Origin of the sequence: Aeromonas schubertii (assembly GCF_000820105.1) — a bacterium.
GTDB classification, from domain to species: domain Bacteria; phylum Pseudomonadota; class Gammaproteobacteria; order Enterobacterales; family Aeromonadaceae; genus Aeromonas; species Aeromonas schubertii.
Genome location: NZ_CDDB01000088.1, coordinates 1 through 55,906, shown reverse-complemented (window position 1 = coordinate 55,906; position 55,906 = coordinate 1). Strand labels below are relative to the sequence as shown.

Below are 55,906 nucleotides of genomic sequence, written 5' to 3'. Positions count from 1 at the left end.
GTTCAGGTAGGCCACGAACTCGTTGACCACCAGCTTCTGGCCGATGAAGGAACCGGCAACGGTCGCTTCGTTCCAGGGCACGCCGATCAGGAAGGCGAGCGGGGAGAAGAGCCAGCCCAGGATCATCTCGAGGGAGAGCTCGGGCATGCCGAACCAGCCACCCACGCCGGAGAAGAGGCCGTTGATCATGGCGATCAGACCGATGAAGGCGAGCAGCATGGCACCCACGTTCAGGGAGAGCTGCAGACCGGCGGAAGCACCGGCAGCGGCGGCGTCGATGACGTTGGCCGGCTTGTCGTCCAGCTCGCCGTCGGCGGAATCTTCGTTATAGGAGGGAGTCTGAGTCTCGGGGACGATCAGCTTGGCGAACAGCAGGCCACCCGGTGCAGCCATGAAGGAGGCAGCGATCAGGTACTCCATCTTGACGCCCATGGAGGCATAACCGGCCAGTACGGAGCCGGCAACGGAAGCCAGACCACCACACATGACGGCGAACAGCTCGGAGTCGGTCATCTTGCCGATGAAGGGACGCACCACCAGCGGCGCTTCGGTCTGACCCACGAAGATGTTGGCAGTGGCAGAGAGGGACTCGGTGCGGGAGGTGCCCAGCACCTTCTGCAGGCCGCCGCCCAGCAGCTTGATGATCCACTGCATGATGCCCAGGTAGTAGAGCACGGCAATCAGGGAGGAGAAGAAGATGATGACCGGCAGTACGCGGAAGGCAAACACGAAGCCACCGCCACCGAACACTTCAAACATCTTGCCGCTCACCAGGCCACCGAACAGGAACTCGATGCCCTTCTGACCGTAGTTGATGACGCTGGAAACGGCATCGGAAGCGCCGCCCAGGATATCTTTACCTACCGGAACATAGAGTACGAACGCACCCAGACCAGCCTGGATACCGAACGCACCCGCCACGGTACGAATGTTGATTGCCTTGCGATTGCTCGAGAAGAGCACCGCGATAAGGATGAGGGTTGCCATCCCCACCAGACCCATGATCAGACTCATTAGTTGTTTTCCTCTAGTAGCACCTTGCCGCTTGTTAACGAGTTGTGTGAAAAAACTCATCAATCAAGGCCGCGCATTATACTGAATGCGTCATGCCAAAGTAGAAGGCAGCTCACACTTTATGTGCGCGAAATTGGTATCATGGCGGATTTTTAGAACGAAAACGATTTTTGCGACTACTTCTTGGCTAGCTGTAAAAGTCCGGCGTTAGTCAATTGTTAAATAGTGTGTCGAGAGCCGGGAAAAGACGGCAGGTCGAGCGCCGTAACAGTTTGGCAACCTCAGATGGGTCTTCCCCCCTCAGTTCGGCCAGCACTGCCAGCACCTCGGGCAGATATTCGGGGCTGTTACGCACTCCCTGACGGCCACACAGGGGCATGTCAGGGGCATCCGTCTCCAGCACCAGCGCCTCCCATGGCAGGGCCGCCACCGCCTCCCGGGTCTTGTTGGCCCGCTCATAGGTAATCGTGCCGCCGATGCCGAGGCAAAACCCCAGTTCCCAAAAACGCTCGGCCTGATGGCGCGAGCCGGAGAAGGCGTGGATCACCCCGCCGGCCTGGGGCCGATAGCGTCTGAGCAGTCCGGCAACCGTGTCGTTGGCCCTGACCGAATGCACCAGTAGCGGCAGCCCTGTCTCGCCGGCGAGGCGAAGCTGCCCCTCGAACAGGGTCAACTGCCCCTCCTGCTCAACCTGACTGCGCCCATCCAGACCACACTCACCGATGGCCACCAGGCCGGGAGATGGCGCGGCCAACCGCTGCGCCAACCGGGTCAGGGCCGAGGGGGAGTGGCTTGCCGCCCAGAGCGGGTGAATACCGAGGGCATAGAAGCGCCCCTGTGCGGGATCGGCAAGCGCACTCACCGCCGCCCAGTTTTCCTCCCCCGTGGCGGGAATGATAAACTGACTGACACCGAGCCCACGGGCACGCGCCAATAGCGCCTCCCGATCGCCGTCAAAAGTGCTTGCGTCCAGATGGCAGTGGGTATCGATCAACATGATTCACCTTGTTTCAGGAGTCCGCAGTATGAAGCACACCATGGAGGCCAACCGGGGCTTTACCCTGATCGAGCTGGTGCTGGTGATCATTGTACTCGGGATCCTGGCCGTCACCGCCCTGCCCAAGTTCATCAATCTCAAGGATGACGCCCTCAAGGGGTCGGTACAGGGCACCGCCTCCGCCTTTGCCGGCGGTGTGCAACTGGCCAACGCCGGCTGGCAGGTGCGGGCCCAGGGCAATCCCCTCTACAACCTCGGCAGCATGGGCAAGCAGGATCTCGATATCAATCGCCACGGCTGGCCGGTGGGAACCAAGGAAGATCAGGGGGGACAGGGAGTCGATGCTATCTTCCCCGGCGGTGAGAGCGATCAGATCTCGGTCAGCAGCCCGGACGACTGCGAAAGCCTCTTCACCGGCCTGCTCGACACGGATCAGAGCGTGGCTGACGAGCGCATCAGCGACTCCCAAAGCGACTATATCTCCTATATCGATCGCAGCGACGGCCAATCCGATGGCAACGGCCTGCGTCACGACAACTGCCGCTACCGGCTGCGCCGCGATACCACCCTGGGCTTTGACTACAACAGCCTGACCGGGGCCGTCAGCCTCACTTTTTGACCTCGCGATCGGCCTTCGCCTCGTGGCGCTGCGGCACGCAGCAGCGCCGGTTCTCGGGGGTCAGCCCCCAACGGGCGCACCAGGCGTCGTAGCGAGCCAGCCAGCGTTTCAACATGAGCAACATCAGCGTACCTCCAGCAGCAGTCCCATGGTGATCTCGTCCACCCATTCGTCACCGACGCGATAGGCGTGACGCCGCCGCCCCTCCTCCACGAAACCGCACTTGCCATAGAGGGCATGGGCCACCTGGTTATCGGCCATCACTCCCAGCTCGAGGCGGTGGATGCCGAGGTGCGGCGCCTCCTCGATGAGGGTACGCAGCAGCGCCTCCCCCTGCCCCTGGCCACGAGCAACCCGGCGCAGCCCCATCACCACCAGGGCGCAATGGCGGTTACGGGCCAGGCCGCCGCCAATCAGCACGGCAAAGCCCTGCACCTCCAGGCCTTGCACCAGCAGCCACATGGCCTGGTTGGGGGCCGCCGTCATGGCCTCGAGACGCTGACGCTGAATGGCCACATCCGAGGGGCGCTCCCCTGCTTCATAGAGCATGAAGCGCGTCTCGGCATCGAGGGCGCGAAAGAAGGCATCGAGCGCCGCCGCATCATCCGGCACGGCCAGTCGAATCATCCCAGTCTCCCATGAAAAAGGCTTCCCGAAGGAAGCCTTTATGACACGATGCCAGAGCCCGCTCAAGCCCGGCGCAGGCGCGCTACCGCCTCCACGTGCAGGGTATGGGGGAACATATCCACCGGCTGCACCGCCTCCAGCACGAAACCGCGAGCGGTCAGCCAGGCCAGATCCCGCGCCAGGCTCTGGGGGTTGCAGGAGACATAGACCAGCCGCTCCGGCGCCATGGCGACCAGGGTCTCGAGCAGCGCCTTGTCACACCCCTTGCGTGGCGGATCGACCACCACCACATCGGCGCGCTCGCCGGCACGATAGAGCTCGGCCACCTTCTCCTCGGCCTTGCCCACATGAAACTCCGCATGCCCGATGCCGTTGCGCTCGGCATTGCGGCGGGCATCCTCAATGGCCTCGGGAACCAGCTCGATGCCGATCACCCGGGCCGCCTGGCGGGCCAGGAAGAGAGAGATGGTGCCGATGCCGCAGTAGAGATCGAACACGGTCTCGCTACCGGTCAGGGCGGCAAACTCCAGCGCCTTGCCATAGAGAGTGTCGGTCTGCACCGGGTTGACCTGATAGAAGGAGAGGGGCGAGATGACGAACTCGAGATCGTGCAGACGATCCGTGATGATCCCCTCCCCGCTCAACACCCGGTTGCTCGGCCCCAGCACCCGGTTACCCGGCTCGGCGTGAATATTGTGTACCAGGGTAGTAATGGGCAGCCCCTCGAGGGCGGCCAGCAACTCGGCCTCGGCGGGCAGGGTCTCGGTGCGGGTCACCAGCACCAGCATCCACTCTCCGCTGGCGAATCCCTTGCGGGTCATCACATGGCGCAGATCCCCCTCGTGGTTCGCCTCATCGTAGGGGCGAACCTGATGCTCGCGCATCCAGCGACGCAGGCGTGCCAGCAGCTCCCCATGCAGGGGATCTTGTACCGCACAGTCATCGCAGGCGACCAGGGTATGGGAGTGCTTGCGATAGAAGCCGATCTCGGCCCCCTCGGCGCCGGCACGCACCGCAAACTGCGCCTTGTTACGCCAGGCGAAGGGGTCCGTCATGCCGAGCACCGGCGCCACCGCCGTGGTGAGTCCCTGCCTGGTCAGGGCGGCACGCACCAGCTCACGCTTGGCCTCGAGCTGGGCCGGATAGGCCAGGGGGCGAACCTGGCAACCACCGCACTCGGTGTGGGGGCAAAAGTCGGGCACCCGGTCCGGGCTCGCGGTCACCACCTGTTCGAGGCGACCGTGCATATAGTTGGGCTTGACCAGGGTGAGGGCGATCTCCACCTCTTCACCGGGCAGGGCCCCCTCCACGTAGACGGGGATCCCCTCGGCACGGCCGACGCCATCCCCCTTGTCGGTCAACTCGAGGATCTGGATGCGGCACTGCTCTCCGACTGAGGACATGGTGATCTCCACTGGCTTGCTGGGGTTTATAAAAAAGGTGGCAGAGTGTAGCGGGAAGGGGGCACAGTCACAATCCCCGAACGCCGGCTGGCAAAGTGTGACCAGACTCCCAAGCCTGTGGCCAGGCCTGAATATACGCTGCCGCATAGGATGCAAAGAGTTCGTCCTCGGCAGGGTTTCGCCCTTCAGGCGTGGGCGAAACCCCGCGTAGCGGCAATCCTGCAGGGATTGGGATGCCTAGCCATGGGCATGCGGGAAACGGGAAACGGGAAACGGGAAACGGGAAACGGGAAACGGGGGAGTATCCCCAAAAAGCAACAAGGCCACTCGAATGAGTGGCCTTGTCAGGAATGTGGTGCCCGGGGTCGGACTCGAACCGACACGGTTTTACCCGGCGGATTTTGAATCCGCTGCGTCTACCGATTTCGCCACCCGGGCAGTGGGAGCGATTATACGAATGGCTCTGGGGCAGGCAAGCTCTTTTTCTGTCATCCCTCGGTGATTGTCCAATTATTCAACACCTTGCCGACCCTCATCACACTCCCTACAATGCCCCGGACTCTCAGGAAGGAACCCTCATGGCCAAACGTAACCCCCCCAAGACCCCAACCCCGACTCCCAGCCACCCGCAAGCCTCCTTTTGGCGCAGGATGGGTGCCTGGCTCTACGACAGCCTGGTCGTCCTCTCTTTGCTGATCATCGGTGGCTTTATCGGCTTCGGTGTGGCACATCTGGCGCTGATGTTTGGCTGGGCCCGGCTCGCCGAGGGGCAAGAGGTGGCCGACCTCCTCTCTCACAGCCTGCTCTATACCGCCTGGCTGGCCGCCATCATCCTCGGCTTCTACAGCTGGTTCTGGGTACGTGGCGGTCAGACCATCGGCATGCGTGCCTGGCGCCTGCGCATCCAGAACAAGGATGGCAGCCCCATTCGCTTCACCCAGGCGCTGATCCGGTTGGCAACCGCGGCCTTCGGCCTCGGCAACCTGATGGCCCTCTTCAGCCCCCGCGCCTTCCAGGATATCTGGGCCGAGTGTGAGGTGATCGTATTAAGCAAGGAAGAGAACCAAGCCCTGCTCGATCGGGATTAAGCCATAGACGAAGGGCACCCTGCGGTGCCCTTTTTGTTGTCTCAGCGCTTGCGGCTCAGTATGTAGAGCGCCCCGCCGCCAAACAGCAGACTGGGTGCGATGGCCCCTATGATGGGCGGCACCGAGTAAACCAGGCTGACCGGCCCGAACAGGCGATCGCTCACATAGACCAGGAAGCCGGTGATGATCCCCATCAGCATGCGCGCCCCCATGCTCACCGAGCGCAGGGGCCCGAAGATAAAGGAGGAGGCAAGCAGGATCATGGCCACCACAGAGAGGGGTGACAGCACCTTGCGCCACATCTCCAGCAGATAACGTCCCGCATCCTGCTGGTTTGCCTTGAGATAACCGATATAGTCCATCAAACCGCCCACCGAGAGGTTCTCGGGATCGATACTCACCACCCCCAGCTCCTTGGGCGTCAGCTCGGACTGCCACTCCATCAGGGCACTGCTCTCCCTGGTGATGCGGGCCGGGTTGTCGAAGCGGGTGATCGCCACCGATTTGAGTTCCCAATGGCGCTGAACAAACTGCCCCTCCTGAGCCTGTACCACCTCGATCAGCTTGCGCTCACCGTTGAAGCGGTAGAGGGTGATGCCGGTCAGGGAGCCGTCATTACGAACCCCGGAGATGTTGACATAGTCGCTGCCATCCCGGGCCCACACCCCATAGGCGGAGAGGGTGAGACGCCCCTCCGACATGGCGCTCGCCTTGATGTCGCCGGCGGCACGCTTGGCGATGGGGGCCACATATTCTCCCACCAGGGTCACCACCAACATCAGGGGGATAGCCGTCTTGAGCGCCGCCATCACTATGCTGAGCCGGGAGCGACCGGCCGCCTGCATCACCACCAGCTCGGAGCTGGTCGCCAGCTGCCCCAGGCCGATGAGACCGCCGAGCAGGGCCGCCAGAGGGAAGAACATGACCGCCTCCTTGGGCATGGAGAGGATCACGAAGTAGAAGGCCTTGACCAGGGTGTAGTCCCCATCCCCCACCGCCTTGAGCTGCTCCACATACTTGATGAGGGCAGCCAGCCCCACCAGGGTCAACTCGGCGAGCAGGATCGACATGAAGATAACCCGGCCTATATACCTATCGATAATGCCAAACATTCAATACCTCGGAATCATCAGGCCTTGGCCCGTTGCAACCACTTCACCTTGGTGCGGTTCCACCACGCCGTCCCCTGCAGATTGAGGGGCAGGCCGATAAACAGCAGGTAGGCGAGCGGGATGAGGAACATGCCCGGCCAATGGGGCAGGCTGCCGCTGGCGATGGCCGAGCGCCCGGCACTGAGCAGCAGGAAGTAGGAGAGATAGAGCAGGATCGACGGCAGCAGCTTGGCATAGCGCCCCTGACGCGGGTTGACCCGGGCCAGGGGCACCACCAGAAAGGTGAGTACCGGGATGGAGAGGGGCAGGGAGAGGCGCCACTGCAGCTCGGCCATCAGCTCGTTATCCAGATCGCCACGCAGCAGCTCGTCGGTCGACTTGGCGCTCGACTTGCGCTGGGAGGTCTCGAGATCCCGCTGGCGGATCACCACCCCGTAGCTGCCGAAATCGGAGATACGAAACGCCTTGCCACTGAAATTCCCCTCATAGCGGGTCCCATCCTTGAGGGTCAGCCACTGCAGCCCCTCCTTGTCGATGGTGATCTCCCCCGTATCGGCCACCACCAGGGAGGGAGGCGTGCTCCCCTCCCCGTGTTGCAGCAGGAAGACCTTGCCGAGCTCGGTGCCGCGACCGTTGAGCTCCTGGATGTAGGCCACCGAACGCCCCTTGTCGAGCTCGAGGAAGCGACCCTCCTGGAGCAGGGAAACACCGGGATCGGACTTGAACTGGTCCATCACCTGGTACTCGCGCTCCTTGGCGTAGGGGGCGACCCAGAGGGTGTTGGCCACGGCCACCAGGGCGGTCACCAGGGCCAGGATCATGGCATTGCGCATCACGAAGCGATGGCTGAACCCCACCGCATGCATCACGGTCAGCTCGCTTTCGGCATAGAAGCGGCCATGGGCAAACAGAATGGCGAGAAACAGGCTGATGGGCAGCATCAGCAGCGCCATGTTGGGCAGGTTGAGCCAAAGCAGTGTCGATACCAGCTGGGTGGGCACACTCCCCTCGGCGGCATCGGAGATGATCTTGATGAACTGCTGGCTGACGAAGATCAGCAGCAGCACGAACAGCACGGCGAGCTGCGTCTTGAGCGTCTCTTTGAACAGATATCGGAATACGATCACACTCATTCCCACGTAAACTTGTGTTTTTGGTCGAATGGCTGAAAAATAGGACTCTAGTATATATTTTTGCCTATTTAGACAGCGGGGCACGGGCTGTAAAGCTCCGCCTGTTCGACCCCAGTAAGCCCCCCATTATTCATGAAAAGGGGGGGCTTGTCTTTAGATGTAGGAGATTGCATGGAGTTCAGTGTAAAGAGTGGCAGTCCCGAGAAACAGCGCAGCGCCTGCGTTGTGGTGGGTGTCTTCGAGCCGCGTCGCCTCTCTCCGGTTGCCGAGCAACTGGACAAGATCAGCGACGGCTACATCAGCTCGTTGCTGCGCCGGGGTGATCTGGAAGGGAAACCGGGTCAGATGCTGCTGCTGCACCAGGTACCGGGCGTCCTGAGCGAACGGGTACTGCTGGTGGGCTGCGGCAAGGAGCGTGAACTCGACGAGCGCCAGTACAAGCAGATCATCAACAAGACCATCACCACCCTCAACGAAACCGGCTCCATGGAGGCGGTCTGCTTCCTGACCGAGCTGCACGTCAAGGGGCGCGATACCTACTGGAAGGTGCGTCAGGCGGTCGAGGCCACCAAGGGCGGTCTCTACACCTTCGATCAGTTCAAGACCAACAAGGCCGAGCCGCGCCGCCCCCTGCGCAAGCTGGTGTTCAACGTGCCGACCCGCCGCGAGCTGTCGGTGGGTGAGAAGGCGATCGCCCACGGTCTGGCCGTGGCCCGTGGCACCAAGGTGTGCCGCGACGTGGCCAACATGCCGCCCAACGTCTGCAACCCGGCTTACCTGGCCTCCCAGGCACGCCGCCTGGCCGACGCCTACGCCAACATCAGCACCAAGGTGATCGGTGAGCAGGAGATGGCCGAGCTCGGCATGAACTCCTACCTGGCGGTGGCCCGTGGCTCCGAAAACGAGGCCATGATGGCTCTCATCGAGTACAAGGGTCACCCGGATGCCAAGCCCATCGTGCTGGTCGGCAAGGGTCTCACCTTCGACTCGGGCGGTATCTCTATCAAGCCGGCCGACGGCATGGACGAGATGAAGTACGACATGGGGGGCGCCGCCGCCGTGCTCGGAACCATGCACGCCCTGGCCGAGCTGCAACTGCCGATCAACGTCATCGGCGTGCTGGCCGGTTGCGAGAACATGCCCGGTGGCAACGCCTACCGCCCCGGTGACATCCTCACCTCCATGTCAGGTCAGACCATCGAAGTGCTCAACACCGATGCGGAAGGCCGTCTGGTACTGTGCGATGCCCTCACCTATGTGGATCGCTTCGAGCCGGAGACGGTGATCGACGTAGCCACCCTGACCGGTGCCTGCATCATCGCCCTGGGCCACCACACCTCGGGCCTCTTGGCCAACCACAACCCGCTCGCCACCGAACTGCTCAACGCCTCCGAGCAGGCCGGCGATCGCGCCTGGCGCCTGCCCCTGTTCGACGAGTACCAGGAGCAGCTGGAGAGCCCGTTCGCCGACATGGCCAACATAGGTGGCCGTCCGGCCGGCACCATCACGGCGGCCGCCTTCCTGTCACGCTTCACCAAGAAGTACAACTGGGCGCACCTGGATATCGCCGGAACCGCCTGGAAGAGCGGCAAGGAGAAGGGCTCCACCGGTCGTCCGGTGCCGCTGCTGACCCAGTTCCTGCTGAACCGGGCCGGCGTGGATATCGAAGTCAAGGATTGATGAGTCGCGAGTGACTCACCCCAGTGCAAGGAAGAGGCGCCCCCTCTTCCTTGTTTTATTAGATGGCCAGTGGAGAGCGGCATGAGCCAAGTGACCTTCTATCTGATGCAGGATGACGACCGGGAAGCCCTGGTCTGCCAGCTGGTGGCTGACTACTGGCGCGACGGCCACGTCTATTGCCTCTGTCGCGATCAGGAACAGGCCCTGCGCCTGGACGAGCGTCTCTGGCAACTGCCGGCCGATCGTTTCGTGCCCCACCAGTTGCAGGAGGAGAGCGGCCAGGCCCAGGTCGAGATCGGCCACCTGCCCCCGCGCCGCCGCTACGCCCGGCTGATTAACCTGACCGACGACACACCTTTGTTTGCAGGAGAGTTCGCTCAAGTGGTAGATTTTGTCCCCACTAACGAGAGCGACAAGCAGCAGGCCCGCGAACGCTACAAGGCCTATCGTCAGGCGGGGCATATGCTCGAGACGCTCGAGCCCCCGTCTGCCGCCTCCTGACTGCCACCCCTTTTAGATTCTTCGGAAAACAGCGACACCATGGAAAAGACCTTCAACCACAACGCCATCGAGCAGGCGCTCTATCAGCACTGGGAGTCCCAGGGTTACTTCAAGCCCCACGGCGACACCAGCCAGGAATCCTTCTGCATCATGATTCCGCCGCCGAACGTCACCGGCAGCCTGCACATGGGTCACGCCTTCCAGCAGACCCTGATGGACACCCTGATCCGCTACAACCGCATGCAGGGCAAGAACACCCTGTGGCAGTCCGGTACCGACCACGCCGGTATCGCCACCCAGATGGTGGTGGAGCGCAAGATCGCCGCCGAAGAGGGCAAGAGCCGCCACGACTACGGCCGTGACGCCTTCATCGACAAGATTTGGCAGTGGAAGGAAGAGTCTGGCGGCACCATCACCCGTCAGATGCGTCGCCTCGGCGACTCCGTGGATTGGGAGCGCGAGCGTTTCACCATGGATCCGGGCCTCTCCAGGGCGGTGCAGGAAGTGTTCGTGCGCCTCTACCAAGATGGCCTGATGTACCGCGGCAAGCGCCTGGTGAACTGGGATCCCAAGCTCGGCACCGCCATCTCCGATCTGGAAGTGGAAAACAAGGAAGTGAAGGGCCACATGTGGCACCTGCGCTACCCGCTCGCCAACGGCGCCAAGACCGCCGATGGCCAGGATCACCTGATCGTCGCCACCACTCGTCCGGAAACCATGCTGGGTGACACCGCGGTCGCCGTGAACCCGGAAGACCCCCGTTACCAGGCGCTGATCGGCCAGCACATCCTGTTGCCGCTGGTGAACCGCCTGATCCCCATCGTCGCCGACGAGCACGCCGACATGGAGAAGGGCACCGGCTGTGTGAAGATCACCCCAGCCCACGACTTCAACGATAACCAGGTCGGCAAGCGCCACAGCCTGCCGATGATCAACATCTTTACCCTGGACGCCCACGTGCGTGCCATCGCCGAGGTGTTCGACAGCGAGGGCAACGTCTGTGACGCCTACGACGGCGCCCTGCCGGGCGAGTTCGCCGGCCTCGAGCGCTTCGCTGCCCGCAAGGCCATCGTGGCCAAGCTCGACGAGCTGGGTCTGCTGGCAGAAATCAAGGATCACGTGCTGCAACAGCCCTACGGCGATCGCGGTGGCGTGCCCATCGAGCCGATGCTGACCGACCAGTGGTACGTGCGCGTCGCCCCCCTGGCCAAAGACGCCATCGCCGCCGTGGAAGATGGCCGCATCCAGTTCGTGCCCAAGCAATACGAGAACATGTACTTCTCCTGGATGCGCGACATTCAGGACTGGTGCGTCTCCCGTCAGCTGTGGTGGGGTCACCGCATCCCGGCCTGGTATGACGAATCCGGCAACGTCTACGTTGGCCGCAGCGAGGACGAAGTGCGCGCCAAGCACAGCATCCCGGCGGTGACCGTGCTGCGCCAGGACGAGGACGTGCTCGACACCTGGTTCAGCTCCGCCCTGTGGACCTTCTCCACCCTGGGCTGGCCGGAGAAGACCGATGCCCTCAAGACCTTCCACCCGACCGACGTGCTGATGAGCGGCTTCGACATCATCTTCTTCTGGATCGCCCGGATGATCATGATGACCATGTACTTCATCAAGGACGACGACGGCCAGCCGCAAGTGCCGTTCAAGACCGTCTACATCACTGGCCTCATCCGCGACGAGGAAGGCCAGAAGATGTCCAAGTCCAAGGGCAACGTGCTCGATCCCCTCGACATGATCGACGGCATCTCCCTGGAAGATCTGCTGGAGAAGCGTACCGGCAACATGATGCAGCCGCAGATGGCCGAGAAGATCGGCAAGCGTACCGCCAAGCAGTTCCCGGAAGGGATCGAGGCCCACGGCACCGACGCCCTGCGCTTCACCCTGGCGGCACTGGCCTCTACCGGTCGCGACATCAACTGGGACATGAAGCGCCTGGATGGTTATCGCAACTTCTGCAACAAGCTGTGGAACGCGTCGCGCTACGTGCTGATGAACACCGAGGATCAGGACTGCGGCCTGAATGGCGGCGAGATGCAGTTCAGCCTGGCGGATCGCTGGATCCAGTCCCAGCTGCAGCTGGCCGTGCGCGATTTCCGCACCGCACTGGATACCTACCGCTTCGACATGGCCGCCGGTGTACTCTATGAGTTCATCTGGAACCAGTTCTGCGACTGGTACCTGGAGCTGACCAAGCCGGTACTGTGGAACGGCTCCGAGGCCGAGCAACGCGCCACCCGTCACACCCTCGTCAACGTGCTCGAGACCCTGCTGCGTCTGGCCCACCCGATCATTCCGTTCATCACCGAGACCATCTGGAAGTCGGTGGCCCCGCTGGCCGGCATCCAGGCCGACACCATCATGGTGCAAGCCTTCCCGGCGTTCGACGCCGCCAAGGTGGACGACGCCGCCCTGGCTGACCAGGAGTGGGTCAAGGAGTTCATCGTCGGCATTCGCAACATCCGCGCCGAGATGAACGTGGCCCCGAGCGTACCGCTCGAGGTCCTGCTGGTCTGCAACGCCGTGGATGCCCGGCGTGCCGCCGACAACGAGACCTTCCTCAAGACCCTGGCCAAGCTCGCCTCCATCCGCGTGCTGGCCGAGGGCGAGGCTGCGCCCCTGTCGGTCAAGAAGCTGGTGGGTGACACCGAGCTGCTGATCCCCATGGCCGGCCTCATCGACAAGGAGGCCGAGCTGACCCGCCTGGCCAAGGAGATCGCCAAGCTCGCCGGCGAGTGCGGCCGCATCGAAGGTAAACTCGGCAACGAGGGCTTCGTCGCCAAGGCCCCCGAGGCGGTCATCGCCAAGGAGCGCGAGAAGCTGGCCGACTACCGCAGCCAGCTGGTCAAGCTGGAAGCCCAGCAGGCGGAAATCGCCGCCCTGTAACACGGTCGACCGAGAGCCCCCTCACCCGAGGGGGCTTTTCATTTGCGGTACAGGATCACAGTTCCAAGATGGTGCCTTGCCCGGCGGGGCAGGTTTTACAAGCGCAATCTCCCCAAATTCATTAGAATGCCAACGCGCTTCGATACAGGAATTGTCACATCCCTATGGAATTATTGATCCTCATCGGATTGATCCTGCTCAACGGCCTCTTCGCCATGTCAGAAATCGCCATCGTCACCGCCCGCAAGGCCCGCCTCGCCCGGCTGGCCGACGAGGGGAGCGGCGGTGCCCGGATCGCCCTGCGCCTGGCTGAAGATCCCACCAACTTCCTCTCTGCGGTGCAGATCGGCATCACCAGCATAGGGCTGCTCAACGGTATCTACGGGGAGTCCGTGCTGGCCAAGCCGCTCGCACTCTGGCTCACCGAGCTGGGCATGGGTGAGCGCGCCAGCGCCATGGTCGCGACCGTCTTCGTGGTGGTGGTGGTGACCTATCTCTCCATCGTCATCGGCGAGCTGGTACCGAAACGGATCGGCCAGATCAGCGCCGAGCGCATCGCCTGTCTGGTGGCCCGCCCCATGCTGGGGCTGGCCATGCTGACCCGCCCCTTCGTCTGGCTGCTGTCGGCATCGACCCACACCACCCTGAGCCTGCTGCGGGTACGCCAGGATGGCGCCAACAACGTCACCGAGGAGGAGATCCACGCCATGCTGGTGGAGGGCTCCGAGGCCGGAGTCATCGAGGATGAGGAGCATCGCATGCTGCGCAACGTCTTCCGCCTCGACGAACGTACCCTCTCCTCACTCATGGTGCCGCGCAGCGACATTCACTTCCTCGACCTGGAGCAGCCTCTCGAGGAGAACCTGCGCCGCATGACCGCCGAGCAGCACAGCTACTACCCGGTGTGTGAGGGTTCCCTCTCCAACGTGGTGGGGATACTGCACGCCACCCGTGTGCTCGATGCCTTCGTACAGGGCAGGCCCATCGAACTGCGGGCCATGGTGCAGCAGGGCAGCCTGCTGCCGGAGACCCTGCACGGCTTCGAGCTGCTGAACCACTTTCGCACCCACTCCGAGCCCCTGGCCCTGGTGGTCGACGAATACGGTGAGCTGCAGGGGCTGGTAACCCAGCGCGATCTGCTGGAGGCGCTGGCCGGTGATTTCCCCGACAACGCCAGCGATGAAAACTGGGCGGTGCAGCGTGGCGATGGCAGCCTGCTGCTCGACGGACTGATTCCGCTGCCCGAACTCAAAGACAGTCTCTCCCTCTCCCGCCTGCCGGAAGAGGAGAAACACCACTACCATACCCTTAGCGGTTTGATCATGTTTCTGCTTGGCCGAATTCCCCGGACCGGGGAGGTGCTGAATCTGGAGCAATGGCAACTGGAGATCGTCGATATGGATGGCCTGCGCATCGACAAGGTGCTGGCGACCCGACGCTCGGAACCTACGGAGCAGTCACTGCCATGATGGAGCAGTTCTCGCATCTGATTCATGCCTTCATGAATCTCGACCTGGTCGCCCTGTCCGACCCCAAGCTGGCCACCATGCTCTGCGTGGTGCTGGCCCTCTTCATGATTCTGGAGAACGGCTTTTTACCCACCGCGTTTCTGCCCGGTGACAGCCTGCTGGTGCTGACCGGGGTGCTGATCTTCCAGGGGGTGGTCTCCTGGGCCGTGCTCCCCATGCTGATCGCCTGCTCCTTCTTCGGGACCTGGCTCGGCTACATGCAGGGGCGCTTCTTCGGCCACACCCAGATGTTCCACCGGCTGCTCTCCCATATCGACAAGCCACACCAGGAGAAGGCCTACTACCTGCTCAACAAGTACGGCATCCTGACCCTGATCACGGCGCGCTACATCGCCTTCGTGCGTACCGTCTACCCTTGCATCGTCGGTGCCGCCGAGATCCCCCAGGGGCGCTTCCTCATCATCAACCTCGTCAGCGCCATCATGTGGTGCACCCCCCTGGTCGGCTTTGGCTATTACATCAGCCACACCAAGCTGGCCGAGACCTATCAGGATCAGTTCCTCAGCTTCATTCTCTACCTGCCACTGGCCCTGCTGGTGCTGGGGCTGGGAGCCATCATCTGGCGCCAAATCCGCAAGCGTCAGGGCAAGTGATCCCCCGCGCCGGCAGCCTTGAAAAAAAGGTGCCGGCGCTCTTGTTTTCCCCCGGCAAAAATGAGTGAATCTAGCCCCTTTTCGGCCCCCCTTTTCCCGGCCCAGGAGTCATTGCTGTGTTCACTCTGCGTCTGGCACGCCCGCTCGGTGTGCTCCTCTCCACTCTTCTGCTGGCCCCGACCCTGTGGGCCAAACCGGCCACCGATCCCGGTATCAAGTCAGGCAATGCTCTGGTGATGGACGCCCGCAGTGGCGCCGTGCTCTATCAAAAGAACCCCAACCAGGCTCGCCCCATCGCCTCTCTCACCAAGTTGATGACGGCCCTGGTGGTGCTCGACGCCAGACAGGATCTCGACCAGCTGTTGACCATCGACGAGAACGACAGGGACAGGGTCAAGAGCACCCACTCACGGGTACGAATGGGCACCAAGGTGAGTCGCCGCGACGCCCTGCATCTGGCCCTGATGTCGTCGGAGAACCGCATGGCCTCGGCCCTTGCCCGCCACTACCCGGGCGGCCGCACCGCCTTTGTGCGCGCCATGAACAGCAAGGCCCGCCAGCTGGGCATGTTCCACACCCACTTCTACGACTCAACCGGCCTCTCTACCCGCAACGTCGCCACCGCCCGGGACCTGGCCAAGCTGGTAACCGCCGCCTACCGCCAGCCCCTGATCCGCCAATTTACCCAGGATGAGGATCAGGAGATGCGCTTTGCCAAGCCGGCCTACAGCCTGATGTTCAACAACACCAATCCCCTGGTGAAGAACAACGACTGGGATGTGCGCCTCTCCAAGACCGGCTACACCAATGAGGCGGGGCGCTGCCTGGTGATGCGTGCCAAACCCGATGCCCGCGAGCTCACCATAGTGCTGCTCAATGCCCAGGGGAAGCTGACCCCGGTCGGGGACGCCAACCGCATCCGCAAGTGGCTCAAGAGCCAGGGATGAGCCAATGAGAAGAGGCCCCTCGGGGCCTCTTTGCTACCTTAATCGTCGTCATCCCAATGGCGATGTTTGCGCTTCTTCTTGTGGTAGTGGCGATGATCGCCATGACCCTCGTCACGATCGCCATTCTTGGCTCCGATCGCAGAACCCGCCCCGCCACCGATACCGGCCCCGATCAGCTGACCCGTGTCCCCCCCCAGACTCTTGCCGAGGGCGGCACCACTGAGGGCCCCCACGGCACCACCGAGGGCAGCTTCGTTCTTGTTACCCTTCTTGGCGCCTATGCTGCCACCGGCTGCGCCTCCCAGCGCTGCCCCGATCAGGGCGCCGGTATCGCCTCCCAGATTCTTGCCGATCACGGCCCCCGCCGCCCCTCCGGCGCCACCGCCGAGCACTGTGCCCAGGGTTTCGGAGGCCTGCGCCGTTCCCAGCATCAGCATCAGGGTGAGAGGAAAGATACGCTTCATGAGTTGTCACCTGGTTATGAGTTTTGGCTCACTATGACAAATGGCCTGTGCAAAGGTGAGCCAGGCCCCCGACGCTCGCGACAACCCGTGTCACCACCTTACCTAACAACATGATTTTATTGTTAATGCCGATTAATTACCGGCCTGGGGAAGGAGACAGAAGTTGTCTTGAATGGATGCAAATGGGGCAAAAATTCTTGCCCTTGCCCCTTCACCTCCTTAGGCTGGGGTCGCGATTTCCACTCTGGAGGACTCCATGAAGCTCATCATCCCCGCCGCCCTGCTGGTGCTGCTCACCGGCTGTAGCAGCCAACCCGCCCCCGAGAAACCGGTGGGCATGGCCAATCCCGCCTCCGTCTACTGCCTCGATCAGGGGGGCAAGCTGGAGCTGCGCGACGAGCCGGGTGGCGTGACCGGCTACTGCCACCTCTCCGACGGTCGCGTCGTGGAGGAGTGGGCTCTCTACCACGCAGAACACGGCAAATAAGCGTAACGCTGACATGCAAACTGGGGCCAAAAGGCCCCCGTGTTGTTCTCTGCTCCCTTACTCGGCCAGGGCGGCCGCCAGATCGGCGATCAGGTCGTCGGCATCCTCCACCCCTATGCTCAGACGGATGAGATCGTCGCTGACCCCGGCCGCGGTGCGGCTCGCCGCATCCATGGCAGCATGGGTGGTGCTGGCCGGGTGACAGGCCAGACTCTCGAGATCGCCAAGGCTCACCGCCTGGGTAAACAGGCTCAGGCGATCGAGGAAGCGTGCGGCGCGGGCAAAGCCACCTTCGAGCTCTATGCTCACCATGCCGCCGAAGCCCTCGGCCACCTCTCCCAGCACGGCGTGACCGGGATGTGTCTCCAGCCCCGGGTAGATGACCCGCTGCACGCCCGGGTGGGCGGCGAGGAAGGCCGCCACCTTGCCCGCATTGTACAAGTGGGCGTCCATGCGCAGGGGCAGGGTCTTGACCCCGCGTTGCAGCAGGTAGGCCTCCTGGGGACCTATGGGAGAGCCGATATGCTTGAGCGCCACGGTGCGCACCCGGCTCATCAAGGCGCTGCCGCCCGCCACCACCCCGGCGATGATGTCCCCGTGGCCGCCCAGATACTTGGTGCCGCTGTGCATCACCAGATCCACACCGAGTTCGAGAGGCCGTTGCAGGTAGGGGGTGAGGAAGGTGTTGTCGCACACCGTGATGGCGCCAACGCGCCGGGCCGCCTCCACCACCAGACGCGGGTCGATCACCTTGAGGGTCGGGTTGGTCAGGGTTTCGAAGAGTACCAGCTTGGTGCCCGGTCTCAGGTTGGCGTGCAGATCCCGATCGCTCTCGTAACCGGTCACAGTGACCCCGGCACGGGTGAAGGTCTGCTTAAGGAAGGCTTCGGTGCCGCCATAGAGGGGACCTATGTAGGCTATCTCGTCACCCTGGCTGGTGAGGGCATAGAGGATGGCGCTCACCGCCGCCATGCCGCTCGCCACCACCAACGCCTCGTCCGCCCCCTCGAGGGCCGCGAGTTTCAGCTCCAGCTCGGCGGTGGTCGGGTTGGCGAAACGGCTGTAGATGAAGCCAGGGTTCTGGCCACTAAACCGGGCGCGCCCCTCTTCGGCGGTGAAGTAGCTGAAGGTGCTGCTCTGGTAGAGCGGGGTGGTCAGGGCGCCGGTCTGGGGATCGAGACGCTGCCCGCTATGCACGCTCATGGTTTTGAATTTCATGGTATGACTCCGGGGGATTCCCTGCGCCCGTCCATGGCGGGGAACTCAATGGTACAAGTTGATAACCTTGATCATACAATTCGAAACATCAACCACGAAACAACAAATAATTCTTATTTATTCCGCATCACCGAATGTTATTCAATATCTATCCCTCACCAAAGGGCGCCGGCTCTCCCGGCACCCTTGCCTACGATTATTCCTGCGCCTTGATCCACTGGGCGTTCTTCTGCTCCAGCACCGACATGGGCAGCATGCCGTACTCCAGCACATGGTGGTGGAAGCCCTTGAGATCGAAGCGGCTGCCGAGGGCCTCCTCGGCGGCGGCCCGCATCCGCAGCAGGGTGAGCTGACCGGCCTTGTAGGAGGTGGCCTGACCCGTATAGGCCATATAGCGCGGCACTTCCGAGCCGACGTCCCCATCTCCCAGGGCCGAATTTTCCTTCATGTACTGCACCGCCCTGTCATGGCTCCAGCCGTACCAGTGCAGACCGGTATCGACCACCAGCCGCATCGCCCTGAGCATCTCCTCGTTGAGACGACCAAAGTACTGGAGCTGATTGTTGAAGGCCTCCGATCCTTCGACCTTGGGATCGCCCTTGGCAGGGTCAAACAGTCCTCTTCCCTGATAGAGCCCCATGTCGTGATCGGCCAGATACTCGGTATAGAGAGCCCACCCCTCCGCATAAGCGGTGTAGTGGGAATTGGCCACATAGGCCGGGAAGTCGGGATCCTTGGCGGCCAACTCCTGGGCAATGGTGATCTGGAAGTGGTGGCCGGGCGCCGCCTCATGAGCCAACAGGGTGCTGATGTTCCAGCTCTGCAACCCGAACGGGTAGAAGGTGTTGAGGAAGAACTGCCCCTTGCGCCCGGTCTGGGGATTGCCGTCCTGATACCAGGCTACCCCACCATAGGGGGCCTCGTCGTAAGAGACGGGCACCACCTCGTAGTCGAGCCTGGGGATAGTCTTCTCGGCGTCGAAGAAGTCGGGTAGTACCAGTGCCGCCTTCTCCTTGAAACGGTTGTACTCGGCCAGCGCCCGATTGTGCTCGGCCAGGGCCGCCTGCCGGGCCTCGCTCAGACCGCTGCCGGGGTTGTCCGGATTGACGCTGGCGCTCCACACCTCATAGGGATTCTGATAGAAGAAGCCCGGCTGGTTAAGGTAGCGGAAGAAGGCGTAAATCTCGCCACTCTGTTTGGCCGCGGCCACATCGCTGCTGGCACACTTGCCCACCGTGTGGCACACCTGAACCATGGAGCCGAAGATGCGCTCCACCTCTCCAAGACCCAGTTTGTGCACCTCTTCGGGGGTCATGGTGGTGGTGGTATGTTTCTTCAGCAGCCAGCGATACCAGTTGCGTCCATCTGTCATACCGCAGAAGCCGTCGTCACACTCACCGCTACCGATACGGACCCCATAAGCACCCCCGTTGCGATAGTCGAGATAGTCACGCAGGGCCACGAAGTGTTGATTGATGCGCTCCAGCACCCCCTTGTACTCCTCGCGCAGGGTGCTATCTATCTCTGCCGGCATGGAGCTCCAGCCATCGTAGAGACCGCTCAGCTGATCCCCCTCCAGCTTGCTGGAGAGCTGTTTGACCACCCGATCCACCAACTCGTCCGGCAGGGTATTGCCACGGGCGCTGCCAAGCTCAAACTGATGCTTCACCTGGACCAGATAGGTGTCATAGGCCTTGAGCCAGGTCAGATGCTCCTGATACCAGGCGGCCGGATCGCCGGCGCTGCGTGCCATCGCCTGCGGAGCCGGTCTGTCGTGGCGATCCAGATCCTGGCGCCAACGGGCCTCGATCACGGCAAGTTGCGCCGGTGTGGTGTCGTCGAAGTAGTCAAAGCCGCTGGCGGTGCGGGGGGCGGCCCGACGCCCCTGCTGCGGCCCCTCTCCCACGTCACCGGCCAGATCGGCGACCCGGTTACGGAAGTGATGGATGGGAATCTGGGACTGGGGCAGGGTCGCCCCCTCGATCGCCAGGGAGAGATCCCAACTGATCATGTCGTAGAAGAGGCGATCCCGCTCCCCCAGCACGGAGGGATCCAATCCCTTGAGTCGATCCAGCAGCGACTGATCCAGCCGTTGCCTGGCCGCTATGCTGTCGGCATCGATGGCAAAGCCATAAGGATCCAGCTGGGCGGACTGAGTGACCGCCTCCTGCATCACGGTGAGCAGAGCGGCGCGGGTAGCTACAGGATCGGCCTTGGGTGCCGAGGAGTCGTTGCTACCGTTACAGGCAAGCAGGGGCAGGGTGAGGGCGCAGGCGAGCGCCACCCTGTTGAGGGTAAGAGTCATGGTGTGCATCCTTGTTGGTCTTGTTATGGGTTGCCTGCAAGCGTGCCGATCATGCCTGCTAACGGATGCGGTTTTTGTGACCTGAAAGACAAAAAATAATCATATTTTTCATGATATTCCGCTCATGAAAACCTATTCAAAAAAAGAACAGGGGCCCGCCGCAGCGAGCCCCTTTTGGCTCTATTTATTCAATAGTTATGCAAACATCATGATCCCTGATGATGGAGTTGGGACTGCTGGTAATTCTCGAGGCCGAGCCGATCGATAAGATCGAGTTGGGTCTCAAGCCAGTCCACATGTTCCTCTTCATCCTCGAGGATATCCTGGAACAGATCCCGGCTCACATAGTCCTGGATCGACTCGGCGTAGAGGATGGCCGCACGCAGATCCCCAATGGCGGCAATCTCGAGATCCAGATCGCAGCGCAACATCTCCTCCACATGCTCCCCGATCTTCAGCTTGCCGAGATCCTGCAGGTTCGGGATCCCCTCGAGAAAGAGGATCCGCTTCACCAGTTCGTCGGCATGCTTCATCTCGTCGATCGACTCGTGATACTCCTTGTGACCCAGCCCCTTGAGGCCCCAGTCATCAAACATGCGGGCGTGCAGAAAATATTGATTGATGGCGATGAGCTCGTTACCGAGCACCTTGTTGAGATGAGCGATGAGTTTGCTGTCACCTTTCATGGCATGACCTCCCTGTGAATCAGACAAGGATAGCCAAGAAAGCGGGGTGAGGCGGCTCAGGCCACTTCGTAGTAGAGAGGCGCTTTATCGCGTTCCTGCGCGATGATCTCCATGGCCATACGCACACATTTTCCGCACTGGGCCCCCACCTCCAGCTCTTGCTTCAGCTGGCGAAACTCGCGCTTGCCCGACTGCACCGCTTTGCGGATTTGGGAATCTGTGATGCCCCGGCACAAACAGACATACATGGTGGCAGGATCCTGAGTCAGAAGAGTGAACTGCCAAAAAGTTAAATGAGAATGCTTTGCAATACAAATAACCATTGGTAATAAGTCCCTTGTCACTCCTCCTCCCCTTGGGGAGAATGCAGGCAAATGGAGGATCCCATGCTCAAGAAACTCTTTGGCGCCCTGTTTGGCAGCGCCGATAGCCACCAGCCCGCGGTCACCCCGACCGAATACCAGGGTTATCTCATCTACCCCGAGCCCATGGCCGAAGGGGGGCAATACCGCTTGGCCGGGCGCATCACCAGAGAGATCGACGGCGAGCTGAAAGAGCACCGCTTCATCCGTTCCGATCTCTTCGTCAATCCCGACGACGCCCGCGACTTCATGCTGCGCAAGGCGCACACCTTCATCGATCAGATGGGTGACAAGATGTTCGAACCCCGGAGCCAGCAGTGACCCTGCGTGAGGGGCTGCGCCAGGCCGGCGAACGTCGCCTCGTCTGGCTCGAGGGGGAAGAGCAGGAGTGTATCGCCAAAACCCGGGAGTGGCTGGACGGCCACATCGTCTGGCTGGGTGAGGGCCCTGCTGAACACTCCCCGCTGCCCGCCGCCAAGGCGCTGCAATACCTGGGACAGGAGTGCGACACCCTGGTCTGCAACGCCTTCAGCGGCTTGCACCCCGACGCCTTTGGCGCCCTGAGCGGTACCCTGCGCGCCGGTGGCCTGCTGCTCCTGCTCACCCCGCCCCGCGCCCAGTGGCCCGCCTATGCCGACCCGGATCGGCTGCGCCTCATCGCGGATCCCGTCGATCTTCCCCGCTGTGGCCAGGGTTTTATCGAGCGGATCGTGCGACTGCTGGACCAGGATCCCGCTCTGCACCTTGAACCCTCCGAAGAGAGGCCCGTCTGGCAGCCCCTGGGACCCGGACATCCACGCACGGCGGATCAGGAGGCGGCAATCCAGGCCATTGGTCAGGTGCTGCGCGGCCATCGCAAGCGCCCATTGGTGCTGAGCGCGGATCGCGGCCGGGGCAAGAGCAGCGTCCTCGGCATGGCCGCTGCCACACTGCTGGCCGAAGAGCCGGGGCTCAGGATCGGCGTCACGGCCCCCGCTCAGGCCACCCTCTCGACCCTGTTGCTGCACGCAGGGGAAGACAGGCGTCTGCTCTTCTTCAGCCCGGATCGCCTGCTCGAGGAGAAACCCGAGCTGGATCTCCTGCTGGTCGATGAGGCGGCCGCCATCCCCGCCCCCCTGCTGGAGGGGCTGCTGGCCCATTACCACCGCATGGTCTTCGCCACCACGGAGCACGGTTATGAGGGGACCGGCCGCGGCTTTCATCTTCGCTTCAAGCGTACCCTGGACAGACGCACCCCGGGGTGGCGCGAGCTGCATATGCAGGCGCCGATCCGCTGGAGTGACCACGACCCGCTCGAGCCGCTGATCAACCGCCTGCTGGCCCTCTCGGCGACCCCTCCGGAGCCCGCCATCACGGCGCAGCCCCGCTGGGAGAAGGTGGCAGCAGCCAGCCTGAGCCACGACGAAGCGCATCTTAACGCCCTCTTCGGACTGCTGGTGCTGGCTCACTACCAGACCACCCCAAGCGACCTGCGCGCCCTGCTGGAGTGCCCGGATCTCGACATTCACCGGCTCTGCAGCGGCGACAGCCTGCTTGGGGTCGCACTGGTGATGCGCGAGGGGCCCATTCCCTCTGCGCTGGCCGAGCAGATCTGGGCCGGTCGCCGCCGCCCCCGTGGCCAGCTGCTGCCCCAGTCCCTGCTTGCCCACTCGGGAGTGTTGGCGGCAGCCGAGCGCCGCTTCGCCCGCATCATGCGCATCGCCATCCATCCGGCACTCCACCGTCATGGATTGGGGGCCCAGCTGTTGGCGGCCCTGGAGCAACACTACCGATCTGAGGGATTCGACTATCTGGGGAGCGCTTTTTCCGCCGGGAGCGATCTGCTCGCCTTCTGGCGCGCCTCGGCCATGAAGGTGGTGCGTATCGGTCTGCAGCGTGACGCCGCCAGCGGCTGTCACTCCTTGCTGATGCTCAAGCCGCTCAATCCAGCCCATGAGCCGGAGATAAGACAGTGGCAGCGCCGCTTCCTGCTCGGCCTGCCCAGCCTGCTGGCCGGGGAGTTGCGCACCCTCCCTGCCGAACTGCTGGCCCTCAGCCTGCCGGACCATCCTCTTCCTGAACTCCCTGACCTCGACTCCTGGGAGCGCGAGGAGCTGTGCTGTTTTGCTCACCACCACAAGCCCTTCGAGCTGTGCCAGGGGACCCTGCAACGCTGGCTATTGCTCCGCCATGCGGAGCTAATGCTCTGGCCGAGGGACGATCAGGCATTGGCGATAGGCGCCATCTGGCAATATCGGCCATGGGAAACGCTGGGGCGCGAGTTGGGCATGGTCGGGAAAGGGGCGCTGATCAAGCGACTCAGGACTCTGGTGGCGGCGAGGATCGCAGCAGATCCAACCCGGGGATAGATATCTATCATATTGTTGATAAACCATTTTCCCTGATCTTTCTCACATCTTCCTCACTCTCGACTGTTCCCTTTCGGCAAACGGCCGATAATCCCCAAACAGGCTCCTATACTGGAACACAGAGAGCCTGCAGTCAGGATCGAGGCAGTTAGGGAGTGAGCATGACAGAACAGGGGAACAGATCGCGCAGCGCGATCCTGACCGAAAGCGGAACCAACGAACTCGAGATCATCGAGTTCCATCTGCATAAGCTGCAGCCGGACGGCAGCCAGAAGGTGGCCTACTACGGCATTAACGTCGCCAAGGTACGCGAGGTGATACGGGTGCCGGAGACCACGGACTATCCCAACGCCCAGCCGCACATGGTCGGGGTCTTCTCCCTGCGTGATCGCCTCATCCCCCTGGTGGATCTTGCTGGCTGGCTGCGGGTCAAGACCCGGCCGGAGCATACCGGCAAGGTGGTGATCGTCACCGACTTCAACCGCATGGCCAACGGCTTCCTGGTCGACAGCGTCAGCCGTATCCACCGGGTATCGTGGGAAGACGTTGAGTCTCCCAGCCAGTTCCTCGAGGCCGGTGAGAACGACTGCGTGGTGGCCGTGGTGCGCCGCGATGGCAACCTCATCATGATCCTCGACTTCGAGAAGATCATCGCCACCATCAACCCCGAGCTCAGCATGGAGAAGTACGACGTCACCCAGGATCGCCGGGTGGTGATCAACGATCGCATGGTGGCACGCCGGGAGGCCAAGACCATACTGGTGGTCGACGATTCGGCCTTTATCCGCAAGCTGATCGAGAACACCCTCAGCACCGCAGGCTACAACATCATCACCGCCAAGGACGGGGGCGATGCCCTGGAGATGCTGACCGATATCGAGCAGCACGCCACGGCCGAGAACATACCGCTGCCCAACTTCCTCAACGCCATCGTCACCGATGTGGAGATGCCGCGCATGGACGGCATGCACCTGCTCAAGCGGCTGCGTGATAATCCGCTCTTCAAGGAGATGCCTATCGTGATGTTCTCGTCTTTGATGAGCGACGATAACCGCTCCAAGGCGCTGCAACTGGGGGCGAACGATACCATCACCAAACCCGAGCTGGGACGGATGGTGGGAATGATAGACGGGCTTGTGGGAATATCCGATTGAAACCCTGAGTGAGCTCAGGTTATTAGAGCGAGACTATCACATCCAGCATGACATTATCAGTCTTGTAAAAAACGTTTCCCAGACTAGACTGCCGTAAACCGGAGGCCCTGAAAACCCCCGGTTTTTTTGTGCCTGCCAACTACCATTCAGTTGAAAGGACCCCACTCCATGCGTATCGAAGAAGACCTGAAACTCGGTTTCAAGGACGTACTGTTCCGCCCCAAGCGCTCCACCCTGAAGAGCCGTTCCCAGGTCAGCCTGACCCGCCAGTTTACCTTCAAGCACACGGGTATCCAGTGGCAGGGGGTCCCGGTCATCGCCGCCAATATGGACACGGTCGGCAGCTTCTCGATGGCCCGTACCCTGGCCGGTTTCGAGATGATGACCGCCGTGCACAAGCACTACAGCCTGGAACAGTGGCAACAGTTTGTGGCCCGCAGTGACGAGTCGGTGTTGCGCCACGTGATGGTCTCTACCGGCACCTCCGAGAGCGACTTCGCCAAGACCCGCGAGATCCTGGCCCTCTCCCCCTCCCTGCGTTTCATCTGCGTCGATGTGGCCAACGGCTACTCCGAACACTTCGTCGCCTTCGTCAGCAAGATGCGCGAGGCGTGCCCGAATCACGTCATCGTGGCTGGCAACGTGGTCACCGGCGAGATGGTCGAGGAGCTGATCCTGGCCGGTGCCGACATCATCAAGGTGGGAATAGGGCCAGGTTCGGTCTGCACCACCCGGGTCAAGACCGGGGTCGGCTACCCCCAGCTCTCCGCCATCATAGAGTGTGCCGACGCAGCCCACGGCCTCGGCGGTCAGATCATCGGTGACGGGGGTTGTACCTGTCCGGGGGATGTGGCCAAGGCCTTTGGCGGTGGTGCCGACTTCGTCATGTTGGGTGGCATGCTGGCGGCCCACGAGGAGTGCGGCGGCGAGATCGTCGATGTGGACGGCACCCCCTTCATGAAGTTCTACGGGATGAGCTCCTCAAGCGCCATGGACAAGCACTCGGGGGGCGTCGCCGAGTATCGCGCCTCGGAGGGTAAGACGGTGCTGCTCCCCTATCGCGGCCCGGTTGAGCACACGGTGCGCGACATCCTGGGGGGAGTGCGCTCCACCTGCACCTATGTGGGCGCCGCCCAGCTCAAGGAGCTGACCAAGCGCACCACCTTCATCCGGGTTCGTGAGCAGGAGAATAACGTCTACGGCAAGGAGTAGACCGGGACATAGAGCGAACCCGACCGGCGTGCTACCCTGCACGCCGGTTTTTTATTGCGCCGGAGTCAGCATGGCTTTTAACTTCGACATCTTCTGCACCGTGGTCGACAACTTCGGCGACATCGGCGTCACCTGGCGGCTCGCCCGCCAACTGCACGACGAGGGGCATGGTCCGGTGCGCCTCTGGGTGGACGATCTCGCCAGCTTCTCGCGGATCTGCCCAACCATAGATCCGGCGCAGGAGAGCCAGAGTGCCGGTGGCATCACCATACAGCACTGGCATGCGGACGCCGATCTCGCGCCGGCACGGGTCGTCATCGAGGCCTTCGCCTGCGAACTGCCCGCCCCTTACAAGGCACGCATGCAACACATGGCCCCGCCACCGGCCTGGCTCAATCTCGAGTACCTCAGCGCCGAGGAGTGGGTCGAAGGGTGCCATGCCCTCCCCTCACCCCAAGGGCGGCTCAACAAGCACTTCTTCTTTCCCGGCTTTACCGACAAGACGGGAGGCCTGCTCTGCGAACGGGATCTGATGGCGCAGCGTCAGGCCTGGCAGAGTGACAAAGACGGTCTTGCCGACTACTGGGAGAGCCTGGGTCTGCCCCCTCCAGGCAGGGATGAGCTGCGTATCAGCCTGTTTGCCTACGAGAGCGAGGCCATCCCCTCCCTGATCGAGGCCTGGCGCCAGGGCCCGGCCCCCATCACCCTGCTGGTGCCGGTCGGGCGCGCCCTGCCCCAGGTGCTGGCCACCCTCGGTGTGGAGAGTGCCCACCCCGGCGATCGGTTTGACGACGGCGCCCTGACCGTCGTGGTGCTCCCCATGACGGACCAGGTGGGCTATGACCGCCTGCTCTGGTCATGCGATCTCAACATAGTGCGCGGCGAGGACTCCTTCGTGCGGGCCCAATGGGCGGCCCGCCCTTTCCTCTGGCACATCTACCCCCAGGAGGAGGAGTACCATCTGGTCAAGCTGGAGGCCTTCCTCGATCGTTACCTGGCAAGCCACCCTCAATCCCGGGCAACGTGGATAAGAGGCCTGATGCTGGCCCTCAACCGGGAAGAGCCCTGTCAGGCCCTCTGGCAGGGATGGGATGCACAGTGCAACGGCTGGCAGGAGGAGGCCAACCTGTGGCCCGATCGCCTGCTCGCTGGCGGCGATCTCGTCACTCGGTTAGTGAAATTTTTGGAAACGAAGATATAATCTGGCAGTTTTTATCCGTCCGTTTCACGAACAGGAAATTTTTTACATGAAAACCGCACAGGAAATCCGCGCTGGTAACGTGGTCATGGTCGGCACCGAGCCCATGGTGGTTCAGAAGACCGAGTTCAACAAATCCGGCCGTAACGCTGCCGTGGTCAAGATGAAGCTGAAAGGTCTGCTGACCGGCAGCGCTTCCGAGCCCGTTTTCAAGGCTGACGAGAAGATGGAAGTGGTCATGCTGGAGCGCAAGGAGTGCACCTACTCCTACTTCGCCGACCCCATGTATGTCTTCATGGACACCGACTACAACCAGTACGACGTTGAGAAAGACAACCTGGGCGACGTGCTGAACTACCTGGTAGACGGCATGGAAGACGTATGCGAAGTAACCTTCTACAACGAGAAGGCCATCTCCGTCGAGCTGCCGACCACCATCGTTCGCGAAGTCGAGTACACCGAGCCGGCCGCCCGTGGCGACACCTCCGGCAAGGTCACCAAGCCGGCCCGTCTGGCTGGTACCGGCTACGAGCTCTCTGTTGCTGCCTTCGTTGAGATCGGCGACAAGATCGAAATCGACTCCCGCACCGGCGAGTTCAAGCGTCGTATCTCCTGATAGCGCCTGACTTCGGTCGATGAAAGAGCGAGCCACCGGCTCGCTTTTTTTATGGTCCCGCGGCCCACCTGGCCGGCCTAAAGAAATACGCTCCCTGGCCGCTATCTGAAGGTGTTGGAGGACTCCTCATGCCGCTTCGCCCCTATCTGTTACTGCTCCTGCTCGCCTTCACCGCCCACGGTGCCGGGCAAGAGGAGGCTGCCCGGGAGACGCCGCCCGCCACAGCCCAGGACACCCGCCAGGAGCCGGCATCGGCCGATCAGACCCTGCGCCTCGACTGGCAACACAATCCGGCCAGCAAGACCATAGAGCAGGAGCAGGTGCTGTTTGCCGAACACACCAGCGGCACCTATCTGGGGCTGGTGATCCTGCTCCCCGAGTGGCAGGGTACCGGACGCCTGTGGCAACTCTCGACAGCCCTGACGGCCCAGGGGTTTGATACCCTGTTGATCCTCCCTCGCTCCGCCCAGCCCCAACTCAACCCGGCCGGGGAGCAGAAAGACCAGGCGCGCGACGCCTTTCGCCAGGATCTCGCCGCCCGCATCAAGAGCCTGAGCGAAGCAAAGCTGCAGGAGGGGGGCTTTCGCCTGATCCTGGCCCAGGGGACGGCCGCCGCCTGGGCCAGCAATCTGATCGCCAGCGAGCAGCTCCCCGCCCCCGATGCCCTGGTGCTGCTCGATGCCTACTTCCCCGAACAGGGTGCCAATACGGTGCTGGCCAGGGACGTGGCCCAGAGCCAGGCCCCCATTCTCGATCTCGTTGAGGAGAGTGCCGCCGGCTGGCCCCTGGTCGCTGCCGAGGCGCGCCGGGTCGAGAGCCGGCGCAGCAACAAGCTCAACTACCGCCCCTACGCCCTGATGGAACGGGCCGAGATCCCGGAGCGGTTACAGGGGTGGCTGCGCCATCTTGGCTGGCTCTGACGCCGCCCCCTTGGCATGATGGAGCCTCACCCCAAGGAGGCTCCATGCAGATCGTCTTTCTCGACCGAGACACCCTGGCACCCTCGGTGCAATTGGCTCGTCCCGCCCTGCCCCACACCTGGATCGAATATCCCGCCACCGCCCCTCATCAGGTGGTCGAGCGGCTGCGCGGTGCCACCATCGCCATCGTCAACAAGGTTCGTTTCGGCGCCGCCGAACTGGCCGAGCTGCCGTCCCTGCGACTCATCGCATTGGCCGCCACCGGTGCAGACAACCTGGATCTCGACGCCTGTCGGGCCCACGGCATCACGGTCTGCAACGTGCGTGGCTACGCCGGCCCCTCGGTGCCCGAACACGCCCTGGCCCTGATGCTGGCCCTGGCGCGTAACCTTAAGGGGTGGCAACGGGCCCTCGCCCAGGGGCGTTGGCAGGAGAGCGGCCGCTTCTGCTTTTTCGATCACGGCATCATGGATCTGGCCGGACGCCGACTCGGCATCATAGGGCGTGGCACCATAGGACGGGATCTGGGACGACGCGCCGAGGCTCTTGGCCTCGAGGTGTACTACGCCGAGAGCCTCTCGGGAGGAGATCCGGCACCGGATCGTCTGCCATTGGCGCAGCTGCTGCGAGACTCAGACATCATCAGCCTGCACTGCCCACTCACGGCGCAGACCCGTCACCTCATTGGTGCCGCCGAGCTGGCCGCCATGAAGCAGGGGGCCCTGCTCATCAACGTGGGACGCGGTGGCCTGGTCGACGAATCGGCCCTGCTCGACGCCCTGCGCAGGGGCCATCTCGGGGGGGCCGGGTTCGATGTGGCCAGCCAGGAGCCCCCCCCGGCGGATCACCCCCTGATGCAGGCCCTGGCCCTGCCCAACTTCCTGCTCACCCCTCATGTGGCCTGGGCCAGCGAAGGGGCAATGCAGCGTCTGGCCGACCAGGTGATCGAGAACATCGACGCCTTCGCCGCCGGCAGCCCCCTGCGCCGCCTCGCCTGAGCACAACAACAACAAGACCACCCGAGGGTGGTCTTGGTGCATGCCTTAGCGTATTCCCCGCACTTCCCGGATCATCTCCCAGGCGCTCTGGATCTCCTGGGCCTTCTGTTTGGCCATCTCCATCATCTCGGGGGGGAGCCCCTTGGCTGCCAGCTTGTCCGGATGGTGCTTGGCCATCTCCTTGCGGTAGGCCTTCTTGACCTCCTGATCCGAGTCTCCCTCGTTCACCCCGAGCAACTGATAAGCATCCTTGAGACGATCCCGGGACGGCTCACGACGCGCCTGCTGCCCACCCCACTGCTGCTGGCCGCTCCCGTGGCCCTGGCCATGGAAGAAGTTACGCTGCGCCTCGGCCATGGCCAGGATCCGATCCAGTTCGAAGCGACTGAAACCCAACTCCTCGGCCACCACCTGCAAGATGTGGCGCTCCTCCTGGGGAACCTCCCCGTCGGCAAACGCCGCCTGCAACTGCACCTCGAGAAAGAAGCGCAAGATGTCGCGCTGCCCCATGCAGGCGTCACGAAACTCGGCCAGGGTCGCACGCAGGGGAAAGTCTGCCGCCTTGCCCTGGCGAAAAGAGTCCTGGGCCCGGGTTCGCAGCTCGCCGGTGAGACGCATCCGGTCCATCAGATCGGAGGCGACCCGGATCTCGCTTTCGGTGACCTGGCCGCTCGCCTTGGCGATATGGCCCATGACCGAGAAGGTGGCATGGAAGAAAATCGCCTGCTGGGCCTCGGTGGGACGGCGACGGAAACCGCTCTGCAAGCCCATGCCGGTGTCGAAGCGATGACCGATCCAGAGGCCGATGAGGAGCCCGAACACGTTGCCGAGCAGGAAACCAAAGAAGGCGCCGAGCACCTTGCCCCAGATACGCATAAGAAGTTACCTCGTGGCCTCGCGGGCCAGCAGTTCACTGTCGAGTTGAGCCAGTCGCTCGGGCGTGCCGATATCGCGCCAGTCTCCAGGAAGATGGGTTCCCCCCACCCGTCCCGTCGCCATCGTCTCGCGCAGCAGGGGAGCCAGCTTGCGCGCACCGGGGGTCAACCCGGCGAAGAGGCGGGGATGATAGAGGCCGACGCCGCTGAAGGTGAGGCCAGGCCTGTCCACCACCCTCTCCCCCTGCAGGGAGAAGTCACCGCCCGGATGCTGGGGGGGATTATCCACCAACCAGAGGTGGGCGAGGTCTTCCCCCAGAGAGGGCGCGGTAAACTGGCGGTAGTCGACATCCAGCCAGGTATCCCCGTTCACCACCAGGAAGGGCTCCTTGCCAAGCAGCGGCAAGGCCTGCACTATGCCGCCCGCGGTCTCCAGGGCCGTCGCCTCTGCCGACCAGACGATAGAGACCCCCAGTCGGGAACCATCGCCGAGAGCCTCGACCAACTTGTGGCCAAGCCAGGCGTGATTGATCACCAGCTCGGTCACGCCGGCCGCCTTGAGGCGCTCGATATGGTGAACGATGAGGGGCCTGCCCCCTACCGCCAGCAGCGGCTTGGGCAACTGATCCGTGAGGGGGCGCATCCGCTCGCCACGTCCGGCGGCCAGTATCATCCCCTTCACGGCTGTCGCTCCGACACGGCAGCCAGGGCCGGCAGCACCCGCGCCTCCAGCCAATGGCCGAAGGAGGCCAGCTCGGGGTAGCGAGCGCACACCTCGACCACATAGTCGAGGGTACGGGGAATATCCTTGAGATAGCCCGACTTGCCATCCCTGTGATGCAGCCTGGCGAAGATGCCGGCGGCCTTCAGATGGCGCTGCATCCCGGTGAGATCGGCCTGACGGCGGAAGGTGGCATAGTCGGTGCTGCCAAGCAGGCCCGTCTGTTCCAGCACGGCAAAACCATGGCGCATCCCCGCCTCGATGACGGCATCGGGCCAACGCACGTAACAATCCTTGAGCAGGGAGACCAGATCGTAGGTGACCGGCCCCTGCACCATGTCCTGAAAGTCGATCACGGCCAGGGTGGCGCTCTCGGGCATACGGCCACCACACACCATCAGGTTGCGGCTGTGAAAGTCCCGATGCATCACCCCCTGCACCTGGCCAAGATTGTTCTCGGTGAGCAGAGCGAAGGTGCGCCCCAGCAGGGACGACTCCTCTTCGCTCAGGGCCAGTCCCAGGTGGTGGCCAAGCAGCCACTCGGGCAGGATGCTGTTTTCCCGCGCCATAAAGGGGGCATCGAAGGGCTCCAGCTCCAGCTCGACCCGTGCCAGCCGGGGCAGCAGGTCGATGGCGAGGGCATACCAGGCGGCCACGCTCTGCTCGTCCAGCACCGAGAGCAAAGAGAGATCGCCAAGATCCGTCACACAGAGCAGGCCCTGTTCGTACTCCACCCCCTTGACCTCGGGAGCAAGCACTCCGGCTCGCAACAGTGCGGCGGCGTTACGCACAAACTCCCGGTTTTTCTCGGTGGCAGGTGGTGCATCCACCCAGATGAGGCCTGCCCCGCGATAGTAACGTCGGAAGCTGGCATCGCCCGAAATCAGGATGAGCTCGAGGCCGGGCTGTGCCGTCAACTGACGGGCCCAGGCGGTAAGAAGTGAAGCGCGATCGATCATGGGAACTAGGACCAAAGTGGGTGGCCTAAGCGGGAGGTTACCCTGGCCGCGATAATGCTTTATGATTGCCGGCTAACATAAAGCAATGACATGCAATGTCAACATGGTGGATCCTGTCGTAAAATGCGTGTCCTGTTTAGGCTGTTTCACATTCGCAAATCGAGTCTTCATCCCATGACCAAACGGATTGCGGGCATATCGGGCCCTCTCGCCCTGACCCTGGGGCTGATCCCTGTGCTCACCCCCACGGCGGGCTGGGCTGCCTCCCTGCCGACCCCACCGGCCACCGGCCTGCTGGACGGTCTCTGTTACGACTATGTACCCAAGGTGGAGAAGACGCCGGCCGGGGTCGATGCCAACGCCCTGCCGGTGGAGGTAGACGCCGACCGTCTCGACGCCAAACAGGGCGGCACCGCCGTCTATCAGGGGGATGTCAAGGTCCGTCAGGGGGTACGCAAGTTCGATTCCGACTATGCCCAGCTGGACCAGAAGACCCGCGACGTCATCGCCATCGGCAACATCTACTACAACGATGGCCAGATCACCGTCACCAGCGACAAGACCCTAAAGTCCAACCTGAACACCAAAGAATCAGAGTTGGAAGAGGGGCGTTATCAGGTGCACGGCTCGCCGGTCCGGGGCTCCGCCAAGCGGGTCACCATGACCAACGACAACCAGAACATCACCCTGGAGGGAGCCCAGTACACCACCTGCCCTCCCGGCCAGGAGGTGTGGACCCTCAAGGCCGGCAGCATCGATATCGATCAGAATGAGGTGTTTGGCGAGGCCTGGAACGCCAGCCTCTGGCTCTATGACTACCCGGTCTTCTACTTCCCCTATATCAACTTCCCCATCAAGGACGAACGCAAGACCGGCCTGCTCTACCCTGGCTATACCCAGAGCTCCAGCAACGGGATGGATATCGTCCAGCCCTTCTACTGGAACATAGCCCCCAATTACGACGCCACCATCACCTCCCGCTTCATGGACAGACGCGGCCTGATGGAGCAAGTCGAGTTTCGCTATATGCCGGAGCCCAACCACGCGGGCACCCTCTATTTCGAAAACCTGGCCAACGACAAACAGGTCCGACCCGATAACCCCCAGTACAACACCCTGAACGGGGACGGACATCGCTATCTGTTTAACGCCAACCATGGCTCAAGCCTGATGGACGGAGCCCTGCGCTTTGGCGTCAACTACACCCGGGTCAAGGCGCTCGACTACAACTACTTCAACGACTTCAGCCCTCCGGTCGGGGTCCAGGTCGATGGCCAGTTGCAGCAATCCTTTACCGCCGGCTACTACCAGCAGAACTGGAATCTGACCGCCGAGGCGCGCACCTACCAGATCCTCAACCCCAATGCGGTCCTGCCTCACTCCATGCTGCCGAGCCTGGGCTACAACTTCTATCACCAGCAGAAGTGGTTCGATCTCGCCCTCAACAGCGAGCTGACCAAGTTTGGCTACAGCGGCAATGATGCCAGTGCCCAGCAGGCCGGTGAGCGCTACACCGCCACTCGCCTGCACATAGCGCCAACCCTGACGGTGCCGCTCATCGATGCGCCGGGTTACTACCTCACCAGCCAGTACAAGCTGATGTTCAGTGCCTACGATCAGGAGGTGCCCAACAACCTGACGGGTCAGGATCGGCGACAGTTCACCAAGGATGGGCAGCTGACCCTCAAGGAGGGGACCATCACCCGCACCCTCCCCTCGGTCCGCCTCAAGGGGGGCATGAACTTCGATCGCTCCCTCGACTGGTTTAATGGCAAGGGGACCCAGACCCTGGAGCCCGAGGTGCAGTATCTCTACGTCCCGTATGAGAATCAGGACGAGATCGGCATCTATGACTCCACCACTGTGCGTCAGGATTACTATAGCCTGTTCAGCGATCGCCGCTATGCGGGGATCGATCGCATCAGCGATGCCAATCGCATTACCCTGGGCCTCACCAGCCGGGTCTATGACGATGCAGGGGACGAGCGCCTGCGTCTGGCGCTGGGGCAAGCCTTCGAGCTGACCAAGCCCAGGGTTCGCCTCTACCCCAACGATCCCGAAAGCACCAATGCCCGCTCCCTGCTCTCCTTCGAGGGGGACGCCCGCATCACGGATCGCTGGTTTGCCCATGCCGGTGCCCAGTACGATACGGAAGAGAACGAGTTCAGCTCGGCCAACAGCGCGGTCGAATACCGTTTCGACAAGCTGGTCAGCCAGGTCAACTACCGCTTCCTGAAGGATGGCAACCGCAACATCTACAACACCGCCATGGCCGAAGACATCAGTCAGGCCGGCCTGGTACTGATGGCCCCCCTCAATCCCCAGTGGCAGCTCTACGGCGGCTACTACCGGGATGTGCAGCAGGATATCAACATAGACCGCAAGATAGGTCTCAAGTACGACTCCTGCTGCTGGAGCATCAACTTCAGCCTGGAGTGGCACAACCAGCCTGTGTGGGAAAACAGCATACTGCAGGCCCGCTCCGAGAAGAGCATAGGCGTACAGTTCGAGATGAAGGGACTGGGAAGCATAGGCACAGCAGGCCGCAATGTGACCCTGGATACGGAAAAGCTCCCCTACATTCGCCCGTTTAATCTGAAAGACCAGCAGTGATGCTGGCCAGCCTTGAGAGATGGATATGAAAAAGACCCTGATTGCCCTGCTGACTGCAGGCGTGTTTGGCGCCCTGAGCCAGGCGGCCGTGGCTGCCCCCGAGCTGGTGGATCGCGTGCTCGCCGTGGTCAACAAGGATGTGGTACTGGCCAGCCAGCAGGATGCGCTGGTCCAGAAGGTCAAGAACAACGCCCGTGAGCAGGGCCAATCCCTGCCCGACGATGCCACCCTGCGCCGTCAGGCGCTGGATCGCCTGATCCAGGAGAGCCTGGTGCTGCAACTGGCCGATCGCCAGGGCCTCAAGGTGAGCGATACCCAGCTCGAGCAGGCCATCGCCGGCATTGCCACCGAGAACCGCATGAGCGTCGAGCAACTGCGCACCCAGCTGGATCGGGAAGGCATGACCTACCCCCAATACCGGGAAGAGGTGCGCCGCGAGATCCTGATGGGTGAAGTGCGCCGCAACCAGGTCCGCCGCCGGGTCAATATCTCCGAGCAGGAGGTCAAGCAGGTGGTGGAGATCCTCAAGAAACAGGGGCAACAGCAGAACGAGTTCCACGTCGGTCATATCCAGATCGCCCTGCCTGACAACCCCAGCGCCGCCCAGCTTGATGCCGCCAAGGCCAAGGCCCAGCGCATCATGCAAGCCCTTAGCAGCGGGGCCGATTTCCGCAAGCTGGCCATCGCCGAGAGTAACGGACCCAAGGCCCTGGAAGGGGGTGACTGGGGATGGATGAGCCTGCAAGAGATGCCTACCCTGATGGCCGAGGCGGTGCAAGGGGCCAGCAAGGGGGCCATCGTCGGCCCGCTGCGCTCCGGTGCCGGTCTGCACATCATCAAGGTGTTTGACACCAAGGGACAACAACAGGTGAGCCTGACCGAGGTGAAATCTCGCCACATCCTGATCAAGCCTTCCATCATACTGAGTGAGGAGAAGGCCAAGGGGATGCTGGACGGCTTCCTGCGGGATCTGCGCAGCGGCAAGGCCAACTTCGCCCAGCTGGCCGAGAAGTACTCCGAGGATCCGGGCTCCGCCGTTCAGGGCGGTGAGCTGGGCTGGTCCTCCCCCGATGTCTATGCCCCCGAGTTCCGTGACATGGTCAATCGCCTGCAACCGGGTCAGATCAGCCAGCCGTTCCGTACCAGCTTCGGCTGGCATATCGTCCAGTTGGAAGATCGCCGCAGCCAGGACGCCACCGACAAGGCACTGGAGCAGCGTGCCTATCAGCTCATCTACAACCGCCGCTTCGCCGAAGAGGTGCAGGGCTGGATGGATGAGCTGCGCGATGGCGCCTACATCCGGATCGAAGACGGCCAGAGCTGATGACCCGACGCATCGCCATCACCCCCGGCGAACCGGCCGGGGTGGGTCCCGATCTGGTGCTGCAGATCGCTCGCCAGAGCTGGCCACACCAGCTGGTGGTGATCGCAGACCCGGCCCTGCTCACCGAGCGAGCCCGCCACCTGGGACTCGAAGTGAGCCTGCAGCCCTACGATCCTGCGGCACCGGCCACGGCGCAGGCGGCCGGCACCCTGACCGTCTGCCCGGTACCGCTTGGAGTGCCCAGCGAGCCGGGCCATCTCGACGAAGGCAATGGCCACTACGTGCTCGAGACCCTGCAGCGAGCCTGTGACGGCAACATGAGTGGCGAGTTCGCCGCCGTCGTCACCGGCCCGGTGCACAAGGGGATCATCAACCAGGCCGGCGTCTCGTTTAGCGGTCATACGGAATTCTTTGCCCACCAGTCCGGCACGCCGGACGTGGTCATGATGCTCGCCACCGAGGGGCTGAGAGTGGCGCTGGTAACCACTCACATCCCGCTGGCCTATGTGGCCAAGGCCATCACGCCGGAGCGTCTCGACAAGATCATCCAGATCCTGGATGCAGACCTGCGCAGCAAGTTCGGGATCCCCCGACCCCGCATCTATGTGTGCGGCCTCAACCCCCATGCGGGAGAAGGTGGCCACCTGGGACGCGAGGAGATCGAGGTGATCGAGCCGGCGCTCGAGCGGTTGCGCGCCCAGGGGCTGGATCTGGTCGGCCCCCTGCCGGCCGATACCCTGTTTCAGGAGAAATACCTCAAGGATGCGGATGCGGTACTCGCCATGTACCACGACCAGGGACTGCCGGTGCTGAAGTTCAAGGGCTTTGGCAACTCGGTCAATATCACTCTGGGTTTACCCTTTATCCGAACCTCGGTGGATCACGGTACCGCCCTGGATCTGGCCGGCAGTGGCCAGGCCGATCCGGGCAGCCTGCTGACCGCCATCCACCACGCCATCAAGATGGTAGAGAAAAGAACATGAGTAGTGACAAGGTGCACCTGGGCCACACGGCCCGTAAGCGTTTCGGCCAGAACTTCCTGCACGATCGTTATGTGATCGGCCAGATCGTCGACGCCATCAATCCCCTGCCGGGGCAGAATATGGTCGAAATCGGTCCGGGCCTCGCCGCGCTGACCGAGCCGGTGTGCGAACGCATCGACAGACTCACCGTGGTGGAGCTGGACCGGGACCTGGCCGCTCGCCTGCGCGAGCATCCGGTGCTTGCCAAGAAGCTGAACGTCATCGAGGCCGACGCCATGCGCTTCGACTTCAGCACCCTGATGCGCCCTGAGCACCCCCTGCGTATCTTCGGCAACCTGCCCTACAACATCTCCACCCCGCTCATCTTCCACCTCTGCGACTATGCCGAGCATGTACTGGACATGCACTTCATGTTGCAAAAAGAGGTGGTGCTGCGCCTGGCCGCCGGCCCCGGCAGCAAGGCCTATGGCCGCCTGAGCGTGATGACCCAGTACTACTGCCAGGTGATTCCGGTACTCGAGGTGGGCCCCGGCGCCTTCAAGCCGGCCCCCAAGGTCGACTCAGCCGTGGTGCGCCTGGTGCCCCACAAGGAGAAACCCTTCGTGGCCAAGGATGTGCGCCTGCTCAGCCGGGTCTGTACCGAGGGCTTCGGTCAACGCCGCAAAACCATCCGCAACAGCTTCGCCAACTTCATCAACAGCGAGCAGCTGGCCGAGCTCGGCATCGACGGCAACCTGCGCCCGGAGAACCTCTCTCTGGAGCAGTTCGTCAAGATCGCCAACTGGCTGGCAGATCAGAAGGCGGTCTGATGAGTGCGCCCCTCGTGCTGATCCGTGCCTTCCCCCACCATGTGGCGGGCAGCCACGACCCCTGGCAGTTTCATTACCGCATCGAGATCGAGAATCAGGGCTCTCTCTCGGTGCAACTGCTGCGCCGCCGCTGGCTCATCACAGATGCCAACGGCAAGCGGGTCGAAGTCGAGGGGGCCGGCGTGGTGGGCAAGCAGCCCATCATCGCCCCTGGCGATACCTTCAGCTACCAGAGCGGCGTTCCGCTGGAGACGCCACTCGGGGTAATGGAGGGCAGCTATGTGATGCAGGATGAAGAGGGGGAGGAGTTCTCCGTACCCATTCCCCCCTTCACTCTGGCGGTTCCGAACATCATCAACTGAGGACTCATGGCTAACTGCTTCGTCGGTGATATCCAGGGCTGTTACGACGACTTGCGCCGTCTGCTGGATCTCGCCCGCTTTGATCCCGCCCAGGATACCCTCTGGCTGTGTGGCGATCTGGTCGCCCGCGGTCCCGGCTCCCTCTCGGTACTGCGCTTTGTCAAAGAGCTCGGCGAGCGGGCCATCAGCGTGCTCGGCAATCATGACCTGCACCTGCTGGCCGTGGCCGGGGGCCATGCACCGCTCAAGAAGAAGGACAGGATCGAGGAGATTATCAAGGCGCCCGATGGGCTCGAGTTGCTCGACTGGCTACGCCATCGCCCCCTGCTGGCCGAACACCCCGAACATCCGCTGCTGATGGTCCATGCCGGCATCTCCCCCGCCTGGGACGTGACCACGGCTCGCCGCTGCGCCCGTGAGGTAGAGAGCCTGCTGCAGGGCGATCAACATCAGTGGTTGCTCAAGCATATGTACGGGGATCAGCCGGATCGCTGGAGCGAAACCCTGACCGGCATCGAACGCTACCGCTACATCATCAACGTCTTCACCCGGATGCGTTTTTGCTACTTCGACGGTCGCCTCGACTTCAAGTGCAAGCTGGGCCCCAAGGAGTCGACCCCGGGCCTGCGTCCCTGGTTCGAGCAGCGGGAGCATCACAGGGACGATCCAGTGATCATCTTCGGCCACTGGGCCGCCCTGATGGGCCAGTGTCCGGTCGCCGATATCAAGGCGCTGGATACGGGGTGCGTCTGGGGTAACAGCCTCACCCTGTGGCGCTATGAGGACGATGCTCTCATCGCCACCCCCTGCCCCACTCACGCCAAGTGACCCCATCAATAACAGAAGAGGCCACCCCAGGGTGGCCTCTCGTTTTCTACCGCTGTCGCTCCAGAGTCTCGAAGCGATAGGGGTAGGGATTGCGCTCATCCGGCTGATGGCACACCAGATCGCGCCGGTTCCAGGCATAGGCCTGATAATCGGGGAAGCGGGTATCCCCCTCCACGGTCAGATCGATATGGGTGAGGTAGAGCACATCGGCCCGCTCCAGCAGTTGGGTATAGAGCTTGCCACCACCGATGATCATCACTTCGGGCACCTCGCCAACGGCCGCCAGGGCCGCCTCGACCGAGGGGAAGACCTCGACGCCGGAGGGGGCGTAGTCAGGATTGCGACTGATCACCAGATTGCGCCGACCCGGCAGGGGGCGGCCAATAGACTCGAAGGTGCGCCGCCCCATCAGGATCGGCTTGCCCAGGGTCACCTGCTTGAAGTGGGCCAGATCCGCCGGCAGGTGCCAGGGCATGGCATTGTCGCGGCCAATCACCCGATCCCGGGCCATGGCCGCTATCATGGCTATCTTCATCTTCTCCCCCTCACACTATGGGCCGGTTACGGTACACGACCAGCGAAGGGATCGCCAGACCGAAGCTCAGAGCCGCCACGATGAAGATGGCCTTGAGGCCGTTTTCGATGGCGCCCTCGAGCAGGGGCATGGAGGCCCCCCGGATATTGAGCTCGACGATGGCGATCATCGCCTTGAAGGCGTAGCTGCCGGGGATCATGGGAATGATGCAGGCGACGCTGAAGACGGGTCTGGGCACCAGCAAACGGCGCGCCCAATAGACGCAGACAAAGCCAACCGTGGTGGCCGCCGTCAGGGTGGCCCACTCGATAGGCAACCCCGAATGGATAAGCAAGGTGCGCAGACTGTGAGCCAGAGCCCCTCCCATGGCGCAGTACTTCAGCATCCGGGGCGGCACGTTGAAGATCATGGCGAACCCCACCGCCGGAACGGCAGACCAGAAGGCGTCCTTGGCCAATAACCAGAGCAGCTCCATCATACCTTCCACCCCCAGATGCCGGTGACAGACATGGCCATCAGAATGCCAAGCGCCGCACTGATGGTCAGCAGGGTAGCGGTGCCCCAGCGGGCCAGCCCCATGTTGAAGTACCCCTTCACCATGTCGGAGACGGCGTTGATGAGCGGGAAACCGGGTACCAGCAGCAGCACACTGGCGGCCATGGCCAGATAGGGTTGCTCCCCCCAGCCGAAGAAGGTGGCACTGGATGCGAGCAGGGTGGCGATAAAACCAGTGACGGCAAAGTTGATGAGGGGGCTGTGGTGGTGGCGGGCCATCAGCTGGCGCACCCGCATGGCGACGGCCGCCGCCACCGAGGTTACGGCAAAGACGGGCCAGTCCCCCCCAAACAGCAGGCTGAAGGCGCCACAGGAGAGCCCCACCATCAACACCACCAACCAGGGGTGATAGTGGAAGGGGACGATGGCATCGAGCCGCTGACGTACCGCCTCGGCCCCGATCAATCCCTTCTCGGCGAGGATGCAGATCCGCTGGATCTCGCACACCACCGCCATGTTGATGCCATGCTCCCGAACCCGCCGCGTGGTGGTGATGCAACTGCCGCTGCTCAGGCTGGTGATCACGATGGCGCTTGAGGAGATGGCCATCTCCACACTCTCCAGACCCAGCGCCATGCCAACCCGCACTGTGGTCTGCTCGATAAGGCGGCTCTCGGCGCCAAACTGGGCCAGCATCTGGGCAATCTTGACGATAATGCGGGTGATCTCTGTCTGCTGCTCGCGTGACAATCCCCGTCCCGGTGTATTGGTATCCATCTTCCTGGGCATCCTTGCAGAAAAGGGCCCCATTCTATGTCAGGCAACCCCTGCCGTGGCTTGCCCTAACGCAAAAAAAAGCCGCCTCAGCGAGGCGGCTCTGGGGATACTTAGTCCCGGACGTAGATGATCTCGACCCCATCGTCGTCATCTTCATCCCAGTCATCATCATCGACATCATCTTCACTGTCCTGTTCGATCTGGGCAATCTGGTTGCGATGATAGTCATCCCACTTGAACTCGACCTTGTCGATGGCTTCTTTCGCATCTTGCTCGAGTTGACGGGGCATGGTGTCCAGCAGATCCAGGATGTCGTAGCACACCTTCTGGGTGCCTTCCTTGCTGATGGCGGTGATGGCGTAGGTCGGCCCTTCATGGCCCAGCGCCGCCTTGACGCGCTCCATCACCTCGACCGCCTCCTCCTCGAGCATCAGATCGAGCTTGTTGAAGACCAGCCAACGCGGCTTGGCCGCCAGCTCGGGGCTGTACTTCTCCAGTTCATGGACAATAGTCACGGCATTTTCGGCCGGATCGGAGCCGTCGAACGGGCAGATGTCGACCAGATGCAGCAGCACACGGCAACGCTCGAGGTGCTTGAGGAAGCGGATACCGAGACCGGCCCCCTCGGCGGCACCCTCGATGAGCCCCGGAATGTCGGCAATCACGAAGGAGCGGCTGTTCTCGCCACGCACCACACCGAGGTTCGGAACCAGGGTGGTGAAGGGGTAGTCGGCAACCTTGGGCTTGGCGGCAGAGACGGCACGGATGAAGGTAGACTTGCCGGCGTTGGGTAGCCCCAGCATGCCGACATCGGCCAGCAGCAACAGCTCGAGGCGCAGGTTACGCACCTCACCCGGGGTACCGTTGGATTTCTGGCGCGGCGCGCGGTTGACCGAGCTCTTGAAGCGGGTGTTGCCGAGGCCATGGAAGCCCCCCTTGGCCACCAGCAGCTTCTGCTCGTGACGGGTGAGATCCCCCAGCAGTTCGCCGGTGTCCTCATCGATGGCGCGTGTTCCCACCGGCACACGCAGGGTGAGATCCTTGCCGCGACGACCGGTACAGTTCGCCCCACGGCCATTCTCACCACGCTCGGCGGCGTGGAAGCGCTCGAAACGGTAATCGATCAGGGTGTTGAGGTTCTCGTCTGCCAGCAGATAGACGTCACCACCATCACCACCGTCGCCACCATCCGGGCCACCGAAGGGGATGTACTTCTCGCGACGGAAGCTCACACAGCCGTTACCACCGTCACCGGCATCGACTCGAATCAGGACTTCATCAACAAACTTCATGGGTTACCGTCACCTCAATTCGAAAAACCGATACGCAATTATAGTGATCTCCGCCACGGCGAGCGATCGAAACGCCACCGTCCCCGGCAGGCCAGCGCCATCAGTTTTCGTACACAAACAAAAGCCCCGCCAGTTGGCGGGGCCTCGGATCCTTGCGGTCCGTACTTACTCAGCAACGATGCTGACGTACTTACGGTTCTTCGGACCTTTAACTTCGAACTTCACCTTGCCGTTCGCGGTAGCGAACAGGGTGTGGTCCTTGCCCAGACCAACGTTGTTACCGGCGTGGAACTTGGTGCCACGCTGACGAACGATGATGTTACCAGCCAGTACAGACTCGCCACCGAAACGCTTAACGCCCAGGCGTTTGGCTTCAGAATCGCGGCCGTTGCGGGAGGAACCGCCAGCTTTTTTGTGTGCCATTTATCGGACTCCTAATCTATTAAGCGCTGATGCCAGTGATCTTGACTTCAGTGAACCACTGACGGTGGCCCATGTGCTTGCGATGGTGCTTACGACGACGGAACTTGATGATCTGAACCTTGTCGCCGCGGCCGTGAGCCACAACTTCAGCCAGAACCTTGCCGCCTTCTACGAAAGGAGCGCCAACCTTGAAAGTGTCGCCTTGGGCAACCATCAGTACTTTATCGAACTCGATGGCAGCACCGGTCTCGACGTTCAGCTTTTCCAGACGAACGATCTGACCTTCGGCTACACGGTGTTGTTTTCCGCCGCTTTGGAATACCGCGTACATTTTTTAACTCCGTATAGGCACATCTTTGCTCATGGCAGATGTGCACAAAAACTGAATAACAATGGGCCGGCATTTTACGCAAATTGATCCCCTCAGGCAAGGTCAATTTCAAAAAAAGTTTATTTTGTGCGCACCTCTGCCGGCGCATCAAACGCCTAACTGTAACCCATAGTGAATTCGTGTAAAATCCCCGCAACAGCAATCCGGGCAGTCCTGCTGCCGTCGAGTCAAAGAGAACTATGGACCAAACGGGAATTCGTGCGCTGACCGAGGCCGATATGACGGCCGTCAACGCCCTGATCATCGAACGGTTGCAGTCTGACGTCAGCCTGATCAACCAGCTCGGCTACTACATCATCAGTGCCGGTGGAAAACGTATGCGCCCCATGCTGACCGTACTGGCCGCCCGGGCGCTCGGCTATGAGGGCAGCGATCACCTCAAGCTGGCGGCCATCATAGAGTTTATCCACACCTCGACCCTGCTTCACGACGACGTGGTGGACGAGTCGGATCTGCGTCGCGGCCGTGAGACCGCCAACGCCATGTTTGGCAACGCCGCCAGCGTCCTGGTCGGGGACTATCTCTACAGTCGTTCGTTCCAGATGATGTCTGAGCTCTCCAACCTGCGCATCATGGAGATCCTCGCCGACGCTACCAATACCATCGCCGAGGGCGAAGTGCTGCAGTTGATGAACTGCAACGACCCGGATACCACGGAAGAGAGCTACATGACGGTCATCTACTGCAAGACCGCCAAGTTGTTCGAGGCCGCGACCCGCCTCGCCGCCGTACTGACCCATCAGTCGCCCGTCATCGAGCAGGCCATGACCGACTACGGTAAGTACCTGGGTACCGCCTTCCAGATCATCGATGACGTGATGGATTACTGCTCCGACAGCCAGGAGATGGGCAAGAACGTGGGCGACGATCTCTCCGAGGGCAAACCCACCCTGCCCCTGCTCTACGCCATGGCGGTGGGCAGCGCCGAGGAGCGCCAGATCATCCGCGAGGCCATCGAACTGCGTAACGGTATGGAGCGCCTCGATACCGTACTGGCAATTCTCGAGCGCACCGGCGCACTCGACTACGCACGGCAACGGGCCCGGGAAGAGGCGGACAAGGCCATCTCTGCCCTGACCATACTGCCGGCCGGCCCCCATCGGGAGGCGCTGGAGACCCTGGCCCATATGGCCGTTCAGCGCAGCGCCTGAGACCTGCCGCCTGAAGAAACCTGAAGAGAAAAGAGAGCCTGCGGCTCTCTTTTTTGCTCTCGCCTAACCCAGCGTCATCCAGAGAATGACGGCGCCACTCACGGCCAGACAACCACCGAGGCGGCGCAGGCTCTCGGGTGGCTGTTGTGCCAGTTGGCTCAACACCTGCTGCCAGAGCCTTGGCATCAGCAAGGGACCCAGCCCTTCAAACAGCAGAAGCAGCCCCAGGCCAATCAGTATTGCGTTCATCTTGGCTCCAAGAAGAAGGGCCTGCAGTGCAGGCCCTTCGGACTATTTGGCATTCGCATCCTTGAGGTAACGGAAGAACTCGCTGTCCGGCTTGATGACCATCATGTCATTGTTGCCGGCGAAGCTCTTGCGATAGGCCTCCATGCTGCGCACGAAGCTGAAGAATTCGGGATCCTTCTTGTAGCTCTCGGCGTAAATCTTGGCCGCCTCGGCATCCCCCTCACCACGCAGCTGACGGGCATGGCTCTCGGCATCGGCCAGCATCACGGTGACCTTGCGATCGATATCGGCACGCAGTACCTCCGCCTTCTCGCGGCCCTGGGAGCGATGCTCACGAGCCACGGCGTTACGTTCGGCGCGCATCCGTTGGTAGATGGAGTTGGAGACCTCAACCGGCAGGTTGATCTGCTTGATCCGCACATCCACCACCTTGATGCCAAGCTCGGAGGAGCGAGCCATCTTCTTGAGGGCATCCTCCATCACGGCACCGCGCTCACCGGAGACGATATCCTTGATGGTGCGGTTACCTATCTCGGAACGCAGACCGTTGTTGATCTTGCGCTTGAGCAGGGCCTCGGCTTGCATCCGGTTGCCACCACCGGTCGCCAGGTAGTATTTGGAGAAGTCCTCGATCTTCCACTTCACATAGGAGTCGATGATGAGGTCTTTCTTCTCGGAGGTGACGAAACGATCGGCCTGACCGTCCAGAGTCTGGATGCGGGCATCCATCTTGCGCACGTTGTCGATGAGGGGCACCTTGAAGTGCAAGCCCGGCTCATAGACCCTGGGCTGCCCTTCGGCATCACGCTTCACCTTGCCAAACTGCACGACGATCCCGCGCTGCCCCTCGTCCACCACGAATACGGAGGTGAAACCCAGCAGGGCGATCACGGCCACGGCACCAATAGCCATCTTCTTCATCTATTAGTTCCTCCCGCTGAAACGATCGCCACCGCGGATGGGGGCGGGAGCCGAGTTAGCCCCCTCCATCACACCGCTACCCGACTGTTGAGAGTCGACGCCAGCCATGGGCACCTGTGGCGCCACGGGGCGTGCCGGCTTGTTGCCAGACCCCAGCTTGTCGAGAGGGAGGTAGATCATGCTGTTGTTACCCTGGGGCAGATCGACCAGTACCTTGTTGGCGTTCTGGTAGATTTCCTCCATGGTCTCGATATAGATACGCTGGCGGGTCAGTTCGGGGGCAGCCAGGTACTGGGGCAGCAACTCGTTGAAACGCGCCACCTCACCCTTGGCCTTCAGTACCACCTGAGACTTGTAACCCTCGGCCTCCTGCTCCAGGCGTTTCACCTGGCCACGGGCCTTGGGTTCGACCTCACGGGCATAGGCTTCCGCCTCACGAATGAAGCGTTGCTCATCTTCCTGGGCGGCGATGGCGTCATCAAACGCATCCTTCACCTCTTCCGGCGGGCGGGCCGGCAGGAAGTTTACGTCCACCACCTGCAGACCCATCTGATAGGGCTCAATGATCTGCTCGAGTCCTTCGCGCGTCTCGCTACGAACCCGTTCACGCCCCGTGGTCAGGATGTCATCCATGGAGTTATGGCCGACCACGTAGCGCAGGGCGCTGTCGGTGGCCTGGCGCAGGCTCTCGTCAGCATTGGTCACGCTAAAGAGATAGGCCTTGGGATCGACGACTCGATACTGAACGTCCATCTCGACGCGCACCACGTTCTCATCCTGGGTCAGCATAAAGCCGGAGGCCGGCAGGGAACGCACGGACTCCACATCGACCGGGATCACCTTGTCGATAAAGGTCGGCTTCCAGCGCAGGCCAGGCTCGACGATATGGGAGTACTCACCAAAACGCAGTACCACGCCACGCTCGGCCTCCTTGATGGTATAGAAGCCGCTCACGACCCACACCACCACACCCACGGCGACGGCCACGGAGAGGCCCACCCGGCTGAATTCACCACCGGAGCGATTGCCCCCCCCGAGCAGACCACCCAAACGGCGGCTCAGGTTTTTAAAGAGATCATCCAGGTCCGGAGGACCCTGATTCTTGCCGTTATTCCCCCAGGGATCCCGGTCTTTGCCATTATTTCCAGGCTCATTCCAAGCCATCAGCGTCTCCATTAACTCATGCAGATGGAAGATGGACTCTATCAGCACCTTCATGACTGATAAAGCGTTGTAACATGTCACCCTCTTGCTTCAGCAGGCGATTCCAGTCGGCTGCCGGCAGGCGAACCTCCAGCAGGCAATCCCCCTCCTCGTTGAAGCACTCCTGCTCTATCCCCTTGAGGCGATAGAAGATACTACGCAACCGGGCCTGTGACGGGGGCAACCGCAACAGGTGGTGTACCATGGCTCCGGAGAGCAGTTCGGTCAACGCCTGATAGAGGAGCTCACACCCTTCACCGCTCTGGGCAGAGAGCCAGACCCGCATCGGCCGACCCTCTTCATCACGCTCCAGCATGGCGGGACGATCCGCCAGCTTGTCGATCTTGTTGCAGATCATCAGCTGGGGGCGATCATCGGCCTCAATCTCGGCCAACACGCTCTGAACCGATGCGATGTTCTCCTGCATCTGTTCGTCGGCGCAGTCCACCACGTGGAGCAGCAGGTCCGCCTCCCGGGTCTCTTGCAGGGTCGCCTTGAAGGCGGCCACCAGGTCGTGAGGGAGGTGGCGGATAAAGCCGACCGTATCGGCCAGGATCACATCGCCCACATCCTTTACATCGAGGCGGCGCAGGGTCGGATCAAGGGTGGCAAACAGTTGGTCGGCAGCATACACGCTGGCGGCTGTAAGTTGGTTGAACAGAGTGGACTTGCCGGCGTTGGTGTAACCCACCAGAGAAACGGTCGGAACCTCATTGCGATTGCGGGCGCGGCGCCCTTGCTCGCGCTGCTTGGCCACCTTGTCGAGACGGCGCAGTATGTACTTGATGCGTTCACGCAGCAGACGACGGTCGGTCTCGAGCTGGGTTTCACCCGGACCGCGCAGGCCGATACCGCCCTTTTGACGCTCCAGGTGGGTCCAACCACGAACCAGTCGGGTCGAAAGGTGACGCAATTGGGCCAGCTCAACCTGCAACTTACCCTCGTGGGTGCGAGCGCGCTGGGCAAAGATATCGAGGATGAGACCGGTACGATCCACCACCCGACACTCGATCAGACGCTCGAGGTTGCGCTCCTGGGCCGGAGTCAGGGCGTGATTGAAGATGACTACGTCGGCACCAAGCATACGCACCTGCTCGGCGATCTCTTCGGCCTTACCGCTACCGACGAAGTATTTGGAACTGGGTGCACCCCGACTGGTGGTGACGACGGCCAGCGTATTGACCCCGGCAGAGCTGACCAGCATTCTGAGCTCTTCGAGATCTTCCCGCTCACCCTCGTCGCTGAAGTTGACGTGCACCAGAACAGCCTGTTCGCCTCCTTCATAACGGTCAAACAAGCGAAAACTCCTTCAATGTCAGTGGGCTATCGTTAAAGAAAACCCGAATCGGGTCAGGCTTCACTCTCACCCTGCTGCTCGTCGGACTGACCGCCCTGGGCAGCATGCTGATGATGGTTAACGGCGCGAGCCGGCACCACGGTGGAGATGGCATGCTTGTAGACCATCTGGCTGACGGTGTTCTTGAGCAGGATAACGAACTGGTCGAAGGACTCGATTTGACCTTGCAGTTTGATGCCGTTCACCAAATAGATAGAAACCGGAATACGCTCACGGCGCAGCGCATTCAAAAACGGGTCTTGGAGAGATTGCCCCTTAGCCATCTTTCTTTCCTTCATTTAATTGTGTTTGTTGTTGTAAGACGTTGGTCGTCGATATAACAACCTGATTATACAAGGAGTGTCAAGCTACACCAACGACGCTGAGCACTCGCTGAACATTATCCTCATCACCCGTTGTCAACCAGGTCACATCGGGCCAACCCCGCAGCCAGGTCATCTGACGCTTGGCCAGTTGCCGGGTCGCTACTATGCCACGATACCGCATCTCATCATAACCGACCTCCCCGATCAGGTAGTCCCACATCTGGCGATAACCGACACAGCGGATGGAGGGGAGATCCGGCGTCAGGTCTCCCCGCTCGAGGAGTCGACGCACCTCCTCTTCGAGCCCCCCTTGCAGCATCAGATCGAAACGCAGTTCGATGCGCCGGTGCAACTCACTGCGCTCCTCGGGGGCGATGGCGAACTGGCTCACCCGATAGGGAAGCGCCTCCCCCTGAATGCGCGTCAATTCGGTGAGGGTCTTGCCGCTCACCCGATAGACCTCGAGAGCCCGGGTCAGACGCTGGGGATCGTTGGGATGAATACGGGCACCGGCCACCGGGTCGACACGACTCAACTCATCGTGCAGTGCCTGCCAGCCGAGACGCTCGGCCTCCTCTTCCAGCTGGCGACGCACCTCGGGATCGGCCGAAGGGAGCGGCGAGAGCCCCTCCAGCAAGGCCTTGAAATAGAGCATGGTGCCACCAACCAGCAGAGGAATACGGCCACGGCCGGCGATCTCGGCCATCTCGCGCAGGGCGTCGCGGCGAAAGTCGGCGGCCGAATAGCTCTGGGACGGATCCAGTATGTCGATGAGCCTGTGGGGGGCTGCGGCCAGCTCGGCCGCGCTCGGCTTGGCGGTGCCTATGTCCATCTCCCGGTAGATCAGCGCCGAATCGACGCTGATGATGTCGCATGGCAGCACGCGGGTGAGCGCGATGGCGAGATCCGTCTTGCCCGAGGCGGTCGGCCCCATCAGAAAAATAGCCCGGGGCAACTCAGCCACGTTCAAACTCCTCTATCAGTTCGGCCACTGGCAGCAGGCGCGTCAACGACGGCCCATCCAGCAGGTCGGAATAATCGCAGGCCAGCTCCTGTAACAGACGACTGGCGGTGGTGAAGTCATAGACCTTGCCCGTACCACAACCCTGTTCGATGAGCCAACGGCAGAGCTGATCCCGCTCCGACTCACCGATGGCCTCCGGCAGACTGGCCAGCATTTGCAACAGCTCGGGGAAGAGCCGTGCCAGGTCGCAGCTACGCAGCAGGGCCGGCACCCGGGTCAGGATAAGGGTCTCACGCCCCCCGCCCTTCGACTCGAAGCCCATGCGTCTGAGCACCTCGCCACGCAGCTCGCTTTGCTCGAGCAAACTCGCCGGGAGCTTGAGGGAGACCGGCAGCAGCAGCGGTTGGGTGGTGAGCCCCTGGGGCCACTGCTCTTGCAGATGGGCCAGCAGCAACACTCCTTCGGCACGGCGCAATGAGAGCAGACCGAGGCGCCCCTCCTGCTCCCACAATAGATAGCGCCCCTGCACCAGGGAGAGGGCGCGCGCCCCCGTCGTCACCGAGGCCGGCTCCGGCAGAGCCACAGGCTCCGCAGCCGGCAGCGTACTCATCAGGGCCTGCATGCCGCGCACGGCACGGGGATCAACCCCCTCACGGGGACCGCGGCCAACACCCGCACCCGCGGAAAAACCACCCGGGGACTCCTGCACCGACGCCGGAGCTCGATAGGCGTGTTCCGCCTCATACCACTCGCCCCTGGCGGCCTGACCGGGGTAAACAGGCGCCGGCGCACTGGGTAACTCCACCTGGCTCTCGGCCAGGGGCAGCTCGGCATCGGCCGCCTGACGCAGGGCCGTGTAGAGCGCCTGGAAGATAAAGTCGTGTACCAGACGAGCCTGATGGAAACGCACCTCATGCTTGGCCGGATGCACGTTTACATCCACCTGGCGCGGGTCGAGTTCGATATAGAGCACATAGGCGGCGTGGTGATCGGAGGGCAACAGCTCGTCATAGGCCTGGCGAATGGCGTGGTTGATGAGCTTGTCGCGCATCATGCGGCCGTTGACATAGGTGTATTGCAGATCGTTTTGCGCCCTGGCCCCCTGAGGGGTCGAGATCCAGCCACGCAGGCGCACATCGCTGTGCTCGCTCTCCACCGCCAGCGCATGATGCATGAAAGGAGTACCGCACACGGCGGCGAGGCGCCGCTCCTGCTCCTGCACCGTCTGAGCCGCCTTGTACTGGCGCACCACCTTGCCGTTGTGGCGCAGGATCAGGGTGATATCGAAGCGCGACAGGGCGATGCGACGGATCAGCTCGTCGATATGGGCGAATTCGGTCTTCTCGCTGCGCAGAAACTTGCGCCGGGCCGGGGTGTTAAAGAAGAGGTCGTTCACCTCCACCGTGGTCCCCACCGGATGAGCCGCAGGGCGCACCGCTACCTGCATCTCCCGTCCTTCGGCCTGGGCCTGCCACGCCTCTGACTGGGCGGCGGTTTTGGAGGTAAATGTCAGGCGCGACACCGAGCTGATGGAGGCAAGGGCCTCGCCGCGAAAACCCAGGCTGGCAATCCCCTCCAGATCGTCCAGAGTCGCCACCTTGGAGGTGGCGTGGCGAGAGAGCGCCAGCACCAGCTCATCCTGGGGGACACCGCAGCCGTTATCACGGATGCGGATCAGCTTGGCCCCCCCCTTCTCGATATCGATCTCAACCCGATCGGCACCGGCATCGAGACTGTTCTCGACCAGTTCCTTGACCACGGAAGAGGGGCGCTCGACCACCTCACCGGCGGCGATCTGGTTGGCGAGAATGGGAGGAAGGATACGGATCGGCATGGCTTACTCCTGAGGGATCTTCAGCACCTGGCCAATCTGGATCTCGCGCGACTTCAGGTTGTTATATTCGACCAGCCTGGCCTGGGTCACGCCATAGCGCTCGGCCAGACGGGACAGGCTCTCCCCCCGTTTCACCTGGTGGCGGATCGGCGGTTTGGCCGCACTGGCGACCCCGCTGGCCGGGACCTTGAGTGTCTGTCCAATCTGGATTTCCCGCGACTTCAGGTTGTTGAGCTCCACCAGGGCCGCCTGGGTCGTGCCATATCGAAACGCCAGCAGAGAGAGGCTCTCTCCCCGTTTGACCACATGCCGAGCGGTGGCCTGGGACCCACCGCTGACGGGGCGGGCCGTCGCGACTTCACTGTAAGGTTTGATCACCCCAGCCGCCGACCCTGACGATGCCGCCGGAGTTGCAGAAACAGCCGGACGCGGCGCGGCAGCCACACTCTGGGCTGGCTTGCCCTTGAGCATGGGCCCCTTGGTGGGATGAGTGAGATAGTAGGAGCGAATCCCCTGGAAGATGGCCCGGGCCACCTTCTGCTGATAGGCGGAGGAGCCGAGCAACTTCTCCTCCTCGTGGTTGGAGATAAAACCGGTTTCGACCAGCACAGAGGGGATATCGGGCGACTTGAGCACCGCCAGACTGGCGTGCTGGGGCGCCTTCTTGTGCAGACGCGCCACCTGACCGAGGTGGCGCAGGATCTGGCGGCTCACGTCGTACCCTTCGGCCCGGGACTTGTCCATGGAGAGATCCAGGAAGGTGCGCGCCAGATAGGGGTTGGGATCGGACTCGGCGATCACCTTGCCTACCCCGCCGAGCAACTCGGACTGCTTCTCCTGCTGCTCCAGCCAGCGACCCATCTCGCGGTTGGCGCGGTTGGTCGAGAGTACCCAGACCGAGGCTCCGCGCGGGGCCGAGCTGTTGAAGCTGTCCGCATGCACCGAGATGAGCAGATCCGATTTCCCCTTGCGGGCAATTTCGGAGCGTCGGTTGAGGTCGACGAAGTAGTCCCCGCGACGGGTCATCACGGCACGCATGCCCGGCTCCTTGTCGATGAGGGCCGCCAGATGCTGGGAGATGGCCAGGGTCACCCGTTTCTCGAAGGTACGCCGCGGCCCGATGGAGCCAGGATCTTCGCCCCCGTGTCCGGCATCGATGGCGATGACGATCTCGGGATGGCCACTGCGGGCCACCGGCTTGCTGCTGGGCTGACTCCCCTTCTCCTCATAGGGCAGATCGATCACCAGACGGTGACCATAAGGGCCTGCCGGCGCCAACGGGAAGACCACCGGCTTGATCGGCTCGCTCAGGTCCAACACCAGCCGGATGCTACCGCTCTGGGTCGGCGTGCTCTCGCGCAGCCGGCGCACCACCTGGCTCTTGTTTTCAATACGAGCCAGATTGGTCCCATTGCTGGTGCTCTTGATGTCGATGACCAACCGAGCCGGATTGGTCAGGGTCTGAAACTGGTAGTCGGGAGCACTGGCCATGTCGAACACCACTCGGGTGCTGTCGGGAGAGGGCCAGATACGCACTCCCTTGAGCTGGTTGGCCCAGGCAGGCAGGGCGGCGATGGCAAGCAGGCAGGCGAGAAGTAGGCGCACGTATCAGATCCGTTGTAACAGGGCTTCACCAATGGCAGTCCGGGCAATGAGCTCAGCCTCCCGCTGCTCTCCCACATAACGCAGGGTGATCTCGAGATCCGGGGCGGGCAACCAGCCCTCACCCTTTTCGGGCCACTCCACCAGACAGAGGGTCTGCTCGGCGAAGTAGTCGCGGATCCCCATGAACTCCAGCTCTTCCGGATCGGCCAGGCGATAGAGATCAAAGTGATACACCTGCCAGTCGGCCAGCTCATAGGGCTCGACCAGAGTATAGGTGGGGCTCTTTACCTTGCCGGTATGGCCCAATCCCTGTACCCAGCCGCGGGTCAGGGTGGTCTTGCCGGCCCCCAGATCCCCGTGCAGGAATACAGTAGTCGCCCGCTCCAGGGCACGGGCCAAACGCCCGCCGAGATCTACGGTGGCCGCCTCGTCGGACAGCGACACCAACAACTGTTTGGTCATGTTCTCAATCGTTTCTTGTGGTTATGACGGATTGGCGAGCCGGCGTATCCAGGGCAACAGATCCGAGGCTAGCAGCCCTCGCTCACCCTCTGCGGCGGCCCGGTCGGCCGCCTCCCCATGGAGGGCGACGGCGAGACAGACGGCGTCACTTGGTGCCAACCTCTGTGCCAGCAGGGCGCCGATTATACCAGATAACAGATCCCCCATGCCGCCCCCGGCCATGCCGGGATTCCCCTCGTTGCAGAGCCAGCAATGGAGTCCGTCGTGGATCAGGGTACCTGCTCCCTTGAGCAGTACCACGCCGCCATAGCGCTGCTGCAGCGCCGCCACGGCGGCGAAGCGGTCGGCCTCAACCACCGCCACGGCGCAATCCAGCAACCTGGCCGCCTCACCCGGGTGAGGCGTAAGCACCCAATTATCCTGATGATGGGGGGCCTGTGCCAGCAGATTGAGGCCATCGGCATCGACCACCAGCGACCGCTCCTGACACAAGAAGCGCTCAAAACAGCCCCTGGCCCACTCATCCTGACCGAGACCGGGGCCGATGACCCGCACCGTGTCCCATCGACCATCCTGCAGATCCCCTTGCATCAGCTCGGGCTGGCTCAAGGCTGGCGAGGGCAAGCCGGGGTGCTGGCATACCCGCACCAGGCCGGCGCCGGCTCGCAGGGCAGCACGCCCCGCCAGCAAAATAGCCCCCCCCATGCCGGAATTACCACCGACCAGCAACACCCGGCCGTGATCGCCCTTGTGGGCAGAACGACGTCTTGGTACCAGTCGGGATGCGAGGAGCGGATAGTCGATACGCAGGGCCGCGGGGCGCCCCCAGCGCTCGATCTCGAGTCCCAGACTGGCCACAGCCAGCTCCCCTACCTGATCCGGGCCGCGTCCGGTGAGCAACCCCTGCTTGAGGCCGATAAAGGTGAGGGTATAGGTAGCCTGCACGGCACAGCCGAGCACGCTGCCGGTATCGGCCTGCAAGCCGGAGGGGAGATCCACCGCCAGCACGGGCACGCCGGCCGCTCGCCAGCGATTGATCGCCTCGATGAGCATCGCCTCTGGCCCCGTCACCTGATGAGCCAGACCGGTGCCGAGCAGGGCATCGACCAGCAGGTCGGGAGTCTCCAGCCCGCCCATCGACTCCAGCACCTCTCCCCCTGCGGCCAACCAGGCGCTGGCGGCACGCCCGGCATCCCCCTTGAGACGCGCCGGCTCACGGGTGGCCACCAGCTGCACTCGCAACCCACGCTCGCGCAGCAGACGGGCCAGTACATAGCCATCGCCGCCGTTGTTGCCCGGACCACAGCAGATGAGAATACGCCGCGCCTCGGGCCAGTTGCGCTGAATGATCGACAGCAGCGCCGCGCCTGCCCGCTCCATCAGGGTATAGAGAGAGAGCCCGGCCGCACTCGCCAGCTCGGCCTCGGCCTGGCGTATCTGTTCGGCACGCCACAGGGCCTGTGGTAGACTTGATGGCGTCTCCATGCCACACCGATAGTGCTCGCCCATGAGTTCCCTCCCGCAACCCTCTTCCGAGTCCGATCTGCACGCTCTGGCCCACCATATCAAGCTCTGGGCGAGGGAGCTAGGCTTCGACCAGGCCGGCATCACCGACACCGATCTGAGTATCGAGGAGCCACGCCTGCAGGCCTGGCTCGACGCCGGCTATCACGGCAGCATGGAGTACATGGAGCGCCACGGCATGCTGCGCGCCCGACCCGACGAGCTGCTGCCGGGGACCCTGCGGGTCATCTCGGTGCGGATGAACTATCTCCCCTTCGAGGCGGGATTCGCCGCCACCCTGCGCGACCCGCGTCTCGGCTACATCAGTCGCTACGCCCTCGGCCGCGACTATCACAAGGTGCTGCGCAATCGTCTCAAACAGCTCGGCGAGCGCATCGAGCAGGCCTGTGCAGGGCTGGGTTACCGCCCCTTCGTCGACTCGGCACCGATCCTCGAGCGCCCCCTGGCGGCCAAGGCGGGGCTCGGTTGGGTGGGCAAACACTCCCTGCTGCTCAACGCCGAGGCGGGCTCCTTCTTCTTCCTCGGGGAGCTGCTGGTCAACATCCCGCTGCCCCTCGACGCCCCGGTGGAGAAAGCGCAGTGCGGCAAGTGCACCGCCTGCCTCACCATCTGCCCCACCGGTGCCATCGTCGCCCCCTATGTGGTGGACGGACGACGCTGCATCTCCTATCTCACCATAGAGAGCGACGAGCCCATCCCGGTCGAACTGCGACCGGCGCTCGGCAACCGTATCTATGGCTGCGATGACTGCCAGCTGATCTGCCCCTGGAACCGCTACGCGGACGCCACCCCCGAGCCGGACTTCACCCCGCGCCCCAATCTGCACCGCCCCCCCCTGCTC

General features: G+C 62.5%; 56 protein-coding genes and 1 tRNA gene (1 of these 57 cut by a window edge). 25 read left to right on the top strand and 32 right to left on the bottom strand.

Translation table 11 applies throughout. From position 1 onward, the window contains the following. Nucleotides 1-1,014, bottom strand: the 5' portion of a protein-coding gene (locus BN1133_RS17345; RefSeq protein WP_050667709.1) for a NupC/NupG family nucleoside CNT transporter. The gene continues 261 nt to the left of window position 1, outside the view; 1,014 of the gene's 1,275 nt are visible here — the first part of the coding sequence; it begins with the start codon at nt 1,012-1,014; its stop codon lies off the left edge, out of view. 211 nt (nt 1,015-1,225) lie between these two features. Further along, nucleotides 1,226-2,014 carry a TatD family hydrolase gene (locus BN1133_RS17340; RefSeq protein ID WP_050667708.1) on the bottom strand — a complete coding sequence of 263 codons (789 nt, stop codon included), beginning with the start codon at nt 2,012-2,014 and terminating at the stop codon, nt 1,226-1,228. Between the two features lie 25 nt (nt 2,015-2,039). Between BN1133_RS17340 and BN1133_RS17335 the strand changes: the two genes are divergently transcribed. Next, nucleotides 2,040-2,630, top strand: a complete 591-nt coding sequence (locus tag BN1133_RS17335) for a prepilin-type N-terminal cleavage/methylation domain-containing protein (protein WP_050667707.1) — start codon at nt 2,040-2,042, stop codon at nt 2,628-2,630. Here the strand turns inward: BN1133_RS17335 and BN1133_RS20535 are convergent. The 4 genes from BN1133_RS20535 to BN1133_RS17320 all read right to left on the bottom strand — a co-directional run bounded on the left by BN1133_RS20535 (nt 2,620) and on the right by BN1133_RS17320 (nt 5,098). After that, nucleotides 2,620-2,754 (bottom strand): hypothetical protein, encoded by a 135-nt coding sequence (locus tag BN1133_RS20535; protein WP_256364881.1) that lies wholly within the window; start codon nt 2,752-2,754, stop codon nt 2,620-2,622. The two genes, BN1133_RS17335 and BN1133_RS20535, sit on opposite strands and share 11 nt — an antisense overlap. Then, complete coding sequence (locus BN1133_RS17330; protein WP_050667706.1) at nt 2,754-3,257, bottom strand: GNAT family N-acetyltransferase; 504 nt, start codon at nt 3,255-3,257, stop codon at nt 2,754-2,756. The genes BN1133_RS20535 and BN1133_RS17330 overlap by 1 nt, the downstream gene beginning before the upstream one ends. Nucleotides 3,258-3,319: 62 nt before the next feature. Further along, the gene (rlmD, locus tag BN1133_RS17325; RefSeq protein ID WP_050667705.1) at nt 3,320-4,660 is read right to left on the bottom strand and encodes a 23S rRNA (uracil(1939)-C(5))-methyltransferase RlmD; all 1,341 of its coding nucleotides are present in this window, start codon (nt 4,658-4,660) and stop codon (nt 3,320-3,322) included. Between the two features lie 353 nt (nt 4,661-5,013). Beyond that, a tRNA-Leu gene (locus BN1133_RS17320) sits at nt 5,014-5,098 on the bottom strand. A 140-nt stretch (nt 5,099-5,238) separates the two neighbouring features. On the opposite strand from BN1133_RS17320, the gene BN1133_RS17315 reads away from it, so the two are divergent. Further along, on the top strand, nt 5,239-5,748 hold the full coding sequence (locus BN1133_RS17315; RefSeq protein ID WP_050667704.1) for an RDD family protein: 510 nt from the start codon (nt 5,239-5,241) through the stop codon (nt 5,746-5,748). Nucleotides 5,749-5,789: 41 nt separating this feature from the next. Here the strand turns inward: BN1133_RS17315 and lptG are convergent, their stop codons facing one another. Next, nucleotides 5,790-6,860 (bottom strand): LPS export ABC transporter permease LptG, encoded by a 1,071-nt coding sequence (gene lptG / locus BN1133_RS17310; protein ID WP_050667703.1) that lies wholly within the window; start codon nt 6,858-6,860, stop codon nt 5,790-5,792. 17 nt (nt 6,861-6,877) lie between these two features. Next, entirely contained in the window at nt 6,878-7,993 is a 1,116-nt protein-coding gene (lptF, locus tag BN1133_RS17305; RefSeq protein WP_050667702.1) for an LPS export ABC transporter permease LptF, read from the bottom strand. 171 nt (nt 7,994-8,164) lie between these two features. Here lptF and pepA point away from each other — a divergent pair, with 171 nt between their 5' ends. From pepA to pbpG, 6 genes are all read left to right on the top strand, one after another. After that, nucleotides 8,165-9,673, top strand: coding sequence for a leucyl aminopeptidase (pepA, locus tag BN1133_RS17300; RefSeq protein ID WP_050667701.1), 1,509 nt, complete (start codon nt 8,165-8,167; stop codon nt 9,671-9,673). An 81-nt stretch (nt 9,674-9,754) separates the two neighbouring features. After that, entirely contained in the window at nt 9,755-10,174 is a 420-nt protein-coding gene (locus BN1133_RS17295) for a DNA polymerase III subunit chi (RefSeq protein WP_050667700.1), read from the top strand. A 39-nt stretch (nt 10,175-10,213) separates the two neighbouring features. Further along, nucleotides 10,214-13,066: a valine--tRNA ligase gene (locus BN1133_RS17290; protein WP_050667699.1), complete on the top strand. Its 2,853-nt coding sequence runs from the start codon at nt 10,214-10,216 to the stop codon at nt 13,064-13,066. 164 nt (nt 13,067-13,230) lie between these two features. Then, the gene (locus BN1133_RS17285; RefSeq protein WP_050667698.1) at nt 13,231-14,535 is read left to right on the top strand and encodes a hemolysin family protein; all 1,305 of its coding nucleotides are present in this window, start codon (nt 13,231-13,233) and stop codon (nt 14,533-14,535) included. After that, complete coding sequence (locus BN1133_RS17280; protein ID WP_050667721.1) at nt 14,535-15,188, top strand: DedA family protein; 654 nt, start codon at nt 14,535-14,537, stop codon at nt 15,186-15,188. The genes BN1133_RS17285 and BN1133_RS17280 overlap by 1 nt, the downstream gene beginning before the upstream one ends. 167 nt (nt 15,189-15,355) lie before the next feature. Beyond that, nucleotides 15,356-16,135 carry a D-alanyl-D-alanine endopeptidase gene (gene pbpG / locus BN1133_RS17275; RefSeq protein ID WP_050667720.1) on the top strand — a complete coding sequence of 260 codons (780 nt, stop codon included), beginning with the start codon at nt 15,356-15,358 and terminating at the stop codon, nt 16,133-16,135. Between the two features lie 38 nt (nt 16,136-16,173). Here the strand turns inward: pbpG and BN1133_RS17270 are convergent, their stop codons facing one another. After that, on the bottom strand, nt 16,174-16,599 hold the full coding sequence (locus BN1133_RS17270; RefSeq protein ID WP_050667697.1) for a glycine zipper domain-containing protein: 426 nt from the start codon (nt 16,597-16,599) through the stop codon (nt 16,174-16,176). 256 nt (nt 16,600-16,855) lie between these two features. On the opposite strand from BN1133_RS17270, the gene BN1133_RS17265 reads away from it, so the two are divergent. Continuing rightward, a complete protein-coding gene (locus BN1133_RS17265; protein WP_050667696.1) occupies nt 16,856-17,086 on the top strand; it encodes a putative hemolysin in 231 nt (76 codons plus the stop codon). Between the two features lie 57 nt (nt 17,087-17,143). Here the strand turns inward: BN1133_RS17265 and BN1133_RS17260 are convergent, their stop codons facing one another. The 4 genes from BN1133_RS17260 to BN1133_RS17245 all read right to left on the bottom strand — a co-directional run bounded on the left by BN1133_RS17260 (nt 17,144) and on the right by BN1133_RS17245 (nt 21,543). Continuing rightward, on the bottom strand, nt 17,144-18,304 hold the full coding sequence (locus tag BN1133_RS17260) for a trans-sulfuration enzyme family protein (RefSeq protein ID WP_050667695.1): 1,161 nt from the start codon (nt 18,302-18,304) through the stop codon (nt 17,144-17,146). 196 nt (nt 18,305-18,500) lie between these two features. Continuing rightward, on the bottom strand, nt 18,501-20,618 hold the full coding sequence (locus BN1133_RS17255; protein ID WP_153006799.1) for a DUF885 domain-containing protein: 2,118 nt from the start codon (nt 20,616-20,618) through the stop codon (nt 18,501-18,503). Between the two features lie 197 nt (nt 20,619-20,815). Continuing rightward, nucleotides 20,816-21,295 carry a bacterioferritin gene (gene bfr, locus BN1133_RS17250; RefSeq protein ID WP_050667693.1) on the bottom strand — a complete coding sequence of 160 codons (480 nt, stop codon included), beginning with the start codon at nt 21,293-21,295 and terminating at the stop codon, nt 20,816-20,818. A 56-nt stretch (nt 21,296-21,351) separates the two neighbouring features. After that, entirely contained in the window at nt 21,352-21,543 is a 192-nt protein-coding gene (locus BN1133_RS17245; protein ID WP_050667692.1) for a bacterioferritin-associated ferredoxin, read from the bottom strand. Between the two features lie 138 nt (nt 21,544-21,681). On the opposite strand from BN1133_RS17245, the gene BN1133_RS17240 reads away from it, so the two are divergent. The 8 genes from BN1133_RS17240 (at nt 21,682) to BN1133_RS17205 (ending at nt 30,103) form a co-directional block, all read left to right on the top strand. Next, nucleotides 21,682-21,978 (top strand): HlyU family transcriptional regulator, encoded by a 297-nt coding sequence (locus tag BN1133_RS17240; RefSeq protein ID WP_050667691.1) that lies wholly within the window; start codon nt 21,682-21,684, stop codon nt 21,976-21,978. Then, complete coding sequence (locus BN1133_RS17235) at nt 21,975-24,005, top strand: tRNA(Met) cytidine acetyltransferase TmcA (RefSeq protein ID WP_050667690.1); 2,031 nt, start codon at nt 21,975-21,977, stop codon at nt 24,003-24,005. The genes BN1133_RS17240 and BN1133_RS17235 overlap by 4 nt, the downstream gene beginning before the upstream one ends. Before the next feature lie 161 nt (nt 24,006-24,166). Next, nucleotides 24,167-25,159, top strand: coding sequence for a chemotaxis protein (locus BN1133_RS17230; protein ID WP_050667689.1), 993 nt, complete (start codon nt 24,167-24,169; stop codon nt 25,157-25,159). Nucleotides 25,160-25,327: 168 nt separating this feature from the next. Further along, nucleotides 25,328-26,371: a GMP reductase gene (locus tag BN1133_RS17225; protein WP_050667688.1), complete on the top strand. Its 1,044-nt coding sequence runs from the start codon at nt 25,328-25,330 to the stop codon at nt 26,369-26,371. Between the two features lie 70 nt (nt 26,372-26,441). Further along, nucleotides 26,442-27,572, top strand: a complete 1,131-nt coding sequence (earP, locus tag BN1133_RS17220; protein WP_050667687.1) for an elongation factor P maturation arginine rhamnosyltransferase EarP — start codon at nt 26,442-26,444, stop codon at nt 27,570-27,572. 46 nt (nt 27,573-27,618) lie between these two features. After that, a complete protein-coding gene (gene efp / locus BN1133_RS17215) occupies nt 27,619-28,185 on the top strand; it encodes an elongation factor P (RefSeq protein WP_050667686.1) in 567 nt (188 codons plus the stop codon). A gap of 128 nt (nt 28,186-28,313) precedes the next feature. After that, nucleotides 28,314-29,105 (top strand): DUF3530 family protein, encoded by a 792-nt coding sequence (locus tag BN1133_RS17210; protein WP_082178045.1) that lies wholly within the window; start codon nt 28,314-28,316, stop codon nt 29,103-29,105. A gap of 44 nt (nt 29,106-29,149) precedes the next feature. Continuing rightward, a complete protein-coding gene (locus BN1133_RS17205) occupies nt 29,150-30,103 on the top strand; it encodes a D-2-hydroxyacid dehydrogenase (protein ID WP_050667684.1) in 954 nt (317 codons plus the stop codon). Nucleotides 30,104-30,148: 45 nt separating this feature from the next. On the opposite strand, the gene djlA is transcribed toward BN1133_RS17205, so the two are convergent. Genes djlA through BN1133_RS17190 form a run of 3 tightly spaced genes read right to left on the bottom strand, consistent with a single transcriptional unit; the run spans nt 30,149 to nt 32,658 of the window. Then, the gene (gene djlA / locus BN1133_RS17200) at nt 30,149-30,979 is read right to left on the bottom strand and encodes a co-chaperone DjlA (protein ID WP_050667683.1); all 831 of its coding nucleotides are present in this window, start codon (nt 30,977-30,979) and stop codon (nt 30,149-30,151) included. A 6-nt stretch (nt 30,980-30,985) separates the two neighbouring features. Beyond that, nucleotides 30,986-31,660: an N-acetylmuramate alpha-1-phosphate uridylyltransferase MurU gene (gene murU, locus BN1133_RS17195; RefSeq protein ID WP_050667682.1), complete on the bottom strand. Its 675-nt coding sequence runs from the start codon at nt 31,658-31,660 to the stop codon at nt 30,986-30,988. Next, on the bottom strand, nt 31,657-32,658 hold the full coding sequence (locus BN1133_RS17190) for an aminoglycoside phosphotransferase family protein (protein WP_050667681.1): 1,002 nt from the start codon (nt 32,656-32,658) through the stop codon (nt 31,657-31,659). The genes murU and BN1133_RS17190 overlap by 4 nt, the downstream gene beginning before the upstream one ends. A gap of 174 nt (nt 32,659-32,832) precedes the next feature. On the opposite strand from BN1133_RS17190, the gene lptD reads away from it, so the two are divergent. From lptD to BN1133_RS17160, 6 genes are read left to right on the top strand one after another with little or no spacing between them, the layout of a single operon-like run. Beyond that, nucleotides 32,833-35,271 carry an LPS assembly protein LptD gene (gene lptD / locus BN1133_RS17185; protein ID WP_050667680.1) on the top strand — a complete coding sequence of 813 codons (2,439 nt, stop codon included), beginning with the start codon at nt 32,833-32,835 and terminating at the stop codon, nt 35,269-35,271. Between the two features lie 25 nt (nt 35,272-35,296). Further along, nucleotides 35,297-36,595: a peptidylprolyl isomerase SurA gene (surA, locus tag BN1133_RS17180; protein ID WP_050667679.1), complete on the top strand. Its 1,299-nt coding sequence runs from the start codon at nt 35,297-35,299 to the stop codon at nt 36,593-36,595. After that, nucleotides 36,592-37,578 carry a 4-hydroxythreonine-4-phosphate dehydrogenase PdxA gene (gene pdxA, locus BN1133_RS17175; RefSeq protein ID WP_136614342.1) on the top strand — a complete coding sequence of 329 codons (987 nt, stop codon included), beginning with the start codon at nt 36,592-36,594 and terminating at the stop codon, nt 37,576-37,578. The genes surA and pdxA overlap by 4 nt, the downstream gene beginning before the upstream one ends. Beyond that, complete coding sequence (gene rsmA, locus BN1133_RS17170; protein ID WP_050667677.1) at nt 37,575-38,387, top strand: 16S rRNA (adenine(1518)-N(6)/adenine(1519)-N(6))-dimethyltransferase RsmA; 813 nt, start codon at nt 37,575-37,577, stop codon at nt 38,385-38,387. Before pdxA ends, rsmA begins: the two co-directional genes overlap by 4 nt. Beyond that, nucleotides 38,387-38,749 (top strand): Co2+/Mg2+ efflux protein ApaG, encoded by a 363-nt coding sequence (gene apaG / locus BN1133_RS17165; RefSeq protein WP_050667676.1) that lies wholly within the window; start codon nt 38,387-38,389, stop codon nt 38,747-38,749. The genes rsmA and apaG overlap by 1 nt, the downstream gene beginning before the upstream one ends. A 6-nt stretch (nt 38,750-38,755) precedes the next feature. Then, a complete protein-coding gene (locus BN1133_RS17160; RefSeq protein ID WP_050667675.1) occupies nt 38,756-39,577 on the top strand; it encodes a symmetrical bis(5'-nucleosyl)-tetraphosphatase in 822 nt (273 codons plus the stop codon). A gap of 46 nt (nt 39,578-39,623) precedes the next feature. Here the strand turns inward: BN1133_RS17160 and folA are convergent, their stop codons facing one another. The 6 genes from folA to rplU form a co-directional block, all read right to left on the bottom strand. Beyond that, entirely contained in the window at nt 39,624-40,112 is a 489-nt protein-coding gene (gene folA, locus BN1133_RS17155) for a type 3 dihydrofolate reductase (RefSeq protein ID WP_050667674.1), read from the bottom strand. A 10-nt stretch (nt 40,113-40,122) separates the two neighbouring features. Further along, the gene (locus tag BN1133_RS17150; protein WP_050667673.1) at nt 40,123-40,590 is read right to left on the bottom strand and encodes a threonine/serine exporter family protein; all 468 of its coding nucleotides are present in this window, start codon (nt 40,588-40,590) and stop codon (nt 40,123-40,125) included. Continuing rightward, the gene (locus BN1133_RS17145; protein WP_050667672.1) at nt 40,587-41,384 is read right to left on the bottom strand and encodes a threonine/serine exporter family protein; all 798 of its coding nucleotides are present in this window, start codon (nt 41,382-41,384) and stop codon (nt 40,587-40,589) included. Before BN1133_RS17145 ends, BN1133_RS17150 begins: the two co-directional genes overlap by 4 nt. 110 nt (nt 41,385-41,494) lie before the next feature. After that, nucleotides 41,495-42,676: an Obg family GTPase CgtA gene (cgtA, locus tag BN1133_RS17140; protein ID WP_050667671.1), complete on the bottom strand. Its 1,182-nt coding sequence runs from the start codon at nt 42,674-42,676 to the stop codon at nt 41,495-41,497. Nucleotides 42,677-42,841: 165 nt separating this feature from the next. After that, nucleotides 42,842-43,099, bottom strand: coding sequence for a 50S ribosomal protein L27 (gene rpmA, locus BN1133_RS17135; protein WP_050667670.1), 258 nt, complete (start codon nt 43,097-43,099; stop codon nt 42,842-42,844). 19 nt (nt 43,100-43,118) lie between these two features. Continuing rightward, complete coding sequence (gene rplU, locus BN1133_RS17130; protein ID WP_005345816.1) at nt 43,119-43,430, bottom strand: 50S ribosomal protein L21; 312 nt, start codon at nt 43,428-43,430, stop codon at nt 43,119-43,121. A 239-nt stretch (nt 43,431-43,669) separates the two neighbouring features. Here rplU and ispB point away from each other — a divergent pair, with 239 nt between their 5' ends. Next, nucleotides 43,670-44,641 (top strand): octaprenyl diphosphate synthase, encoded by a 972-nt coding sequence (ispB, locus tag BN1133_RS17125; protein WP_050667669.1) that lies wholly within the window; start codon nt 43,670-43,672, stop codon nt 44,639-44,641. Nucleotides 44,642-44,704: 63 nt separating this feature from the next. Here ispB and BN1133_RS17120 read toward each other — a convergent pair whose 3' ends face one another. The 10 genes from BN1133_RS17120 to BN1133_RS17075 form a co-directional block, all read right to left on the bottom strand. Further along, nucleotides 44,705-44,890, bottom strand: coding sequence for a DUF2065 domain-containing protein (locus tag BN1133_RS17120; protein WP_050667668.1), 186 nt, complete (start codon nt 44,888-44,890; stop codon nt 44,705-44,707). A 42-nt stretch (nt 44,891-44,932) separates the two neighbouring features. Then, nucleotides 44,933-45,811: a protease modulator HflC gene (gene hflC, locus BN1133_RS17115; protein ID WP_050667667.1), complete on the bottom strand. Its 879-nt coding sequence runs from the start codon at nt 45,809-45,811 to the stop codon at nt 44,933-44,935. Between the two features lie 3 nt (nt 45,812-45,814). Further along, nucleotides 45,815-46,975, bottom strand: coding sequence for an FtsH protease activity modulator HflK (gene hflK, locus BN1133_RS17110; RefSeq protein WP_050667666.1), 1,161 nt, complete (start codon nt 46,973-46,975; stop codon nt 45,815-45,817). 16 nt (nt 46,976-46,991) lie between these two features. Then, a complete protein-coding gene (gene hflX / locus BN1133_RS17105; protein ID WP_050667665.1) occupies nt 46,992-48,311 on the bottom strand; it encodes a ribosome rescue GTPase HflX in 1,320 nt (439 codons plus the stop codon). A gap of 53 nt (nt 48,312-48,364) precedes the next feature. Then, the gene (gene hfq, locus BN1133_RS17100) at nt 48,365-48,634 is read right to left on the bottom strand and encodes an RNA chaperone Hfq (protein WP_050667664.1); all 270 of its coding nucleotides are present in this window, start codon (nt 48,632-48,634) and stop codon (nt 48,365-48,367) included. Between the two features lie 79 nt (nt 48,635-48,713). Continuing rightward, the gene (gene miaA / locus BN1133_RS17095; protein ID WP_082178046.1) at nt 48,714-49,631 is read right to left on the bottom strand and encodes a tRNA (adenosine(37)-N6)-dimethylallyltransferase MiaA; all 918 of its coding nucleotides are present in this window, start codon (nt 49,629-49,631) and stop codon (nt 48,714-48,716) included. A gap of 1 nt (nt 49,632) precedes the next feature. Next, nucleotides 49,633-51,474: a DNA mismatch repair endonuclease MutL gene (gene mutL / locus BN1133_RS17090; protein ID WP_050667663.1), complete on the bottom strand. Its 1,842-nt coding sequence runs from the start codon at nt 51,472-51,474 to the stop codon at nt 49,633-49,635. A 3-nt stretch (nt 51,475-51,477) separates the two neighbouring features. After that, on the bottom strand, nt 51,478-53,079 hold the full coding sequence (locus tag BN1133_RS17085; RefSeq protein WP_050667662.1) for an N-acetylmuramoyl-L-alanine amidase: 1,602 nt from the start codon (nt 53,077-53,079) through the stop codon (nt 51,478-51,480). A gap of 3 nt (nt 53,080-53,082) precedes the next feature. After that, on the bottom strand, nt 53,083-53,541 hold the full coding sequence (gene tsaE, locus BN1133_RS17080) for a tRNA (adenosine(37)-N6)-threonylcarbamoyltransferase complex ATPase subunit type 1 TsaE (protein WP_050667661.1): 459 nt from the start codon (nt 53,539-53,541) through the stop codon (nt 53,083-53,085). Between the two features lie 21 nt (nt 53,542-53,562). Next, nucleotides 53,563-55,050, bottom strand: coding sequence for a bifunctional ADP-dependent NAD(P)H-hydrate dehydratase/NAD(P)H-hydrate epimerase (locus tag BN1133_RS17075; RefSeq protein WP_050667660.1), 1,488 nt, complete (start codon nt 55,048-55,050; stop codon nt 53,563-53,565). Here BN1133_RS17075 and queG point away from each other — a divergent pair. Next, the coding region (gene queG, locus BN1133_RS17070) for a tRNA epoxyqueuosine(34) reductase QueG (RefSeq protein ID WP_050667659.1) at nt 55,049-55,906 on the top strand (858 nt) is incomplete at its 3' end. The genes BN1133_RS17075 and queG overlap by 2 nt on opposite strands.

Bases quoted from the DNA above. Each gene is read 5' to 3' on its own strand.
- folA (WP_050667674.1), bottom strand. From the start codon at position 40,112: ATGAAGATAGCCATGATAGCGGCCATGGCCCGGGATCGGGTGATTGGC.
- rsmA (WP_050667677.1), top strand. From the start codon at position 37,575: ATGAGTAGTGACAAGGTGCACCTGGGCCACACGGCCCGTAAGCGTTTC.
- BN1133_RS17295 (WP_050667700.1), top strand. From the start codon at position 9,755: ATGAGCCAAGTGACCTTCTATCTGATGCAGGATGACGACCGGGAAGCC.
- pepA (WP_050667701.1), top strand. From the start codon at position 8,165: ATGGAGTTCAGTGTAAAGAGTGGCAGTCCCGAGAAACAGCGCAGCGCC.
- cgtA (WP_050667671.1), bottom strand. From the start codon at position 42,676: ATGAAGTTTGTTGATGAAGTCCTGATTCGAGTCGATGCCGGTGACGGT.
- lptF (WP_050667702.1), bottom strand. From the start codon at position 7,993: ATGAGTGTGATCGTATTCCGATATCTGTTCAAAGAGACGCTCAAGACG.
- BN1133_RS20535 (WP_256364881.1), bottom strand. From the start codon at position 2,754: ATGTTGCTCATGTTGAAACGCTGGCTGGCTCGCTACGACGCCTGGTGC.
- BN1133_RS17205 (WP_050667684.1), top strand. From the start codon at position 29,150: ATGCAGATCGTCTTTCTCGACCGAGACACCCTGGCACCCTCGGTGCAA.
- BN1133_RS17120 (WP_050667668.1), bottom strand. From the start codon at position 44,890: ATGAACGCAATACTGATTGGCCTGGGGCTGCTTCTGCTGTTTGAAGGG.
- BN1133_RS17280 (WP_050667721.1), top strand. From the start codon at position 14,535: ATGGAGCAGTTCTCGCATCTGATTCATGCCTTCATGAATCTCGACCTG.
- BN1133_RS17285 (WP_050667698.1), top strand. From the start codon at position 13,231: ATGGAATTATTGATCCTCATCGGATTGATCCTGCTCAACGGCCTCTTC.
- BN1133_RS17265 (WP_050667696.1), top strand. From the start codon at position 16,856: ATGAAGCTCATCATCCCCGCCGCCCTGCTGGTGCTGCTCACCGGCTGT.
- BN1133_RS17225 (WP_050667688.1), top strand. From the start codon at position 25,328: ATGCGTATCGAAGAAGACCTGAAACTCGGTTTCAAGGACGTACTGTTC.
- BN1133_RS17315 (WP_050667704.1), top strand. From the start codon at position 5,239: ATGGCCAAACGTAACCCCCCCAAGACCCCAACCCCGACTCCCAGCCAC.
- BN1133_RS17230 (WP_050667689.1), top strand. From the start codon at position 24,167: ATGACAGAACAGGGGAACAGATCGCGCAGCGCGATCCTGACCGAAAGC.
- BN1133_RS17075 (WP_050667660.1), bottom strand. From the start codon at position 55,050: ATGGGCGAGCACTATCGGTGTGGCATGGAGACGCCATCAAGTCTACCA.
- earP (WP_050667687.1), top strand. From the start codon at position 26,442: ATGGCTTTTAACTTCGACATCTTCTGCACCGTGGTCGACAACTTCGGC.
- mutL (WP_050667663.1), bottom strand. From the start codon at position 51,474: ATGCCGATCCGTATCCTTCCTCCCATTCTCGCCAACCAGATCGCCGCC.
- BN1133_RS17255 (WP_153006799.1), bottom strand. From the start codon at position 20,618: ATGCACACCATGACTCTTACCCTCAACAGGGTGGCGCTCGCCTGCGCC.
- BN1133_RS17160 (WP_050667675.1), top strand. From the start codon at position 38,756: ATGGCTAACTGCTTCGTCGGTGATATCCAGGGCTGTTACGACGACTTG.
- ispB (WP_050667669.1), top strand. From the start codon at position 43,670: ATGGACCAAACGGGAATTCGTGCGCTGACCGAGGCCGATATGACGGCC.
- lptG (WP_050667703.1), bottom strand. From the start codon at position 6,860: ATGTTTGGCATTATCGATAGGTATATAGGCCGGGTTATCTTCATGTCG.
- BN1133_RS17190 (WP_050667681.1), bottom strand. From the start codon at position 32,658: ATGATCGATCGCGCTTCACTTCTTACCGCCTGGGCCCGTCAGTTGACG.
- BN1133_RS17245 (WP_050667692.1), bottom strand. From the start codon at position 21,543: ATGTATGTCTGTTTGTGCCGGGGCATCACAGATTCCCAAATCCGCAAA.
- efp (WP_050667686.1), top strand. From the start codon at position 27,619: ATGAAAACCGCACAGGAAATCCGCGCTGGTAACGTGGTCATGGTCGGC.
- lptD (WP_050667680.1), top strand. From the start codon at position 32,833: ATGACCAAACGGATTGCGGGCATATCGGGCCCTCTCGCCCTGACCCTG.
- apaG (WP_050667676.1), top strand. From the start codon at position 38,387: ATGAGTGCGCCCCTCGTGCTGATCCGTGCCTTCCCCCACCATGTGGCG.
- djlA (WP_050667683.1), bottom strand. From the start codon at position 30,979: ATGCGTATCTGGGGCAAGGTGCTCGGCGCCTTCTTTGGTTTCCTGCTC.
- rlmD (WP_050667705.1), bottom strand. From the start codon at position 4,660: ATGTCCTCAGTCGGAGAGCAGTGCCGCATCCAGATCCTCGAGTTGACC.
- BN1133_RS17240 (WP_050667691.1), top strand. From the start codon at position 21,682: ATGCTCAAGAAACTCTTTGGCGCCCTGTTTGGCAGCGCCGATAGCCAC.
- hflC (WP_050667667.1), bottom strand. From the start codon at position 45,811: ATGAAGAAGATGGCTATTGGTGCCGTGGCCGTGATCGCCCTGCTGGGT.
- BN1133_RS17145 (WP_050667672.1), bottom strand. From the start codon at position 41,384: ATGGATACCAATACACCGGGACGGGGATTGTCACGCGAGCAGCAGACA.
- BN1133_RS17330 (WP_050667706.1), bottom strand. From the start codon at position 3,257: ATGATTCGACTGGCCGTGCCGGATGATGCGGCGGCGCTCGATGCCTTC.
- surA (WP_050667679.1), top strand. From the start codon at position 35,297: ATGAAAAAGACCCTGATTGCCCTGCTGACTGCAGGCGTGTTTGGCGCC.
- rpmA (WP_050667670.1), bottom strand. From the start codon at position 43,099: ATGGCACACAAAAAAGCTGGCGGTTCCTCCCGCAACGGCCGCGATTCT.
- tsaE (WP_050667661.1), bottom strand. From the start codon at position 53,541: ATGACCAAACAGTTGTTGGTGTCGCTGTCCGACGAGGCGGCCACCGTA.
- hfq (WP_050667664.1), bottom strand. From the start codon at position 48,634: ATGGCTAAGGGGCAATCTCTCCAAGACCCGTTTTTGAATGCGCTGCGC.
- BN1133_RS17335 (WP_050667707.1), top strand. From the start codon at position 2,040: ATGAAGCACACCATGGAGGCCAACCGGGGCTTTACCCTGATCGAGCTG.
- BN1133_RS17270 (WP_050667697.1), bottom strand. From the start codon at position 16,599: ATGAAGCGTATCTTTCCTCTCACCCTGATGCTGATGCTGGGAACGGCG.
- BN1133_RS17260 (WP_050667695.1), bottom strand. From the start codon at position 18,304: ATGAAATTCAAAACCATGAGCGTGCATAGCGGGCAGCGTCTCGATCCC.
- BN1133_RS17290 (WP_050667699.1), top strand. From the start codon at position 10,214: ATGGAAAAGACCTTCAACCACAACGCCATCGAGCAGGCGCTCTATCAG.
- rplU (WP_005345816.1), bottom strand. From the start codon at position 43,430: ATGTACGCGGTATTCCAAAGCGGCGGAAAACAACACCGTGTAGCCGAA.
- bfr (WP_050667693.1), bottom strand. From the start codon at position 21,295: ATGAAAGGTGACAGCAAACTCATCGCTCATCTCAACAAGGTGCTCGGT.
- BN1133_RS17210 (WP_082178045.1), top strand. From the start codon at position 28,314: ATGCCGCTTCGCCCCTATCTGTTACTGCTCCTGCTCGCCTTCACCGCC.
- BN1133_RS17150 (WP_050667673.1), bottom strand. From the start codon at position 40,590: ATGATGGAGCTGCTCTGGTTATTGGCCAAGGACGCCTTCTGGTCTGCC.
- hflK (WP_050667666.1), bottom strand. From the start codon at position 46,975: ATGGCTTGGAATGAGCCTGGAAATAATGGCAAAGACCGGGATCCCTGG.